The organism is Micromonospora purpureochromogenes (assembly GCF_900091515.1).
In the GTDB taxonomy this organism is placed as follows: Bacteria; Actinomycetota; Actinomycetes; order Mycobacteriales; family Micromonosporaceae; genus Micromonospora; species Micromonospora purpureochromogenes.
This window is the reverse complement of record NZ_LT607410.1, coordinates 3,388,777-3,445,308: the sequence shown is the minus strand read 5'-3', so window position 1 is coordinate 3,445,308 and position 56,532 is coordinate 3,388,777. Positions and strand designations below refer to the sequence as shown.

The following is a 56,532-nucleotide window of genomic DNA, read 5'->3' as shown; positions in this document are numbered from 1 at the left end:
TCCATGGTGGAGACCGAGTTCCGCGGCCGGCCGGTGCGCGGCCGGCTGGTGCGTCCGGAGGGACCCGACGCCCCCGTCCCGCCGGGGTTGACCCGGCTGCCCGCGCCCGGTGAGGCGGTGGTCTCCCCCGCCCTGCGGGACGTGCTCGACTCCCCCGACGGTGCGCTCTTCGCGCCCCGCCTGGGCGGGGCCCGGATCACCGGCACCATCGCCGACGACGGTCTGGCCGGCCCCGGCGAGTTCGCCTTCTACGCCGGCGACGACGAGCTGAGCACCGAGCGGGGCGCCACCCGGCTGGACCGCTTCGGCGGCGGGCTGCCCGGGGAGGGCTTCGGGCCGGTGCTGATGCTGCTCGTCGCCGTCATCTTCGTGGTGCTCCTGCTGCCCATCGCGGTCTTCCTCGGCGCCGCGGTGCGCTTCGGCGGCGAGCGCCGCGACCGCCGCCTGGCCGCGCTGCGCCTGGTCGGCGCCGACGCGGTGATGATCCGGCGGATCGCCGCCGGCGAGGCCGCCGCCGGCGCGCTGCTCGGGGTCGCCGTCGGGGGCGCGCTGTTCGCCCTCGGCCGCCAGCTCGTTCCGCTGGTCACCCTCTTCGACCTCAGCGTGTACGCCGCGGACGTCCGCCCGCCCCTGCCGCTGGTGGCGGTCGTCGCCGTCACCGTGCCGGCGCTGGCCGTGCTGGTGTCCATGGTGGCGCTGCACGCGGTCGTGGTGGAGCCGCTCGGGGTGACCCGGCGCGGTGTGCCGGCGCGCCGTCGGCTCTGGTGGCGGCTGCTGCTGCCCGTCGTCGGACTCGCCCTGCTGTACCCGCTCACCGGCATCCGGGACGACGGCTCCGCCGCCACCCGCTACCAGGTGGCGGCCGGCGCCGTGCTGCTGCTCGTCGGCACGGTCACCCTACTGCCCTGGGCGACGGAGCTGCTGGTCCGCCGGCTGCGGGGCGGGCCGGTCGGCTGGCAGCTCGCGGTGCGGCGGATGCAGCTGGACAGCGCCACCTCCGCCCGGCTGGTCAACGGCATCGCCGTGGCGGTGGCCGGCACCATCGGGCTGCAGATGCTCTTCGCCGGGGTGGCGCGGGAGTTCACCACCGCGACCGGACAGGACACCTCCCGGGCGCAGGTGCAGGTGCAGCTGCCGGCCGGCCCGAACACCGCCGCGGCGGTCCACCAGCTCGTCACCGCCGCCGGGGTCACCGGCGCGACCAGCACCCTGACCACGATTGCCAACGCCGGCGACGTGCTGCACTTGCGGGTCGGCGACTGCATCGCGCTGGCCGAGTTCGCCCGGCTCGACCGCTGCGCCGACGGCGACGTCTTCCTGGTCCAGGCGCCGGAGGCGGCCGCCGTCGCGCCCGGCGCGACGCTGACCGTCGACGGGTTGGCGCGGTGGCGCGTGCCGGCCGACGCCCGCCGCGTCCCGTCCCGACCCGATCCGGCCGGATGGGAGCAGCGGGATGTGCTGATCACCCCGGCCGCGCTGGGCGGGGCGACGCTGGGCGAGCTGCGCGGCGAGGTGTTCCTGCGGCTCGACCCGGACGCGCCGGACGCGGTGGAGCACGTCCGCAACGCCGCCGCGACGATCGACCCCACCCTCGGGGTCACCACGCTCACCGAGGTCAGGGAGAACGACCGGTTCGCCGACGTCCGGCGCGGCCTCTACATCGGCGTGGTGGTCACCCTGCTGCTGATCGCCGCGAGCATGCTCGTCGGCACCCTGGAACAGCTACGGGAACGCCGCCGGCTGCTGGCCATGCTGGTCGCCGTCGGCACCCGCCGTACCACCCTGGGCTGGTCGGTGCTCTGGCAGACCGCGGTGCCCGTGCTGGTCGGGCTGGCGCTCGCGGTGGTCTTCGGGCTCGGCCTCGGCGCCGTGCTGCTGCGCATGGTGCAGGCCCCGGTGACGGTGGCGTGGCCCGTCGTCGGGCTCTCCGTCGCGCTCGGCGCGCTGACCGTGCTGCTGGTCGCCGGGCTGAGCCTGCCCATGCTGTTCCGGCTGACCCGGCCGGACGGGCTGCGTACCGAGTGACCGCCTCCCCCGGGGCCGCACCACGTCGCGCGGGCGGCCCCGGGCAGGATGGGGCCATGCGCCTGGTCTCCCTGCTGCCCTCCGCGACCGAGATCGTCTATGCCCTCGGCCTCGGCGGGGACCTGGTCGGGGTGACCTTCGAATGCGAGGTGCCGGCCGCCGACCGGGCCGGCAAGACCGTGGTCGTCGGCGGCACCGACACCCGGGGCATGACCCCGGGCGAGATCGACGCGCACGTCCGGGCCCAACTCGCCGCCGGCGCCGACCTCTACACCCTGCACGCCGACGCGCTCGCCGGGCTGGACCCCGAGCTGATCCTCACCCAGGACCTGTGCCGGGTCTGCGCCCTGCCCTCCGGGCACGTCGCCGACGCCCTGGACCACCTCGGCTGCCGCGCCGACGTGCTCTCGCTCGACCCGTACACCCTGGACGAGGTGCTGGCGAGCATCCTCGCGGTGGGCGACGCCGCCGGCGTACCGGAGCGGGCGCGGGCGCTGGTGGACGGTCTGCGCGACCGGCTCGCGGCGGTCGCGGCGGCGGTCGGCGACCGGCCCCGGCCCCGGGTGGCGGTGGTGGAGTGGACCGACCCGCCGTTCACCGCCGGGCACTGGATCCCCGACCTGGTACGCGCCGCCGGCGGGGAGCCGGTGGCCACCCGCCCCGGCGCCCGCTCGGTGCAGGTGCCCTGGGCCGAGCTGCGTGCCGCGGCACCGCAGGTCGTGCTGGTCACGCCCTGCGGTTTCCGCCTCGACGGCGCTGTCGGCCAGGCCGAGGCGGTGGCGGAGCACTTCCCGGGCACGCCGGTCTGGGCGGTCGACGCCGACGGACTGGTCGTCCGCCCCGGCCCGCGTCTGGTCGACGGCGTCGAGGCGATCGCCGCCGTCCTGCACCCGGACGCGGTGCCCGCCCCGCCCGCCGGCGCGGTGGCCCGGGTGGCCTGACGGCCCGACCGGCGCGACCGGGTGTTCCGGCGGGGGTAGCGGCGGGGCCCTCAAGATCAGGTCGCAGATTCCGAGTCTCAGGACGGCGTGTCGTCTCGGGAAATGCGACTGGATCATGGGGATCGGGCGCCCCGCCCGGGCCGGCCGTTGAGGACTGTTACTGCGCTGTTACGCCACGGTGGGACGGCTGTGGCGGATCGCGCCGACCGTCGTACTCACCGGCCGATCGGGCCGGACGTAACGGCAGGGAGGACACCATGCGATCCACGAGGACACTGGGGGCGGTGGCGGCGGTCATGCTCGCCGTCGTGCTCACCGCCGCCACGGCGGCCACCGCGGGGGCGCGGCCCACGACCACCGGCGCGCAGGTCGCGCCCCGGGCGCTCACCGGCGCGCCGTACTGCGGGATCACCTGGGGCAGCGCGGAGAGGACGACCGGCCCGCTCAGCGGCGCCCCGCTCACCCAGGTGCGTACCGGTCGGCACGACTGCTACGACCGGGTGGTGTTCGAGTTCGCCGGCCCGGTGAGCGGCTACTCGGTCGCCTACGGCGAGACCTGGACCGAGGGCGAGGGGCTGGCACTGTCGCCGTACACCGCCGGGGACGCGCTGCTGCGGGTGTCTTTGCGGGCACCGGCGTACGACGACCAGCACGTCGCCACCGTGCCGTACCGGGTCGGCGAGCACGCCGCGAACGTGCTGCGCTACTCGACGCTGCGGGACGTCGTCTTCGGCGGCAGCTTCGAGGGCTACACCACCTTCGCCGTCGGGGTGCGGGCCCGGCTGCCGTTCCGCGTGTTCGTGCTCGCCGGCCCCGGCACGCACAGCCGGATCGTGCTCGACGTCGCGCACCAGTGGCAGGAATGACCAGCCGTCGGGGCGGGGGTCCGGCGTCGACCGGCCCCCCGTCACCGGCCGTTGCGGCAGGACCGTCCGATGACCTCCCGGGGCTACCCTGAGGACGTCATGGACGGCCGCGTGCTGCTTGTCGAGGACGATGCCTCCATCAGGGAGGTCACCGCCCTCGGTCTGCGGCGGGCCGGCTTCCGGGTCAGCACGGCGGTCGACGGCCGCGCCGCGCTGGCCGCCTGGCGGGCCCAGCCGGTCGACCTGGTGGTCCTGGACGTGATGCTGCCCGGCCTCGACGGGCTGGAGGTGTGCCGGGAGATCCGGCGCACCAGTTCGGTGCCGATCCTGATGCTCACCGCCCGCACCGACACCATCGACGTGGTCGTCGGGCTGGAGTGCGGCGCGGACGACTACCTGCGCAAGCCGTTCGACCTGCCGGAGCTCGTCGCGCGGGTACGCGCCGGGCTACGCCGGGCCAGCGCCGTCGTCGAGGAGAGCGTCCTGACGGTCGGCGGGCTGGAGATCGACCCGAACCGGTTCGTCGTCCGCAAGGCCGGCCGGGAGCTGACCCTGACCGCCACCGAGTTCCGACTGCTGCTGGAGCTGGCCCGCCGGCCCGGCCAGGTGTTCACCCGCGAGCTGCTGCTGGACCGGGTGTGGAACCACTCCCACCTCGGCGACTCCCGACTGGTCGACGTGGCGGTGCAGCGGCTGCGCGCCAAGGTGGAGGACGATCCCGCCGAGCCCCGGCTGGTCCGCACGGTGCGCGGGGTCGGCTACAAGCTCGCCACGGCATGACGGGAGGATGGCGCGATGGCCACGGGCGCCGTACCGCCGGGTCGGCTCCGCCGCCGGTTGACGGTGGCGTTCGTACTGGTCGCCGGGGTCTCCGCCGGGGTGCTCGCCGGCGGGTCGTACCTGATGCTGCGCCAGGCCCGGCTGGACGGCTCGGTGCAGCGGGCGGCGGCCGACGCCCGCTACCAGCTCGTCCTGGCCGGGCAGTTCGTGCCGCTGACCGACACCCGGCGCGCTGAGCTGCTGACCAGCTTCGAGGGCAGCGGCCGGCACGTGCTGCTGGTCGCCGATGACACCCGCGCCTCCCACCCCTCGTACGCCCCCACCCCCGGCCCGCGGCTGCGGGCCGCCGTCACCGACGGGCAACTCGGCTACGAGCGGCTGGACGGCGCCGGCGGACGGCACCTGCTGGTGGTCGGCGGACGGATCCCGGGCTCGACCGCCGAGCTGTACGCCGTCACCGACGAGAGCGACCTGGTCGGCGGGCTGGACCAGCTGCGCACCGCGCTGGCGGTCGGCTGGCTGGCGGTGGTGGCGCTCGCCGCGGGCGTCGGGCACTCCCTGGCCCGGCGCACCCTCGAACCGGTTGGCCGGGCCAGCCGGGCCGCCCGGGCCGTGGCGGAAGGGCTGCTGGCGACCCGGCTGCCGGTGCGCGGCCGGGACGAGTTCAGCGACTGGGCCGCCGCGTTCAACGACATGGCGCAGGCGCTCCAGACGAAGATCGACGACCTGTCCCGGGCCGAGGCCCGGGAGCGGCGGTTCACCGCCGACGTCGCGCACGAACTGCGTACCCCGGTCACCGCCCTGGTGGCGGCGGCCTCGCTGCTGGCCGACCGGCTCGACACGCTGCCCGACGACTCCCGCCGCGCCGCCGAGCTGCTGGTAGCCGACGTGGTACGGCTGCGCACGCTGGTCGAGGAGCTGATGGAGATCTCCCGGCTGGACGCCGGCCGGGAGGCGGTCAGCCTGGCGTCGGTGCCCGCCCTCGCCCCGCTGCGCGGCCTGGTCGCGGCGCACGGCTGGGCCGGCCGGGTCGTCGTCGCCGGCGACGAGGCCGTCCTGCGCACCGACCCACGCCGGCTGGAACGGGTGCTGGTCAACCTGGTCGGCAACGCCGTCACGCACGGCCAGGGCGAGGTCCGTGCGAGCGTCACCCGCGCCGGCCCGCTGCTCGTGTACGAGGTGAGCGACCAGGGGCCGGGGATCGCCGCCGAGCACCTGCCGCACGTGTTCGACCGCTTCTACAAGGCCGACCCGGCGCGCTCCGGTCGGGGCAGCGGGCTCGGCCTGGCCATCGCCCGGGAGAACGCCCGGCTGCTCGGCGGCCGGCTCACCGTACGCAGCACCCCCGGCGTCGGCACCACGTTCCAGCTGGCGCTGCCGCTGACCCCGCCCGACACCGACCCGGGAGGAGAACCGTGAACCGGCTGCCCGCCCTGCTCACCGCGCTCGCGCTGCTGCTCGCCGGCTGCGCCGACGCCCGCTCGGGCACCCTCGGACCGGCCCCCCGCGCCGCCGCGCCCAGCACCGCCGGCGCCCCGGTGACCGCCCCCACCGCCCCGCCGGGCACCCCCACCGCCGGCACCCCCGGCCCCACCGCCACCCGGTCGACCGCGCCGGTGACACCGCCCCGGACCGGGACGCCGTCGCCGGCCGGCACGGGCAGCGTGACCGTGCAGCTCTGGTTCGCCCGCGCCGGGGTGGTGGTGCCGACCCGGCGTACCCGACCCACCACCGTCGCCACCTCGCGGCTGGCGCTGGCGGAACTGGCCGCCGGGCCCACGTCCGCCGAGGCCGCCACCGGCCTGGCCACCCTGGTCCCCGCCGGCGTCGAGATGGTCCGGATAGCCGAGGGCACCGCCACCGTCGCCCCGCCCCCGTCCTTCGCCGACACCGACGCCCCGACGCTGCGACTGCGGCGGGCGCAGGTGGTCTGGACGCTCACCCAGTTTCCCACCGTGCGCCGGGTGGCCTTCGCCGGTAGCGGCGTCGTGCTGGCCCGCACCGACCTCGCCGACCTGCTGGCGCCGATCGTGGTCACCGAGCCGGCCATCGGCCAGCGGGTCACCGGGCCGGTCACCGTCGCCGGCACCGCCGACGTGTACGAGGCGACCGTCTCGATCCGGATCCTCGACGGCAGCGGCCGGGTGGTCGGCACCGGCTTCACCACCGCCACCTGCGGCAGCGGCTGCCGCGGCGACTACCGCGGCGGGGTCGCCTACCGGTTGGCGTCCGCCGGCCCCGGCACCGTCGAGGTGTACGAGGTGTCGCCCCGCGACGGCTCCCGGACCCACGTGGTGGCCGTGCCGGTCCTGCTGGCCGCCACCGCCTGACTGACCGGCACTGCGGATGAGTCGCCGGACCCGGGGTCGAACCGGGCGGGCCACCGTTATGAGCAGCGGCTGGGCCCACGCCCTCCGGCGAGGACCACAGTGGATGGCATCCGTGGAGACTGAGGCGGGAATCAAACCCACGTGTACGTATTTGCGGATCGCCCCATGTCCACTCGGGCACCCGGTCTGCCGCAGCACCGACCGAGCGCGCAACATCGCCGTCTGGCCTCCGGACGGCGGGTGTCCTTACCCTGCTCGCAGAACTGGCAGGTGCCGGCCCACAAGGGCGGTGCTCTGGCCGCTGGGCTACGCCGGCAAGACGCAACTACTGGCTACACCCGAAACTCCTCGTACCTCTCGCCCATGTTGGCCGTGCTGCGCCGTCCAATCACTTCATACGGCAGCACATACATCGAGCCGTCGCCAAGGACGACGAAGAAGTAGTCGATCTCGTCGGGTTCGTATGGTGCCGACCGGAAGTAACCGGTGGATGTCCGTCCCGGCTGCTGGTTGTCGTAGACAGTCCGGGTGAACTTCACGGTACGGCTCGTTGTCGTCGACGACTTCACCTGGATCCGATCGAGGCCGTTCGGCGAGTCGACGATGAGGTCGTAGATCGCAGGCTCTACCGGCAGCGAAACGACGTAGCCCCGCTCCGAGAACCAAGCGATTGCCTTACCTTCGTCTACGTCTGCAACGTCGGCTTCCGCGGCACCGCCGGATCAGGCAGCAGACGGGCCACCCCGCCCAGACACTCGTGCACGGCGATCTCCTGATGGTGGTGTGTGATCCGCTGCGGGACCCGGAGGCGGAGATGCGGGCAGCGGCCGAGGCGGTAGGAGCAGTACTGTTTGGGGATCAGCCGCTTCCGGCCACGCGACCCGAACGGCCATGGGTGGTCAGGTGGACCGCGTGGGAACTGGGGTAGACGTCGGATTGACGTGCTGTCGGCCTTCTGCACGCTCGCCATTTGCGGGCGCTTGAGCTGGATCTGCTCCGCACACGGCAGCAGCACGGCTCAAACGTCGGCCTGACGCTAGACGCGCCGAAGCACACAGACGACCTTGCCCAGGATGACCGCGTGTTCGGCGGAGATCACCTCGTAGAGCGGATTTCGCGGGACGAGCTCGACGCGACCGTCGCGGGTCCGGTAGGCCTTGACCGTCGCCTCGCCCTCGATCATCGCGGCGACGATGTCGCCGTTCTCGGCGACCGCCTGCCGGCGCACGACGACAACGTCTCCGTCGCAGATCGCCGCCTCGATCATGGATTCGCCCTTAACTAGCAGAGCGAACAGTGTGCCGTGCCCGACTAGGTTGCGAGGCAGCCTCAGCTCGTCCTCCACGTGTTCCTCTGCGAGGATAGGGGCGCCGGCAGCGATAGTGCCAAGCACGGGAACTTTGACGCCTGGCTCGTCCGCTCCGTTCGATGCCGGGCCAACCTGCGCCCTACGGATGTCGACCGCCCTGGATGCGTTCGCCTCTCGACGCAGGAGGCCGCGCCGTTCCAGCATGTTCAGGTGGTGCGCCACGGACGAGGGGGAGCCAAGCCCGACCGCTGCACCGATCTCGCGAACGGTGGGTGGGTAGCCGTGCGGCTGGATCCAATCGCGGATAACAGTCAGGATGCGCTGCTGCTTGGCGCTGATGTGGGGCGGCTCGACCTCGGCACCATTGGAGGTTGTCATTCACGCACCATACAACGGGCTTTGGTACGTGTGTACTAACACGCTGACTGCTCCTCGTCGACGTCCTCGCCGCTAATTTGGTGGCTCGCGAAGGTGGCGGTGCGGAGTCGGGTCTCACTGACGGTGTCTAGCAGCCGGGCCAGCACGTCCGGGCACAAGCGCGGCCAGATGACGGACCCGGTCGTGTTTGCCGGATTCCAGGACAACACGGCGAAATCTCGTGTCCCGTACGTCCCCCTCGGCCGCGTCATGCGAAGAGAACGACGCGGCATCTTGCGCTGATGTGTCACCAGAGTCAGCTCGTGGCCGGCCTCGCTGAGCGCCCGTGCGACCGCACGGCCGAGGAATCCGGGCGCCCCCGTGATGAGAATACGCAAGTGACCCGCCTCAGCCTCGGCGTCTGGTGCCGTCGTCGTGGAGCCGGCCGGCCCGCCGGCGCCGGCGCCGCGCCAGGACGATCCAGAACAGCGGCAGGAGCACGGCGAACATGACGGCCATGCGGCGTACGTCGGTCGCGTCGGTGCCTTCGTCGAAGTCGTCGAACCAGAAGGCGGACAGTCCGAGGGAGATGACCATGGTGGTGATGAACGCGCCGGTCACCGCCCGGTACCAGACCCTGTTCTGCCAGGCGGGGACGAGTTCGGAGCTCTTGATCGGATCTTGCAGTCGCGGGGCGGGGTCGGCCGCGGCCGGCGTGGTCCGGTCCGCCGCCGGCCATGAGCCTGGGTGCCCGTCCGGTCTGGGGGCGAGGAATCCCGGCTTGATCACGGCGAAGATCATCGCCGTGATCAGCAGGATGGCGGTGAGGACGCCGAGGACAGCCGCGGGGTCGGACGTCGTGTCGACGAAGGCTTCGGCGAGGAGCCCGACCGCGGCGGTGAGGAAAGCGGCTCCGGCGGGCAGCATGAGGTAGCCGAACCTGCTGTCGCCGAGTTCGGGTGCGCGGCCATGACGGAACCGCCAGGCTTTCCACAAGCCCGCGCACCCGAGCAGCGTCAGCGCCGCCGCGATCAGTACATCGGTCAACGCCTGTCACCTTCGCTAGTCGAACGGGTTGAGTGAGTTCCCTCGGTGTGCGGCGAAGAGGAGTCTCAACATGGAGGGACGAGGCGCGTCAATCGTTGCCTTTCGGTGCGGCGGGTGATGGCGCGTTCTCGGAATGCCTGACGGTCACGCCGAGGGAAAGTCGATCCTTACCGACGGTGTTTACGAGGATTTCGTAAAGGTCGGGGCGGAGGATTAGATCGGCTCCGTGGACGGCTGGTTCGAGTGGACTGTATCTGCCATCGTGGATGAGGAAACCGCGCCATTGCCGCCCGACAATTGCTGCGCCGCTGTCGTCGACAAGGACGTGACGTAATGCTGGGGTTTCGGGGCGGAGCCCGAGAAGGGCGACAACTTCGATCCGGGGGACGAGCGTGAAACGTTGGAGTCCAACTCCACGGTCATGCGCTGGGGCGCCCGGTTGGCCCTCGTAGTCGACGAGTGCGGCGAGGGGTCCCCGGGTGGAGCTGAGGGCGATGCGGGCACGTTCGGCGTCGAGGCCTGGTGCGAGGTCGTCGCAGCAGATGGCCCACGGGTCCGGTGCGGCGCGGGAGAGTGGCATGCTGTTGACGGGTGGTGGACCGTCGCACGCCTCGAGTCCGGTTGCGACGAGTATTTGCCGGGCTGCGATGTCGGGGTGGCGGTTGGCCAGTGTTGCTTGCCGCTCGAACATCCCGAGCTGGACCCATCCTTTGTACGGCTCCTCGCTTACGCGCGCCGGCCCGCCGTCTGCACAAGTGAGTTGCCGGACATCCGCGAGGGCGACCGCGCCGGCGGGAGGCCACTCAGCGTCGTCATCGACCCACGGGATGGGTGTCAGCGACCAGTCGAGCACACTGGCTCGAGTTGGGGGCCGTGGAACCCTTGATGCCTCGCTGCGCAGCGCCCATCGCGCGTTCGGTGCCAAGCGTTGCGCGAGAGTCTGTTCGAATCGTCGGGGGTCTGATAGAACTCCTTCTAGCGCTCGTGCGGTCCGGATGCCGGCAGCACCCATCTGCAGCTCGTTCTCAACGACTTCTTCGTCCGCGAGATACGCGTCCGGCATCCGTCTGGCCCACGATGATCGCAGATGGTCGATCTGTTCGCCGAAGCGTTTCCCGATGTCGTCAACCTGCCCGACAAGCCGGTCGACGATTGCTTCACGCAATCCCGGGGGCTCGTTCGCATCCTCAAGGCGGTCATCGAGAAACAGAGTCACGAACCCTTCAGCCCGTTCCTCCGGTGTCGCCGACGTCATTCGCGCTTCCTCATGAGGTCGTGGAAGGCAGCTCGTACCTTCGGGGCGGGTTCGGTCGCCGTCGGGTACGGAACCGGACGGCCGTGTGCGTCCAGGATCCGGCCCGCGAGCACGCGCACTGACAACCAATCCGTTCCAGCCAGCTGCGTCAACTCTGACGCCATCTCATCAGTCAGATCGCCAATCGGCAGGCAGGTGCGTACGACGTCCAACAGCCATGTGGTTCGGCCTGCGTCCAAGCCAGCTCGCAGTACATGGACGAGTGCTGCCTGCCCGATCCTCGGGCGGCACGTCACCACGAGTGCGGTGGCGAGGAGCGTCTGCCGCAGGTCCGCGCGCACCGGCTGAGAGATCGTCGCCAACGCAAGCGTCGCCAACGCGACATCCAATGCATCCTGCGAGTCAGGAGCCACGGTCGGCCGGTACGTGTGACCGGCCCGTTCCGCGATCCCCGGGAGCCGATGTTGGATGACCGGGAATGCAGCCTCCCAACACTCGACCGCCGTACCACCCGGCGCGCCGGTCGGCGTCGAAGCGAACGCTGCAACCACAGCCTGCGTTACCCCGTACGTGCGCTGCGCATCTGAATCAACCGTCTCGGTGACCGCCGACGCCAGCGTCCGCTCCGCGGTAACCGAATCCAGCTCTTGTGCTGTGGTCCACAGGTTTACACGTTCCCGTCCGGCGAACGCGCGCCACCCGCCCCCGCCGCGGATACGGATGTAAGCGAGCGTGAGACAGTGGCTGGCGACCGTCCTCAACGCGTCGCTGGTGCCGTCGCAGCGGGCGGCGAGGCCCTCGCCAAGACCAGCGAACACCTCGTTATCGGAAAATCGGGACACCTCACGGGCGACGTCTTCAACTAGCCCGATACCCGCCTCTGCACCATAGGTCAGGGTCGCTTCGATGATGCGCCATCCGATGGCGTTCGTGACCGCGTCAAGGTCCCACCTGGGAGCCGCGTCGTCCCGATACCGCTGGTTGTCGAACTCTCGTGCCGCGAGTATCGCACCCGCCCGGCCTTCGAGGACGATGGGACGCTGGTCGCTCACGAGCCGCTTCTGCAACTCCAGCCGGTCAGGCTTCGGGTTGGAGTCCCATGCGCTGTTCCGCTTCTGCTCCGGGCGCGGCGTCCGGGCCGGGAAAGCTGCGCCACCCAATCGGACGACTGCGTCGACAAGCTCCGGTGTCACCGCGGACTTGGGCTGGTCGCTGGAGTAAAGCATCGGCTGGTCGTCGTAGGTCGCCGCGACGTTGTTCGCGACGATGGCGAGCATCACGTCCGTCTGCGGGCTCCTGCCGAGCTCATTCGCGAGCCGGGTGAGGAGCTCAAGGTCCGTGGTCGGGCGACGCCAGCCCGTCCCGACGGCGAGTCGCAGGGCCGCCAGGACGATGGGATCCGCGGTCATGACCTGGGTTTCGAGTAGGTGCGTGTGTGCGGTGTACGCGCGCACGTCCTCGAACCCAAGCATGGCGAGGAGGGTGTCCGCGCCGTCGATGCCCGCAGCGATCGGATCAATGGTTGCGGCCTCCTCCCACCACCGGGTCACGAAGCCTGAGGTGCCGCGGCCATTGGTGTGCTGCCGCACCAGGTAGACGAGATCGACGAGCTTCTCCAGGCATGCGCGTGCGGCGTCGATGTCGACGTCGGCGATGTCGTGGATGCTGTCGATGATTTCCAAGATGGTGGGGTCTTTGTGTCCGCCGTAGCTTGCAAGGAGCAGGCAGGCGCGGCGCCAACATTCGTCGGCTTCATCCTTCGCGCCGGCGATGACGCAGATGCGGGCGGTTGCGAGTTCGAAGTTGGCGGTGACGCTGTACTGGGTGTTGGTGTCACGGCGTCGGTCCCGGATGACCTTGATCAGGGCGTGGATGGCGTCGACGCCGATGTGGTCGGAGACGCGAGACAGGATCTTGAGGAGGTCATTGGTTGTAAGGGGCCCGCTCTCGGGTAGTCCGAAGTTGGTCGTGGTGGTGGTGCCGTCGCCGATGGCGATGAGGTGGGTGAGCACCGGGCCGAGGTCGCTGGGTTGGACGACGATGAGGGAGTTCTCGACGACCTTGTGAACGAGTGAGTGAATGGAATACAGGTCGCACGCCCTCGGGTCCCCGGTGAACGGGTGTGCTTCAGCCGCGAGGTCAGCGAGCGCGACTAGGACGGCCGTGGAGGCTGCTTCGGCCCTGGTGACATCGGCGGCGACGTCGTCTGCGACGCCGATGGTAGCCACCGCGTACCGCAGCCAGGCGCGATAGAAGCCGACGCCCGCGAGCTGGCTGGCGTACTTGAGCGGGATGGACCGGTCGAGGGCGTGGGCGAGCGTGAGGAGCGAAAGCCACCGTTGAATGTCGCCGTAGTTGGCGGAACGACCGTCGAGGACGGCGTCGGTGGCGGCCTGGATGTCCGCTTCAAGGTCGTTGGTTCCCAGCCCTTCGAGAACGTCACCGGCGGGGATGCCGTGGTTCAGGTACCCGACGATGTCGAGTACCGGCGCAAGCGTCCACGCCTGCCGGGCGAAGTCGGCCTGATCGGGTAGGCCGGGTGTCTCGGCTGCGGCGAGGTCGGCGAGTCTCAGGTATACCCGGGCCGCCTTGTTGGGGTCGGTCATCGCGGCGGCAACGTCCGGCATGGACCCTGCCGGGAGACCGGCGGTGAACACGTCGACGAGCTCTTCGAGGGACGCGTCGTGGTCGAGTTCGAGGTTCTCGGCAACCTGTTCGGCCAGGTTCGGCGGGATGTCACCACGCTGATTGCGGAGGCGCAGCGCACCGAGCTGGATGGCGAGGTGGAGGGTGCCGTCGCGGTCGGAGCTGTAGGTGGAGCGTTCGCGTTTCGACTCGGACTCTCGGACGTCGATGTACGCCTTCCAGGGGGCCGCAGCCCCGGCTCGGTCCACGGACTCACAGAGGCGGAGCCCCCACCGTGACGGGAATGTGGGCCGTCCTTCGTACATGAGTCGCTCGGCTACGAAGTCGGCACCGACGATGGCCACCACGACGTCCGAGTACTCGACGATCGAGTCGGTCAGCGACTCGGTCTCGTAGGTGTCAATTGACTTGCGGGTCTCGACGCAGGTGATCAGCGTTGGCCAGTCGAGTCGTGCTTCGCTTTCACGGGCAACGATCCCGACGACCCGCTGAAGCGCCTCCGGCGGTTGGAACGCGCGGATGCCTTCGGCGACGAAGCCCGGCTGGATGAGCTCCTTCAGTTCGTCGTACCGGTCCAGGTGCGCGAGGAGTTCGGGAAGGTGCCGGAACGCCCGCGCGTCGGTGAAGAAACCGCGAGCCGCGAGCCACGCGGCCGCGCTTTCACGGATGGAGGCGACCCACTCGTCGTCCTTGCCGCGCAGGATGTGCCGGCTAAAGCTTTCGTGATGGATGCGCAGGCCACCGAGGCCGGGTTGCGAGTTCAGCACGGGTGCAAGCGTCTTGAGAGCGGGCGCTAAAAACGGCTTCATCACCGGGGGAAGCAGTTCGCCGAGCTCGTTCGCGGACAGCGCGAAGTCGCACAGCGCGAGGGTACCGATGGCGAACAACTGGTCGGCGGTCATCGCGCCAAGCAGGTACTCGTAGTATGCACCGACGTCAGTGGCCGTGTCGGGGACACGCGTCAGCCGGTGAATGATGTCGCTGACCGTGCCCGGTGCTACGTCGTCGTCGAGCGGCGAGGTGTGGGTCGCGTACCGACACAGGTAGGTGGCGTATAGCGCGTTGCCGCCGGAGCGGTCGTGGACCAGGTCGACGATGGTGTGTTCGTCGTCGTCATCGAGCGGCTCGGTCCCCCCGGGTTCGGTGAGCAGCCCGTGCTTGGTCGCGAGAGTGCGGATCTCCTCCCACGACATGCGGGGCATCGGGACGGGGTCGCCGGCACCGGGTGCTGCATTGGCGAGGTGGGAACCGGGTTGGCTGGCGATGAGCATGCATACGCCGGGCGGCAGGTCGATGGCGGCAAGCTGGTCAACCAATAGGCGTGAGGGGTCCGTCTGCTGGCTGGTACGCCGGCCCAGGACCCGGTCGACGTGGTCGAGACCATCGACGATGAGAAGTACGCTCTGCCGGGGGAGCGTCTCGCGGCATGCCTGGACTGCGACGGTGAGCGCTTCCGGGGTAGCGGCGAACCTGGGCCGCAGGTCTGTGGTGGCTTCAGGCACGATCTGTTCGAGCTGCCGCAGAAGGCTTCCGATGACAACGTCGGTGAGGACGCGCTCCTCCCGGTTGATATCGGTGGCACCGAGCCAGCAGTGGTGTCGGGCAACAATCCAACCTTCGTCGCGGTAGGTGTCTGCGAGTTGTTCGCACAGCCAGGATTTGCCGACACCGGGTTCGCCGGTAACGACGACGCGGCCGCCGGCGGGGGCGACGGCGTCGACATGCTTGCGCACGTCGGCGGTAGCGCCGGCCCGGGGCACGACGACGGCCGTTTCGATGGGGTGTCCTTCGGTGACGGCACCGAAGTCGGTGGTGAGCCCGACTTGGGGCAGAACGCGTTCCCGCGCGACGTTCCCGTCGAGTGCGCGGGCGCCAGTGGCTGCGTGTGCCAAGGCGAGCGCCGCGTATTCGGGTAGAATGTTGGTGTTGGGCGTGCGGCCAGCGCCGAGCTCCTCGATAACGCGACGTAGGAGCGCGCGCTCAGCGGGACCGGGCGCGGAGAAGTCGAGCGTCGAAGCCGGGGCGCTGGTGTCGATCGTGAGGTACTCGCACGCCGTGCGGATCTGCACTTCAGTGAGCCCGGTAAGACGCGTTTTCCAGGGTTCAGTTTTCTGGAGGGCCGTCGGGTCGAACTTGAACCTGCGGGTGGCGACGCCCGGCAGCGGGTCACCAGGGTCGTCTGCCGCGTCAACGGGTTTTAGCACGGCGGCGAGGTCCTGATCCGGGTTGCCGTCGCGGACGATGACCCGGTACGTAGTGCCGGGATGCTGGTCCAGGTCGGACAGGAGAGCGCCGTACAGCAAGTCGAGCCGGAGACTCCTCCCGTCTCCGGAGAAGCTGTCCTTCGAGAGCTCGCGGTCCAGAGTCGTGTGCTTGATCTGGAAACGGACTCGCCGACCGGTCCTGTAGCCGATAGTCAGGTCGTCGAACCGGTCGCCCGTGAACCCCTTGGTGTCGACCGTGATGCTTTCGGCGGTGCCTAGCATGAGGTCGACGAGGGCGATGCCAGTGATGAGGTCCTGGTATGCATAGCCGTAGTGCGTCGCTCTCAGGTTCATGCGCGTCCTCAAACTGGTCCCAATCAGGCAAGTCGGGTCCGGAGGAGAGGCCCCGTTGCGCTCGGGTGACTCGATGATGGCACGCGGGACCGACAGAGTTGTGTTCCACCAAGGGCGGCGCGGTCACGCTGACCACACCGTTGGGCCGCCAACGCAGCCGTCACCTCGTGTCGAAACTTGTGCAGGTCGACGGCGGAGGGCGGCAGGCGCAGGACGTATCCGTCGCAAACGGCGCACAGCAGTCGGCCCGGCGGCAAGGATCCGAGGCGACATCAACATCCGCTCACCCGGTTGGGCGCCACGGAGCGAGCTCGCTTGCGCAACACCTGTTGTGATCGCTAGAGTTCAAGAAAATAGCCACTGAGCTGCCGGAACTTCGGTGGAAAGTCCACCTCGGACTGGCCGGAACCCCCAGAGAACGACCGATCCAGAGTCGGCTGTGCTGCCGATTGCACCAGCTCGCAAGGGTTCCGCTCCACCGCCGGCGGATACGGACCGTGCCCCGACCAGGATTCGAACCTGGGCTCTCCGGTGTCGTAGACCGGCGCGCTCTCCGCTGCGCCACCGGGGCGTACGACCGGCGCCTCCCCCCAGGGGCGCCGGCCGGCCTAACCCTTCACGCAGACCACCTGCTTGAGGTGCGCCACCACCTCGACCAGGTCGTCCTGCTGCGCCATCACCTTGGTGATGTCCTTGTACGCGCCGGGGATCTCGTCGACCACCCCGGCGTCCTTGCGGCACTCCACCCCGGCGGTCTGCCGGACCAGGTCGGCGGTGCTGTACGTCCGCTTCGCCTGCCCCCGCGACATCCGCCGCCCGGCGCCGTGCGACGCCGAGCAGTACGCGTCCGGGTTCCCCTTGCCGCGCACGATGTACGAGCCGGTGCCCATCGACCCCGGGATGATGCCCAGGTCCCCCCGACCGGCCCGGATCGCGCCCTTGCGGGTGACCAGCACGTCCACCCCGTCGTAGCTCTCCTCCGCCACGTAGTTGTGGTGGCAGCTGATCGGCTCGCCGTAGGCGACCTGCGGGAACTGCTCCCGGACCACGCCGCAGAGCAGCGCCAGCATGACCGCGCGGTTGCGCCGCGCGTACTCCTGTGCCCACCAGAGGTCCCGGCGGTAGGCGTCCATCTCCGGCGTGCCGGCGAGGAGCACCGCCAGGTCGCGGTCGGGCAGGTCGGTGTTGTGCGGCAGCTTCCGCGCCACCCCGATGTGCCGCTCGGCGAGTTCCTTGCCGATGTTGCGGGACCCGGAGTGCAGCATCAGCCAGACCTGGCCGGCGTCCGGCCCGCCCTGCTCGACGCAGACCTCGATGAAGTGGTTACCCCCACCAAGGGTGCCCATCTGGTGCTGGGCCCGGCTCTCCAGCTGCGCCACCCGGCGGTCCAGCTCGCCGAACCGCTTCCAGAAGGCGTCCCAGCCGGCCTGCTCCAGGCCCCGGATCCGGCGCGGGTCGACCGGGTCGGTCCGCTTGGCGAAGCCGACCGGGACGGCCGCCTCGATCGCCGCGCGCAGCGGCGCCAGGTTGTCCGGCAGGTCGGCCGCGGTGAGCGAGGTACGCACCGCGGACATCCCGCAGCCGATGTCCACGCCGACGGCCGCGGGCGAGACGGCCTGCCGCATGGCGATGACGGAGCCGACGGTGGCGCCCTTGCCGAAGTGCACGTCGGGCATGACCGCGACGCCCTGCACCCAGGGCAGCGCGCCGATGTTGCGCAGCTGCTGCGCGGCCTGCGGCTCGATGCCGTACGGGTCGGTCCAGACCCGTACCGGCGCCCGGGTGCCCGGCAGCGGGGTGAATGCCATCGTCTTCTCCTGGTGTCGTGGGTGCCGCCCCGGGTGGGGCGGCGGAAAGGCTCGTGGACCGCCCGGGAATCGAACCCGGCGGGAGTGGCTTGCAAGGCCTCTCTGCGCCCCAGCGCGCAGCCCGTGGGATGGGAGTGTTCCGAGCGGCTGGCCGGATTCGAACCGGCGATCTTCGCCATGGCGAGGCGACGCGCTACCACTGCGCTACAACCGCGTGTCGTCACTACGTAGGCCGTACGGGGCTCGAACCCGTAACCGCCCGGCCGAGAACCGGGTGAGCTGCCAGCTTGCTCCAACGGCCCGTGCGGGTTGCTGGTCGCACCCCGTGTCGTACCCCCGGCCGACGCGCTCGCGGCGCCGGCCGGGTTCGTACTCATGCCATCCACTGTGGAGTTGAGAAGAAGCGACGTCGCCGGCGGTGCCGGGACATGAGGCAGGGGTGACAGGATTCGAACCTGCAACCGTCGGGTTTGGAATCCGGTGCTCTTCCGGGTTGAGCTACACCCCTCGGACCGGTGCCGGGTGACGAAAAAGCCGCCCGTTCCCCGGTGGGGTGGGCGGCTGCGCTGTCGCGCTGGCGCTATCCGCGCCGCCACCCTCGTCGCCAGCCACACCGGCCCTGGAGCAGGCCCCGGGCTGGTTCGCCCGCGGGCAGCATGGCACCGCCGCGCGGCATGGACCGCGTGGTCTCGGTGCTGGTCTGCTGCTGCACGGCGGGCTCCCCGGAGTGATCGGTGTGACGTTGCGGCATTGACGGTAGGCGAGGCCTCCCGGGGCCCGCAACGGATATTCCGAGAATTGTTGGGCAGCCGCCGAAGGATTGCGTCGCTACCGTCGCAGCGCGATGCGGGGAAGGAGACGGCGATGGGGCTGGCGGAGCAGGTGGCGCAACGTTTTCGGGAGGTAAACGGGGACCATCCGATGACGGCGGCCGACGACGCGTACGTCGACGCGCAGTTCGTGGTCCTCGAGGAGCTCTGCGCGGCGCACGGGCGCGACGTCGACGCCGTACGCCGGCTGATGCTGGACCGGCGGTTGCCGCTGCCGGGCTACCTGCGCTCGGACGGCGCGCAGCTGGTGCCGGCGGACCTGTTCTGGCTGGCCGACCGGGCGGGCGGGCCGGCGGCCTTGCGGGCCTGGTTCACCGCGCACTGGGCTGACCCGGCGGAGGGCGCGGCGGAGTGGGACGTCTACCTCAGCGGCCGGTACGTGTGCCTGCGGTCGGTGACGCCGGAGACGATCCGGCGCAAGGACGAGCTGACCGTGGCGATCCGCGCGGCGGTGGACCGGCCGGAGCCCGGCGCGGGGTGGGCGCGACGGTTGCACGCGCTGGTGGACGAGTTGGACGGGCTGGAGCCGGCCTTCACCGGCTACGACCGGCTGCGCTTCGGCGGCCCGACCTCCCGGGACAGCTACGTCGACGCGGTGCGGGCGCGCTTTCCCCGGCCTGCGGCCGGCGGGCGCGCACCCGGCCCGGCCGGCTCAGCGGGGTGATCGCAGGACCTCGTCGCGGACGAGCTGGACCAGGCCGGGCTTCACGGCGGTGGTGGCCACCCCCATCGCCCGGCGCGGGAAGCGCCGCTCGTCCAACTCGCGCAGCATGGCGGCGGCGAGGTCGGCCCGGGCGGTGAAGACGCCGTCGGCGCTGCCGTCGGCGACGAGATGGTCGGTGACGGTGGGATGTTCGAAGAGGCCGGACGGGCGGACGACGGTCCAGTCCAGGTCGCTGGCCCGGACCACCTCCTCCATCCGCCGCATGTCCTGGTGCACCTGCCGGACCAGCACCCGGTTGACGTACGGGTCGAGGACGTGGTTGAAGAAGAACGCGTTGCTGGGTCGCCAGCCGGGGTCGAGCACGCTGGAGCTGACCACCATCAGCCGCGGTACGCCGTGGCGTCGCATCGCGGTGACGACGGCGGTGGCCGCCGCCGAGTAGGTGGTGACCGGTTTCCGGCTGGGCGTGACGCCTAGCGCGGAGAGCACGGCGTCGGCGCCGGCGACCGCCGGTTCGATCGCGGCGGGGTCGGTGGCGTCGGCGGCCACCACGGTGAGGTGGTCGTGCCGGGGCAGTCCCCGGGGGCGGCGGCTCACCGCCGTGACGTGATGGCCGGCGGCGAGGGCCCGGCCGGTGAGCTGCCGACCGGTGGGTCCGCTGGCGCCGATGACGACGATGCGCATGTGTCCACTCCTCCTCCGCGACCCGGTCGGTCCGGGTCGCTCGGTACGCGTTGACACTGCGGGTCCCGAGCGGCATGTTCAACGGTGATGAATAAATCCCGAGGACGTCCCCGCGGCAATCCGCCGACCCGTGCGCGCGTCGCGGAGGCGGCGCGGACGCTGTTCCTGCAACGGGGCTACCAGGGCACCACGCTGCGGGCGGTGGCCGCCGCGGCCGGCGTCGACCAGGCCCTCGTCAGTTACCACTTCGGTTCCAAGCAGGGCCTCTTCGGCGAGGTGATGCGGGTGCACTGCGCGCAGTCCCGGGCGCTGGCCGAGGCGCTGCCGGGCGATCCGGCCGGGCTGGCCGACCGGCTGCTGCAGGCGGTGGTGACCCTGTGGGACGACGCCCCCGCCACGGGCGAGCCGGCGCCCGACGACCAGCTGCTCGGCCTGGTGCGCGAGTACCTGGACCGGGAGGTGCTGGTCCGGCTCGCTGAATTCCTCGGCGGTCCCGACGCGACCGAGCGCGCCACCGCGGCGGTCACCGTGATCGGCGGGCTGATCTACACGCGGTACCTCAATCCGCTCCCGGCCGCGTCCGGCCTGTCCGCCGCCGACGTCCGGCGGATCCTCGGTCCGGCACTGCGCGCGGCGCTGGCGCCCCGGCACCGGCCCGGCCGTCTCCGGCCGCCCGTGCACGGCGGGACGGGGCACCCGCTCAGCCGGGACTCCCGTTCCCTGCCGGTGGGGTGAGCACGGTCATGATCGCTTCGCGAGCATCTCAAGGTAGTGCGGGTTGGTCATCACGCCCAGCACGTTGCCGAACGGGTCCACCACGGACGCCGTGACGAACCCGGCACCGCGCTCCCGGATCGGGTCGTGCTCGCGGGCGCCGGCCGCCAGCAACCGGGCCACGGTGGCCGGCAGGTCGTCGACGTGCCAGTAGACGACCGCCCCGCCCGGGCCGGTCGTCGCGCCGGGCGGGGCGTACCGGCTGTCGATCAGGCCGAGTTCGTGCTGGTGGTCGCCGAGGCGGAACTCGTAGTACGCGGGCCGCCCGTCGGCGCCGGCCCGCTCGAAGTACGGCTCGACGCCGAGCAGGTCGGCGTACCAGGTCTTCGCGGCCGGCAGGTCGTCGGCCCAGAAGTTGACGGTGGCGATGCCTCGCAACATGGGAGTTCCTCTCCTCGATCGGTTCCTCGCCAGGCACCCGCCGTTGGTTCCGCCCCGGAACGGGTAACCGGCCCGGATGCAGCCGGACAGCGTGGACGTCGACGAGCCGCTGGCGGTGGACGTACCCCCGGCTCCGCACGACGCGAGCGGCGAGCAGGTGCCGACCCGCGACCTGGCCGGGCTGGCCCCGCCACCCCGACCGGCGCGGCGGTGGACGCCCCGGCGGGTGGTGGCCACCCCCGCGGCGGTGGACCATCCGCACGGGCGGCGGATCGTCGGGCGGGTCGAGGCGCTGGGCATCGAGGTCGAGCGGTTGCGGGCGAATCGGCTGACCGGCGTGCGCGGGGAGACCGAGCGGGAGACGTACGCCCGGGCGAAGTCGACCATGGCGATCGTGGTGAGCCCGCCGTCGCGCCGCCGGCTGCAACCGATCGCGCCCAGCGCGGACTGGCGGGTCGACCTGGCGGAGGGCTGCCCGGCACACTGCCAGTACTGCTACCTGGCCGGGTCGCTCTCCGGCCCGCCGGTGACCCGGGTGTACGCCGACCTCGACCAGATCCTCGACGGCCTCGCCGAGTACGCCGGGCGGGGCACGGTGACCAGCCGGGACACCCGGCGCGCCGAGGAGGGCACCACCTTCGAGGCGTCCTGCTACACCGATCCGCTGGCCCTGGAGCACCTGACCGGGAGCTGGCGGCGGGCGGTGGAGCACTTCGCCGGCTGGGACGCCCCGGTGCAGCTGCGCTGGACCACCAAGTACGACGACGTGGCGACCTTCGTCGGGCTGGCGCACGCGGGGCGTACGCGGGTGCGGTTCAGCGTGAACTGCCTGCCGGTGAGCACCCGCTTCGAGGGCGGTACGAGCCCGGTGCCGGCCCGGCTGGCCGCGCTGCGTCGGCTCGCGCTCGACGGCTACCCGGTGGGGCTGACCATCGCGCCGATCATCGCGCTGCCGGACTGGCGGACCCACTACGGCGAGCTGCTGGGCATGGTCGCCGCCGCGGTGGACCGGGTGCCGGGGCTGGACCTGACCGCGGAACTGATCACGCACCGGTTCACCCCGGCCAGCCGGGAGGTGCTGCTCGGCTGGTACCCGCGCACCCGGCTGGAGATGGACGAGGCGCGGCGCAGCCGCAAGCACGGGAAGTTCGGGGCGGTGAAGTTCGTCTACCCGCGCGACACGATGACCGAGCTGCGCTCCTGGTTCACCGCCGAGCTGGCCGCCCGGGTGCCGTCCTGCCGGATCCTCTACTGGACCTGACGGCTCCCGAGCGACGGCAGCCGGCTCAGCGGACGATCTTGAACTGGAACCTCGGCGTGTTGAGGGTGCCCATCAGCCGCAGCCAGACCGGCAGCAGCATCTCGACGCCCCGGGCGCCGGTGATGTCGCCGAGATCGATGATGTCGGCGTGCCCGAAGCTCTCCAGCAGCTCGGTCACGGTCCGCTTGGCGTCCGCGTCGTTGCCGGCGACGAAGACGCTGTGCTCACCGCCGGCGAGCGCCTTCGCGTCGACCATCAGCTCGGCGGTGAGGGTGTTGAGCGCCTTGACCACCTTCAGCTCCGGGTACGCGGCCTGGATCCGCTCGCCGAGGGAGTCGGTGTCGGAGACGAACAGGCTGGGCGGGAAGCCCCGGGAGAAGTCGAGCGGGTTGGCGATGTCGAGCAGCACCTTGCCGGCCAGCTGTTCCGCGCCGGCGGCGGCGAGCGCGTCCAGCGACACCGCGCCGGAGGTGGCATTGACGAGCAGCTCGGCGTCGGCGACCGCCTCGGCGAAGGTGGTCAGGCCGACCTGCGGGTGGGCCTGCGCCCACCGGGAGTAGGGCGGGTTGCCCATGCCGTCCGGGTCGGTGCGGGCGAGGGTGGCAGCGACGTCCCGGGTGCCGACCTTCACCTCGTGGCCGAGCTGCGCCAGCCGTCCCGCCAGGGCCTGCCCCACCATGCCGGTGCCCAGTACCGCGATCTTCATCGTGCGCTCCTGTCGTCGTCGTAAAGCCGGGCCGCCCGGCCGATGAGGAAGCTAACAGACAGGTCTGTCTACCCGCAAGAGGCCTCCGGAGAAGGGGCAGCACCGCCACCGCGCCGACCCGGTGGACAGACCAGTCGGTATGCTGTTGACCAGCAGCGACGGAGGTGGTGACGATGGCGGCGATCGGCCCGACGGCGGGGGCGCGGCAGGGCGCGCGCGACCGCATCCTGGACACCGCCTTCCGGCTCTTCTACGCCCACGGCCCGCGCGGCGTCGGGGTGGACACGGTGATCGCCGAGTCCGGGGTGGCCAAGGCGACCCTCTACAAGCACTTCCCCCGCAAGGACGACCTCGTCCTGGCGTACCTCGACAAGGTGGACCAGGCCTGGTTCGGCGCGTTGCGCGCCGCCGCCCGGGAAGCCGGCGACGATCCCCGCGACCAGCTCGTCGGGATGTTCGACGCGCTGAGCTCGGCGTACCGGCGGGAGGGATACCACGGCTGCGCGTTCATCAACACCGCCGCGGAGAGCCAGCCCGGCAGCGACGTGCACGCCCGCACGGTGGAGCACAAGGCCGTGGTCCGGGCCTGGGTCACCGACCTGGCCCGCCGGGCCGGCGCCGCCCACCCCGACCGACTGGCCCGGCAGCTGACCCTGCTGCTCGACGGCGGGCTGGCCGCCGGGATCCTCGACGCCGACCCCGCCGCGCCGGCGGCGGCCCGGGCCGCCGCCGAGGCCGTCGTCGCGGCCGCCTGCCCGCCGCGTCGGGCCGGCTGAGCCGGCCGACCGCGCGTCGCCGACCGCCACCCAGCCGACGGCCCCGGCACGCCGGGCGGCGGCGGTGGAATGACGGCGGCGGCGCGTAGCATCCACGCCCATGGCGCGGATCCGCTGTGACTTCTTCTCCGAGGCGCTGGGCATGGGGACGTCGATGACGGTGCTCCTGCCGGAGCGCACCTCGACGCAGATCGGCATGGCCGGCGCCGCCCCGGCCGGCGATCCGCCGGTGCTCTACCTCCTGCACGGCCTGACCGACGACGACACCGTCTGGACCCGGCGCACCGCGATCGAGCGGTACGTCGCGCCGCTGGGCCTGGCCGTGGTCATGCCCCAGGCCGGGCGGAGCTTCTACGCCGACGAGGCACACGGCAACCGCTACTGGACGTTCCTCACCGAGGAACTGCCGCAGGTGTGCCGGTCGTTCTTCCGGCTCTCGGATCGCCGGGAGGACACCTTCGTCGCCGGCCTGTCGATGGGCGGGTACGGCGCGGTGAAGTGGGCGCTACGCCGACCGGACCGGATCGCCGCCGCCGCCAGCCTCTCCGGGGCGCTGAACGTGGCCCACCGGCGGGACCACCCGACCCGGCCGGTCGATCCGGCCGTGTGGCACACCGTCTGGGGTGACCGGGACGTGCCGGGCGACGACGACGACACGGTGGCGCTGCTCGGCCGGGCCGGCGCCGACCTGCCGGCGCTCTACGTCGCCTGCGGCACCGAGGACTTCCTCCACGAGGACAACGTGCGCTTCGTCGAGGCGGCACGGGCCCGGGACGTCCCGGTCACCGTGGAGTTCTCCCCCGGCGACCACGACTGGGCGTACTGGGACGACAAGATCCGCGACGTGCTCGCCTGGCTGCCGCTGCCCGGCGCGGGACCGAGCGGTGCCGAGGCCCCGCCGGCGGGCAGCGCCCGGCACTGAGCCGGGGACGCCGCACCGGCGACGGCGGGGCGGCAGGCGGTCACGCCCCGACGGAGCCGTCGATGCCCTCCCGGAGGAAATCGGCGTGGCCGTTGTGCCGGGCGTACTCGTGGATCATGTGCAGCATCACCAGCCGCAGCGAGACGTCCTCACCCCACCGTGCCTGGTGGCCGGTGACGTCGAGGGACTCGGCCGCGCGCTCGATGCGGCGGGCGTGCTCCACCTCCCGCTGCCACACCTCGAACGCGTCCGCGCCGGTCGAGCCGGTCGGGTCGTACGCCTCCTGGAAGTCGCCGGTCTCCGACCAGATCAGCGGCACGTCCTCGGCGTCGATCACCCGCCGGAACCAGGTCCGCTCCACTTCGGCCATGTGCCGCAGCAGGCCGAGCAGGGTCAACGTCGAGGGCGGCATGGACCGACGCCGCAGTTCCTCGTCGGACAGCCCCTGACACTTCATCACCAGGGTCGCCCGGTGGAAGTCGAGGAACGCGCGCAGCGTCTCCCGCTCCCCGGCGCGCAGCGGCGGGCCGATCCGTTCCATCTCCACAACGGCTCCTCAAACTCGGTCGACCCGACGGCGTTGACCGGCCCGTCGAGGGTTGGCAGGGGTCGGCGGGAAGCCTAGTCTCGGCTGATCGATCCGCCCTCGAAGGGATCATGAGATGCCTCCCCACCTCACCCGATCCGCGCTGGTCGCCTCGGCGGTCACCGCGGCGCTGGTCGCCGGCGGCACGACCGCCTCGGCCGCCGGCGACCCCTACGACCACACCGCCACCGCGACGGTCTTCGCACCCAACCCCGTGCAGCAGCTCGGCGACCAGTCGCTGACCGACCAGAAGGACGCCGACTACGCCGCGCTGGCCGGGGCGTACCGGTCGGTGACGCTGACCAACCTGGACTCCTCCGGCACCCTCACCGGCCGGTACGTGACGGTCAAGAGCAAGACCGGCACGCCCGCCCGAGCGGTGGCCGGCGGCTACCCGGCCTGGCACCGCGACGCCGACCAGTTCGAGCAGGTGATGGGCTACCACTGGGTGAACACCGCCCAGGCGTACCTGCAGTCGCTGGGCTTCGGCAGCACGCTGCGCCCGGTCAACCAGCGGCAGATCGAGCTGCGCATCGACCAGTTCGGCGGCGACAACTCGTTCTTCCGCGAGGACAAGGCGAACATCACGCTGGGCAAGGGCGGGGTCGACGACGCCGAGGACGCCGAGGTGATCGTCCACGAGTACGGCCACTCGGTCCAGGACGGGCAGGTGCCGGGCTTCGGCACTACGCTGGAGTCCGGCTCGATCGGCGAGGGCTTCTCCGACTACCTGGCCGTGGTGGTGACCAGCTGGGCCACCGGCACCCCGACCCGCACCCCGGAGGCCTGCGTGGCCGACTGGGACGCGGTCTCCTACACCCGTACCGCGCCGCACTGCCTGCGCCGGCTCGACGAGGCGAAGGTCTACCCGGGCGACGTGCAGGGCGAGGTGCACGCCGACGGCGAGATCTGGTCCGCGGCGCTGTGGGACACCCGCGCCGCCCTCGGGGACCGCCGCGCCACCACCGCCATCGTGGAGGCGCAGTTCGACTTCGCCGTCGACACCACGTTCCGGGACGCGGCGCTGGCCACCGTCGCCGCCGCCGGGCGCCTGTACGGCGCCTCCGCCGCCGCGGCGACCCGCGCGGCCTTCGAGGCCCGCGGCATCCTCTGAGCCGACCGGCCGGGGCGCCCGTCGAGGGTGCCCCGGCCCGGGCTCAGCGCGGCCGCAGCGACGACACCGCCACCGGGAAGTCGAAGTACCTGTCCGGGTACGGCTCGTCGGCGTACCGGTAGTGCCACCACTCCCGGTCGTAGTTGACGAACCCGGCCCGCTCCATCAGCCGGCGCAGCAGCTGCCGGTTCTGCCGCGGCGTGCCGGTGATCCGCGGGTCGTCGGTGTGGGCCCGGGGGTCGAAGCAGTCGAAGCCGGTGCCCATGTCGACGCCGCCGTCGGCGAAGCGTTGGCCGGCCGGCGCGGTGCAGGCGACCAGCGGCTGCCCAGGGTGGTACGTGGCCCCGGGCGACGCCGGCACCGGCTCCAGGGTCAGGTCGAGGGTGCTGCCGCTGCTGTGCGAGGTGGGCGCGCCGATGTAGCCGTCGTCGAAGAGCTTCGACTTGGCGACGTGGGGATAGAACTCGGCCTTCGTCTTGTCATCGGCGGGGTCCTTCGCCCAGCGGACGAAGTCGTCGGCCGCCCGCTGGGGTCGGTAGCAGTCGTACACCCGCAGGCTGCGGCCCTGGGCGCGGGCGGCGGCCTGCACCCGGCGCAGCGCCTCGGCCGCTTTGCGGGTGAGCAGGCAGAGCGGTTCCGGGTAGCCGTCGACCGGCCGGCCCACGAAGTTGTGCGCGGTGGCGTACCGGATGTCCACCGTGATGCTCGGGTCGACCTCGGAGAGCACCACGAAGTCGGCCGGGGCGGGCGAGCCGCTCGGTGACGGCGTGACCGCGCTGGGCCGCGGTGCCGGGCCGGGAGGCCGCTGGCAGCCGGCGACCGCCGCCACCGCCAGCAGCAGGGCCAGCGCCCGGGCGACCCGCCGCGCGCCGGACGGCGGCACCGCGCCGGGCCGCTCCCGGCACGCGGGTGTCACCGCGCGGGTGCGGGCCCGGGCGGGGGTCACGCCCGACGCCCCGCGGCCGCCCGCCGGCGACGCCGCCCGGCCAGCGCGCCGGCGACCGTCGCCCCGAGCAGCAGCAGCGCCGCCCCCGCGAGCGGCCCGGGCCGCGCCCACCGGTGTCCGAGCGGGTCCACCCGCGCCGGTCCGCCCGCCGCGGCGAGCGGCGGCCGGGTGCCGGTGGCGCTGGGCGGCGGCGGGGCCAGCTCACCGGGGCGTACCAGCCGGCCGACGGCGGCGGCGCGGGGCAGCGAGAAGCCCCAGTCCAGCAGCGCGGCGCCCTGCTCCCAGCCGCGCCGGTCGGTCACCTCCGCGCCGAGCAGGGTCACCACCAGCCGCCGCCCGTTGCGCTCCGCGGCGCCGACATAGGTGTGCCGGGCCAGGTCGGTGTAGCCGGTCTTGCCGCCGAGCGCGCCCGGATAGCGGTAGAGCAGCTGGTTGTCGTTCTGAATCTGGAACGCCTTCTCCCGCAGCGCCGGCTGCGCGGGCACGACCGCCTCGCGGGTGGCGTCGTAGCGGCGGAAGTTGGCGTCGGCGAAGCAGGCCCGGGCGATCAGGGCCAGGTCGTAGGCGCTGGTGAGCTGGCCCGGCCCGTCCAGCCCGGACGGGGTCACCGCGTGGGTCTGCAACGCGCCCAGGCGGTGGGCCTCCGCGTTCATCGCCCGGATGCCGCCGGCCTGTCCGTCGGGGCCGCCGCCGAGCCGGGCGAGCGCGTTGGCGGCCTCGTTGCCCGACTTCAGCAGCAGCCCCAGCCAGATCGTCTCGATCCGGTAGCGACCGCCCTCGACCAGCCCCACCGCGGAGCTGCCCGGTTCGACGTCGAGGTCCCCGGCGGTGACGGTGACGACCTGCCGGGGGTCGAGTCGGGGCAGCATGGTGGCGGCGAGCAGCAGCTTCTGCACGCTCGCCGGGGTGGCGTACTCGTGGGGGCCGCAGCCGCCGAGCACGGCGCCGCTGTCCAGGTCCGCGACCAGCCAGGAGGTCGCCGGCACGGCCGGCGGTGCGGGCGACCCGGCGGGCGTCGCCAGACCCGGGGTGGCCAGGGCGGCCCCGCCGACGGCCCGCCGCGCCGGGTCCGCCCGGGGTGGCGCCGGCCGGGGCGGCCGGGACACCGACGGTACGGGCGGGCACGGGCCGGTCGTGACGGCCCCGCTCCCGGTGGTGGCGGGAGCGGTGCGGGCGGGGGCGGCGACGGCCGGGGTGCCGGCCGGCGACAGCAGGACGGCGGCGACGGCGGCGACGATCCGACTGGTGACTCTCACTCTGTCGCACCGTAGTGCGGCGCGGCGGTCCGCTCCCCCCTTCCGCGCAATCACCGCCGGCGGGCGGGGCCGGGCCGCTAGGATCCCGGCCCCGCCGCGTCCGGGTCAGTGCCGCCGGGCGACCTTGCAGATCTCCACCGGTTGGGCGGGCGCGCCGTCGACCGGCGCCGGGTCCTCCTCGGTGGGCGCGATCCCGCCGGCGGCGATCCGGTCGAGCGTGGCGAGACCGGCCGCGTCGACCGAACCGAAGACCGTGTAGTTGGGGCGCAGCGCCGAGTCGGCCTGCACCAGGAAGAACTGGCTGCCGTTGGTGTCCGGCCCGGCGTTGGCCATGGCGAGGGTGCCGCGCGCGTAGAGCCGGCGGACGCCGGTCGGGTCGGTCGGCGCCGGCGGCAGGTCGGTGGGCAGTTCGTCGGCGTACCGGTAGCCGGGACCGCCCTCGCCGGTGCCGGACGGGTCACCGCACTGGAGCACCTTGAGCGTCGGGTACGCGGTCAGCCGGTGGCAGGGCGTGCGGTCGTAGAACCCGTGCCGGGCCAGGTGCAGGAAGCTCTGCACGGTGCACGGGGCCTGCTCCGGGTCCAGGGTCAGCCCGATCGGGCCCTGGTTGGTGCGCAGGGTGACCCGCACGGTGCCCCGGTCCGGCGTGCGCCGGGGGTCCGGGGGCAACGGCACCGGCCGGGCCGCGGGCTCGTCGGGCGTCTCGGTGTACGCGCACGGCCCGTTGGTCGTCCGCGGCGGCGCGGACGCGGCGGTGCCCGGCGCGGCGACCGCGGCGGTGCCGCCGGCGACGACCAGCGTGGCCGAGACCAGCGTCACGCCGGCGAGGCGGCGCAGCGTCGGGGCCACGGACAGCCGCGGCGGGGTGGCGGGCGGTCGGGGTTCGCTCGACACGTGGGGTCCTCCCTGGACTCGTGGTACCAGAAAGACCGGAGTCTATGGAGGTGCCGGCCGGTTGTCGACGCCGGTCAATCCCATTGGACCGCGCGCCGCCGGGGCCGGCGACGGCGTCGCCCGACCGCCAGCAGGGCGGCGAGCAGCCCGACCAGCCCGGCCGAGCCGCCGACCACCGCCCCGCCGAGCCACTCCGGGGCGCCACCGGACGACCGGCCGGCGGCCACCGCCGCCCCGGCGTCCGGGGCCGCCGCCGGGTTCGGCCCGGCGCCGTCCCCGGTGACCTCCCCCGGCTGCACCAGCCGGCCCACCGAGGAGTCCGGTGGCAGCGAGAAGCCCCAGTCCAGCAGCCGGGCGCCCTGCTCCCAGGCCCGTACCGGCCGTCGTTCGGCGTTGAGCAGGGTGACCACCAGCCGCCGGCCGTTCCGCTCGGCCGCGCCGACATAGGTGTGCCGGGCCAGGTCGGTGAAGCCGGTCTTGCCGCCGAGCGCACCCGGGTAGTCGTAGATCAGCGGGTTCTCGTTCTGGATCTGGAAGCCGCGCTTGCGCAGGGCGGGCTGGGCGGGGATCTGGGCGCGCTCGGTCAGCGCGTACCGCCGGAAGGTGGGGTTGGCGAAGCAGACCCGGGCGATCAGCGCGAGGTCGTAGGCGCTGGTGAACTGGCCGGGCCCGTCCAGGCCGGAGGGGGTCACCGCGTGGGTCTGCAACGCGCCGAGCCGGCGCGCCTCGGCGTTCATCTCCCGCACCCCGGCCTCCGCGCTGCCGGCGCCGAGCCGGGCCAGCAGGTTCGCCGCCTCGTTGCCGGACTGGAGCAGCAGCCCGAGCCAGACCGTCTCCACCGGGTACCGGCCGCCCACCAGCAGGCCGACGGCGGAGCTGCCGGGCTCGATGTCCAGGTCCTCGCGGGTCACCGTGGCCACCTGCTTCGGGTCCAGCTTCGGCAGCATGGTGGCGGCCAGCAGCAGCTTCTGCACGCTCGCCGGGGTGGCGTACTCGTGCGGGCCGCAGCCGCCGAGCACCTCGCCGCTGTCCAGGTCCGCGACCAGCCAGGAGGTCGCGGTGACCGGCGGCGGCGCGGGCGTGCCGGGCGGCACGACCAGGCCGGGGGTGGCCAGCGCCTCCCCGCCCACCGCGCGTTGCGCGGGCACCGGTTCCGGTGGGGTCGGGCGGGGCGGGCGGGTCACCGCCGGCGTCGGCAGCTTCGGGCAGGGCGCGGTCACGCCGGGAGCCAGCGCCGTCGGCGGCGCGGCGTCCGCCGGGACGACGGTCCCGGTGCTGAGGAGTACGGCGACGGTGGCGGCGGCCAGGACCCGGGCTCTCATGGTCAGGCACCATACCGAGGCCGGCCGGACGACCCCGCGCGCCTCACCCCGGCGGCCCGGAGCCGGCGAGCCCGACCTCGGCGAGGTAGTCGTACAGGGTGGCCGAGGCGCGCAGCCGCCGCAGGCTGCGCCGGTGCAGGTCCTGCTCGCGCCGGGCCAGCTCGGCGTGCACCCGTTGGGGCCGGCCGCTGGTGCGCATCTCGTCGAGGACCGCCGTCACGATCTCGAAGGGATAGCCGCCCCGGCGCAGCAGCGCGACGACCTGCGCGGCGCGCAGCTCCGCCGCGTCGTACAGCCGGTAGCTCGTGCCCGGTTCGCGCGCCGGCCGCAGCAACCCCCGCTCCTCCCACAGCCGAAGCAGGGAGGTGCGGACGCCGACCAGGTCCGCGACCTCGCCGATCCGGGCGCCGCGCCGGGGCGCGGGCACCACGACCGGCGGGCTGACCACCACCGTCTCGAAGGCACCGAGGACCCGGCGGATCTCGGTCCGCTCGCGGTCCAGTTCGGCGTGGCCGGCGTCCAGCGCCGTCAGCGCCGCCGCCAGGTCGCCCCGGTGGACCGCGACCATCACCTCCCGGGTACGTGCCCAGCCGTGCCCCTCGGCCATCCGGCGCAGCACGGCGAGCGCGCGCACGTGCCCGACGGTGAGCACCCGGTAGCCGCTCGGGGTGCGCTCGGCCGGCGGCAGGACCCCCTCGTCGAGATAGTTGCGCACCTGCTGGGTGGAGATCCCGGCGGTGGCCGCGACATCGACCACCCGCAACCGCCCGTCCTTCACCGGGTCACCCTATCGCCTGCCACGTCGTTTGAGACTTTCCGTCCCACATCGCGCGGTGCTGCTCGGCGGATTCGCGCCGAAGCTTACATAGGAACATCAATGAGACGATCGAACCCATGGAGCAGCCAGCGCGGAGCGCCGCCGACAGCCACGGCGTCATCGAGGTACGAGGTGCCCGGGAGAACAACCTCACCGGGGTCTCGGTCGACATCCCCAAGCGCCGACTCACCGTCTTCACCGGAGTCTCCGGATCCGGGAAGTCGTCCCTGGTCTTCGGCACCATCGCCGCCGAGTCGCAACGCCTGATCAACGAGACGTACAGCGCCTTCCTGCAGAGCTTCATGCCGAGCCTGAGCCGGCCGGACGTGGACACGCTGCGCAACCTGAGCGCGGCGATCGTCGTCGACCAGGAGCGGATGGGCGTCAACTCCCGCTCGACCGTAGGCACCGCGACCGACGCGTACGCGATGCTGCGGATCGTGTTCAGCCGGCTCGGGCAGCCGCACGTCGGGCCGGCCGGCGCGTTCAGCTTCAACCTCGCCGAGGGGATGTGCCCCACCTGCGAGGGGCTGGGCCGGGTCTCCGACCTCGACGTGCACGCGATGGTCGACGTGGAGCGCTCGCTCAACGACGGGGCGATCCTGGTGCCGAACTTCGCCGTCGACTCCTGGTACTGGCAGACCATCGTCGGCTCCGGCCTGTTCGACCCCGACGCCAAACTGCAGGACTACACCCCGCAGCAGTGGCAGGACTTCCTGCACAAGCCGGCCACGAAGATCAAGGTGGGCAGCAACAACTGGACGTACGAGGGGCTGGCGGTGAAGGTGCGCCGGATCTACCTGGCCAAGGACCGCGAGTCGATGCAGCCGCACGTACGGGCGTTCGTGGACCGGGCGGTCACCCTCACCACCTGCGCCGACTGCGGCGGCACCCGGCTCAACCCGGCGGCACTCTCCTCGCGGATCGCCGGGCGCAATATCGCCGAGTGCTCCGCCATGCAGATCAGCGACCTGGCCGAGTTCGTCCGCGCCGTGGACGACCCGTCGGTGGCTCCGCTGGTGGCGACCCTGCGCGAGACCCTGGACTCGCTGGTGGAGATCGGCCTCGGCTACCTCAGCCTCGACCGGGAGTCGGCGACCCTCTCCGGGGGCGAGGCGCAGCGGGTCAAGATGGTCCGGCACCTGGGCTCCAGCCTCTCCGACGTGACGTACGTCTTCGACGAACCGACCGTCGGGCTGCACCCGCACGACATCGCCCGGATGAACGACCTGCTGCTTCGCCTGCGCGACAAGGGCAACACGGTGCTGGTCGTGGAGCACAAGCCGGAGACCATCGCGATCGCCGACCACGTCGTCGACCTCGGGCCCGGCGCCGGCTCGGCCGGCGGCCGCATCTGCTACACCGGGGACGTCGCCGGCCTGCGCCGCTCCGACACCCTCACCGGGCGCCACCTCGACCACCGGGTCACCCTGCGCGACCCGGTACGCCGTCCGACCGGGCAACTGCCGATCCGCGGCGCCGACCTGCACAACCTGCGCGACGTCGACGTCGACCTCCCGCTCGGGGTGCTCACCGTGGTCACCGGGGTCGCCGGCTCGGGCAAGAGCTCACTGATCCACGGCTCGCTGCCGCGCCGCGGCGGGGTGGTCGTGGTGGACCAGTCCCCCATCCGCGGTTCCCGACGCAGCAACCCGGCCACCTACACCGGGCTGCTCGACCCGATCCGCACCGCCTTCGCCAAGGCCAACGGGGTCAAGGTGGCCCTGTTCAGCGCCAACTCCGCGGGCGCCTGCCCGACCTGCAAGGGCATCGGGCTGGTCTACACCGACCTGGCGATGATGGCCGGCGTGGCCTCGGTGTGCGAGAGCTGCGAGGGGCGCCGCTACACCGACGAGGTGCTGACGTACACGCTGCGCGGGAAGAACATCAGCGAGGTCCTCGCGATGTCGGTCACCGGGGCCCGGGAGTTCTTCCCCGGCGGCCAGGCCCGCGCCGTGCTGGACCGGCTGGCCGACGTCGGCCTGGGCTATCTCAGCCTCGGCCAGCCGCTGACCACCCTCTCCGGGGGCGAGCGGCAACGGTTGAAGCTGGCCATCCGGATGGCCGAGAAGTCGAACACCTACGTGCTGGACGAGCCCACCACCGGCCTGCACCTGGCCGACGTCGACCAGCTGCTGGCCCTGCTGGACCGGCTCGTCGACGACGGCAACACGGTGATCGTCATCGAGCACCACCAGGCGGTGATGGCGCACGCCGACTGGATCATCGACCTCGGCCCCGGGGCCGGGCACGACGGCGGCCGGATCGTGTTCACCGGCACCCCCGCGGAGCTGGTCGCGCAGGGCGACACCCGCACCGCTCGCCACCTGCGCGAGTACGTCTCCCGGTAGCCGGTCAGCGCTGGTCCACGACCGGCGCCGGCCGGGCGGCCCGCGCGGCCGCCCGGTCGGCCGCCGGCAACCAGGTCGCCCCGGCGATCAGGGTACGGGCCTGGGTGGGCGTGAACAGGTACGTCCGCTCGCCGCCGCACACCCCGTCGGACTCGCCCGGCGCCTTGATCCACAGCAACGCGGCCAGCCCCGGCCGGCCCGTCACCGGTCCGGGCGCCTCGCCGAGGGCCTGCCGTCGCGGGTTGCACCACTCGTCGTCGCGACCGGGCTCGTCCGGTGGCGGGCCGGCGCCGTTGCGGGAGGTGTCGATGACGAACTCCCGACCGCCGACCAGGTCGGACAGCTCCCGCCCCCAGCGGTAGCTGTCCGCCGTGCTCTGCCGGTTCGACACGTTCACCGCGAAGCCCTCGGCGTAGGTGATCCCGGCGGCGAGCAGCCGCTCCGCGGTCTCACCCGTGGAGCGCCACTTCGAGTGCCCCGCGTCGAGGTAGACGGCGTGTCCGGCGGCGGCCAGCCGCCTGGTGGCCTCGGTGAGCAGCGCGCCGCGGGTGGCGTCGAAGCAGTCCGCGGCGATCCCGTCGGGCTCCATCACCACCACCGACCGGGTACGCCCCAGCGCCGCGATCAGCTTGCCGATGTAGTCCTGGTACGCCTTCGCGTCCGGGGCCCCCTCGCGGAAGTTGGCGCACCCCCGGTTGGGGATCCAGTACGCCACCACCACCGGCAGCTCGTCACGTTGCCGGGCCCGGGCGGCCAGCGCCGCGACCGGCGCCACGTCGCGGGGGTCGTTGACCCAGCGGGCCTGTGGCCGGTCGGTGATCGGGGTGAGCCAGTCCGCCCCGTGGGCGGCCTGCCAACGGGCCGCCGCGGTGTTCCGGTCGACGTACAGGGTGGCGCCCCGGAACGGCTGCTTGGGCAGCGCGTACGTCAGCGTGGGCGGGTCGGGGCGCAGCGTGGTGTCGGGCCGGTGGGCGCAGGCCGCGGCCAGGACGGCGACCAGCGCCAGGACGAGGGTCGGGGTGAGCCGACGGCGGCGGGTCACGACAGCTCCCAGTGCTCGCTGACCCGGAACACGCGTACCCGGTCGTCGCCGGTGCCGAAGCTGGCCACCGGTACGGCGTGCTTGCGGGCCTCCATCAGGGTCGGGTACTTCTCGGCCGCGTCGCCGGTGCGGTAGTACCAGTCCGGCACCACCAGGTAGTCGATCCGCGTGATGCCGCGCTGCACCGCGGGGTCGGTGTCCAGCTTGTAGACGATCACCGGCCGGGGGTCGAAGCCGTAGTGGTGCACCAGGTCCGTCCAGATCGCGTCGTGCACGACCACGGTCTTGTCGCGTGGCACGTTGCGGGCCACCCACTTCGTGGCCGAGCGCAGCGGCTGCTCCTCGGTGACGGTCATCATCCGGCGCAGCTCCGGCGCCCAGGAGACGGCCGCCACGCCGGCCAGCCCGAGCACCAGCAGGGCGGCCAGGGTGACGCGGAAGCCGTACCCGAAGCCCTGCGGCGCCCGCCGGCGCAGCCACCCGGTCGGCACCAGGCCCGGTGTGCCGGCCAGGGCGGCGAGCACCCCGGCCACCAGCAGGGCGCTCCACGGCAGCAGGTTGATCACGTGCATGAACGGCACGTAGCCGCCGCGGACCAGCACCAGCCAGCCGATGGCCAGGGCGAGAGCCGCCGGGCGCAGCCGGCGCACCAGCAGGGCCAGCGGGAGCGCGGCCAGTCCGAGCAGCGGCAGCGAGTGGTCGTACTGGAGCCAGTTCTGCACCTGCTGGGAGGTGGCGCTGCCCGCCTCCAGCACCGAGCCGCTGGACTCCCGGCCGTCGAGCTGCCACATGGCGGTGCCGAGCAGGCTGTTGTGGCCCGGCCCCTCGAACAGCTCGCCCTTGAACAAGGCGAACAGCGGGTACATCGCCATCAGCAGGAACCCGGCGAAGCCGGCGGTGACCAGCACCTGCGCCCGGTTGCGCCGGTCCACGTTCTGCAGCATCGCCCAGCCGAACGCGGGCAGCAGCAGCAGGCTGGTCTCCTTGGTCAGCGCGGCCATCGCGAAGGCCAGCCCGGCGCCGATACCGGCGGCGATGCTCCGCCGGGGCGAGTACGCCAGCACGAACGCCAGCAGCAGCCACGGGGTGACCAGGTTGTCGAGGAACGTCCACCGGCCGTAGACCACGGCCAGCGGGGAGAGACCGAAGAGCAGCACGGCCACCGACGCGGCGATCCGGCCGAAGCCGAGCCGCCGGCCGAGCACGTAGAGGAGCCCGGCGCTGACCAGCCGGGCGATCAGCATGCACTCGTTGCCGAAGGCGATCGCCGAGTCGTACCGGTCGAACCCGTTGGTCAGCGCCGCCCACGCGGCGATCTGGATCCAGCCGGCCGGGGCGTGGTCGTAGAAGTACGAGTAGGGGGACAGCTCCCCCTGGTACCGCAGCGCCCACGCCTGTGACAGGTAGGTACCGGGGTCGTCGACGTACCCGGGAAAGCGGGACATGCCGACGGCGTGCACCGTCCCGAGCAGCGCGAGCAGCGGGACCAGCAGGGCCATGCTGCGACCGTGCCGGGCCGCCCACACCTGCAGGCCGACGCGGGCCCGCCGGTGCGGCGGCAACGCCCGGTCGATGTCGGCGACGTCGCGCAGGTCGAGGGTGGTGGCCTCGAGCGTCCTGGTCACGCGCCCACCCCCGCCGTCGCCGGGACCCGGCCGCCGTCGCCCGCGGGCTCCGCGCCCAGGTGCGCGCCGCTGTGCGCGGTCTTCACCCAGTTGGTACGCCCCGAGACGTGCCGCAGCAGCGCCCACACCCCGGCCACCGAGAGGACCACCTGGTACGGGTAGCCGCCGAGGACCACCCCGAGGTGGTCGCGCAGCCGCACCTTCTGCCCGAAGGTGCGCCCGAACTGGTGCAGCATCAGCACGTCCAGGGCGATGGTGAGCAGGCTGACGCCGAGCGGGACGCTGGCCAGCAACGCCACCACGATCGGCGACTTGTGGGTCAGCGCCAGGGCCAGCGCGACCGGCGCGAAGACCACCGAGAAGGCCTGGAAGAACTGGAAGCCGAGCACGTAGACGGCGAGGATCCGCTGCCACAGCCGGGGCAGGGCCAGCCACTCCCGCTCGGCGAAGACCTGGATGAAGCCCTGCATCCAGCGCACCCGCTGGCGGACCAGGCCGCGCAGCGTGTCCGGCGTCTCCTCCCGGGTGACCATGTCGTCGATGTAGACGACGTCGACGTGGTAGCCCAGCACCGAGGCCACCATGCCGATCTTGCAGTCCTCGGTGAGGCAGTCCTCGTCCCAGTACGCCCCGTACCGCTTGCGCAGCGCCTCCAGGAACTCCCGCCGGAAGAAGACGGTGTTGCCGCCCAACGGCATGACCTTCGTCGCGGCCTGCAACTTCAACCGGGACTGGAACCACTTGTAGTACTCCAGCACGTTGGCCGCCCGCCACCAGCCGGAGCTGTTCGCCCGCCACCAGCGGCGCAGCCGGGGCAGCCGCCCCGCCGGCAGCGGCAGGGTGCGCGGGTCGGCGCTGAAGTTCATCAGCTGCACCCCGCACTGCACGATCCCGGCGCCGGTGCGGCGGAACCGGTAGTCGACCATCCGCAACAGTCCGGGATGGAACAGGTCCTCGGCATCGGCGATGCCGATCCACTCGTACCGCACGCCGAGCCGGGTCAGCTCGCGCACCGCGGCGTTGAGCCCGATCGGCTTGTTGTGCACGTCGGTGTCCTCCGGGTACGGCGCCACCAGCACCCGCCCCGGGTACCGGGCGGCGGTGGCGTGCGCGATCGCCGCGGTGCCCGGATCGTCGGGGTGATCGATGATCGGCACCACCCAGTAGTCCGGGTGGTCCAGGTTGGCCAGCCGTTCCAGGGTGTGCCCGGCGACGGCCTCCTCGTGCCGCATCGGCACCAGGATCACGCCGGGCAGCCGGGGATCGTCGGGCTGGCCGTACCGGTCGGGGTCGTTGTGCTCGGGCAGCCACCACTTGTACAGCTGGAAGGCGAGGGTGGTGACCGCGACCACCAGCATGAACAGCGAGACGACGAGCACGAAGACGTCGAGGAAGAGGACGGCCGGGACGCAGAGCACGGCCAGCGCCCCGGCCAGCCGTGCGAGTCGCCACGCGGTCGACAGCGGACGGCGGTGCGCGCCCCGGTAGCCGGGGCGGGTAGCCGGTGCGGCCATCGGGTTACCTGCCTTGTGGGAGAACGACCAGAAATGGTCGGAGCAGTAGTTGACGACCGTGCCCGCGGCCAGCAGGCCCCAGTACGCGGCGGTCGTGCCGGTGACCGGCGCGATGAACGGGAAGGCGACCAGGCTGAGCAGGGCGCTGGCGCCCCGTGCCGTCTGGAACCGCCACCACCGGCGGGTCCGTCCGGCGGGCCGGCCGAGAGTCCGCCGCCGCCAGGTGAGCCGGTCGTGTGCGACGAAGCTGAGCTGCAAGGTGAGCACGAGTTGCACGGCGTTGGCGACCGCGGGATCCACCCCACGCCCGATCAGCAGGTGCAGCACGATGTGGCCGACGACCGCCACGGCGGCGCCGATGGTCAGGAAGAGCCAAGGCTCACGCCGACGGGCCAGTCCGATGACGGTACGCACAGTGTCCTCTCAGTACGCCGGCGCACCGGTTCGGCGGGCCGGGGGGAGGGTCCGGGGCCACGCTGCCACGGCGGCGGGACGGGCCCGCCCGCACCGGCCGGGCGTCAACGCCGCGACACGGTGCGACCCGGTGGGAGGTCGGTCCCCAACGGGTCAGGGCCGCTCTCCTACCCGTGTTGGGCTGGGCGAACCATCGGCATGAAAAGGACCACAGGCGGGGGCTGGAGGCGTAACGACGGCAGCGCTCCCGGCGCTGATCGCGGATCGAGTGGCTCGGTCGGTTGGCCCGGTCGGGCCACCGGACCAAGCCGGGGGTCGGGCCCGGCGCCAGCACCCGCACGGCCCGCCACGTGCGCGGGTACGTCTCCCGGTAGCGCTGCGGCCGTACGGCTCAGCCGGTGGTCGCCGGCTCCTCGGCGCCGGCGCGGTCCCGCCACCGCTGCACGACCAGCACCACCGGGCCGACCATCAGCATGGACAGCGCGGCGGTCACCAGGAAGACGTCCAGGAAGAGCGTCGCCAGCACGCTGAGCACGGCCAGCGAGAGGGCGACCCGTCCGAGGTGGCCGGGGGTGGGCAGCGGGCGGCGGTGCGTACCGCGGTAGTGGGGGTCGGCTGCGGCCATGGTGGTACCTGCCTTGCGTGGAGAGCGACCGGGGACGGCGACCGCCGCCGGCCGCCGGCCCGGTGCCGCGCCGACCGGCGGCGCGGCTGATCATCGTGGCCGGGGTGATACCCGCCCTGAGCTGCGGGAACCGCTGAGGTAACCAGTACCACAGCCGGTGCACCGCCCACCGGGTCACGCGCCGACGTCACCCGATCCGGCGCAGCCAGCGCCGCTGCCAGGGCGTCTCCACCGCCCGCGGGTGGTACCGCTCGCGTACCCAGCCCACCGCCCGGTCCGGCGGGAGGCCGTCCAGAATCGCCAGGGCGGCCAGTGCCGTCCCGGTCCGGCCGACACCGCCCCGACACGCCACCTCGACCCGTGCGCCGTCGTGCGCCCGGCGCAGGGCCTCGGCCAGCGCGTCGAGGGCGTCGGCGCGGTCGAGCGGCAACCAGAAGTCGGGCCACCGGATCCGCCGGTGTGGCCAGACCGGCGCCGGGCCCGGAGCCAGGAGCAGGGCGAAGTCGGCGGGCGAGGCGGGATCGCCGACGCGGCGACCGCGCACGGTCGCGCCGCTGGGCAGTACGACCACCCCGGTCGTCTCGGACCAGTCCACCCGGTGATTCTGCCGCTCGAGGCGTAGGAAACAGCGCCGCCCCCGGCCCTGGTGGGTCGGGGGCGGCGCTGGGGTGTCGGTGTGCAGGTCGCCTCTCGGCGAGTGGCACGACGCGGCTCCAGCCGAACGGTATTCCGCGAAGGCAATTTAGGTGAGGCCCGGGGACACTGGACACACCGACACCTGACTCAACAGGCTACCCGCTCCGGGTCTTCCTTCTGCCTTCGTGACGCGTGCCACTGGTTGTTCCGGTCCGTGGGTTGTGGCCCGCCGTGCCCGGCTCCGGGCGGTCAGGCTTGATCCCTACGCCGGTCACGGCGGGCCACACCCCCGTCCTGAGCGAGCGCCGCGCGGCCCCCACCGCCCCGAACCCACCCACCCTTCTCCTCGTTGATCATGAGGTTGGCGGCGGCGTTGATCTCCTCCACCGCTGCCAACCTCATGATCAACGGGGTGGTTTCCGGGCGGACATGCCGCTGGCCGGCACCCCGCTCGGGGGTGCCGGTCAGCGTTGATCGTTCGGGTGGGTCAGTTGTTCCAGTGCTTGGCGACCAGGTCGGCGGCCTGCTGCTCCCACTGGGCGTAGTGGTCCGGGTAGGCCGACACCTGCACGGTCTGCGCGGCCTCGGTCAGCGGCATGTCCTGCCACCCGTCGACCTGCTTGAGACCCTTCAGGAACGCCGTCGTGCTGTATTCGGGGTCGGTGATCTGCTCGACCGTGCCCCAACCGCTGGACGGGCGCTGCTGGAACAGGCCCTGCGAGTCGAAGTCGTTGCGCTCACCCAGGTGACCCAGGTTCTCCAGCTTCGACTCCTGCAGCGACGTGGCGATCGCCACGACGGCGGCCCGCTCGTCCATGCCCGACTTCTTCGTCGCCGCGATGATCGCCTTCACATTCTTCGTCTGCTCGGCGCCCACGTCGATGCGCGACTGCTTGCCCTGCACACCGTGCGGGATCAGCTTGCCCTCATCCACACCCGGCTTGTCGGCCTGCACCACGGCGACCGCCTTGGCGTCCACCGGGTTGGCGTGGGCCTCGGTGACCGGGCCGGCGAAGACGCCACCGGCGAAGGCCAGACCAGCAATACCGAGAACGCTCTTACGCAGAATGGTGGTGTTCATCAGAAGTGGCTCCATTCGGGGGTTGGCACCCAGGCTCGATGGGGGTCGAGCGGGCGCAAGCACCACGACGGCGCTCAAAGATCAAGGGGAAAGTCTTCGCCCCGGCAGGCATCGCGAACGGGGGGCTCACGGCGCCGGGTCCATCTGTAACGACCGGCGGCCCGCCATCATTCCGGGGGCCCGGCATCCCGGGCGGCCCAAGCGTTCGGGTCCGGCCAGCGGGGTGCTGCTGCGATCGTCCAGGTGATGTAACGACCCCGGCCCGGCCACCATTCCACCGCCACAGTGCCCTCGATCACCGGACGACCCACCACTGGCGCGCCCAGACCGGACATCCGGGCACGTCCAGCGGACCGGTAACCGGACATCCGGCATGGCGAGGCCGACTCCGGAGCGCGACACCCGACACGCCGATCTGCGCCGGAACCGGACATCCCGACCCGGCGACCAACCGAACCGGAACCGGACAGTCCGCGGGCGGCCACGTCCCCGCGACACACCGCAGATCGCGCAGGCAACGGGTGGACGACGGCCTGGGCGGGGCGGGCGGGCTCGCGTACCCGGGCAGGGGTGGCCGGGCGCCGCGGGCCGCGCGGGACGGACGGGGTCAGGAGGTGCGGGCGCGGACCTTGGCCGCGCACTCGGCGACCACCGACCGGGCGTCCAGCCCGAGGCTCTCGATGGCGACCAGCGCGGTGAAGACCACGTCGGCGAGTTCGGCGGCGACGTCCTCGCGGGTGTGGGTGACCCCCTTGCGCGGATTCTGGCCGAGCACGCCGATCCAGGCGCCGGCCGCCTCGCCGGCCTCCTCGGTGAGCTTGAGGATGCGGCAGGTCAGCTCCGCCTGCCCGGTGCCGTTGGCGGCGTCCAGCCAGCCCCGCGAGGCCCGTACGGCGTTCCAGATCGACTCGTCCATCGGATCAGTGAACCGGACAGGGGTGACGATCCGTATCCCGGGACGGTCGGCGGATGACGCCGGCCCGGTGGTGGCGACGAGGCCGCCAACTGGACCGGAAGGGACGTGCGGTGTGATGCCGGAGGCCGTCGAGTCGGTGTTCGCCAGTGTGGTCAGCCGGAACCCGGGCGAACCGGAGTTCCACCAGGCGGTACGGGAGGTGCTGGAGAGCATCGGCCCCGCCCTGGCCCGTCACCCCGAGTACGCGCGGGCGCGGATCATCGAGCGGATCTGCGAGCCGGAGCGGCAGGTCATCTTCCGGGTGCCGTGGGAGGACGACCACGGCCGGGTCCGGGTCAACCGGGGCTTCCGGGTGGAGTTCAACAGCGCGCTCGGCCCGTTCAAGGGCGGCCTGCGCTTTCACCCGTCGGTCTACCTGGGAATCGTCAAGTTCCTCGGCTTCGAGCAGATCTTCAAGAACGCGCTGACCGGCCTGCCGATCGGCGGCGGCAAGGGCGGCGCGGACTTCGACCCGAAGGGCCGCTCGGACCGCGAGGTGATGCGCTTCTGCCAGAGCTTCATGACCGAGCTGTACCGGCACATCGGCGAGCAGACCGACGTGCCCGCCGGAGACATCGGGGTGGGCAGCCGGGAGATCGGCTACCTGTTCGGGCAGTACAAGCGGATCACCAACCGGTACGAGTCGGGGGTGCTGACCGGCAAGGGCCTGTCGTACGGGGGTGCGCAGGTGCGCACCGAGGCGACCGGGTACGGCGCGGTGTTCTTCGCCGAGGAGATGCTCGCGCAGACCGGGGACAGCCTGGACGGCAAGCGGGTGGTCGTCTCCGGCTCGGGCAACGTGGCGACGTACGCGATCGAGAAGGTGCACCAGCTCGGCGGGACGGTGGTGGCCTGCTCCGACTCGGACGGCTACGTACTGGACGAGAAGGGCATCGACCTGGAGCTGTTGCGGGAGTTGAAGGAGCAGCGCCGGGTCCGGCTGGACGACTACGTACGGCACGTGCCGCACGCGGTGGCGGTCGCCGGCCGTACCGTCTGGGAGGTGCCCTGCGACCTGGCCCTGCCCTGCGCGACGCAGAACGAGATCGGCGGCGCGGAGGCCGCGGCGCTGCTCGCCGGCGGCTGCGTGGCGGTGGTCGAGGGGGCGAACATGCCGACCACCCCGGAGGCGGTGCGGATCCTCGGCCGGGCCGGGGTGAGGTTCGCGCCGGGCAAGGCGGCCAACGCCGGCGGCGTGGCGGTGAGCGCGTTGGAGATGCAGCAGAACGCCAGCCGGGACTCGTGGACGTTCGCCCAGTCGGAGCAGCGGTTGCGGGAGACCATGCGGGACATCCATGCCCGCTGCTGGGCCACCGCGGAGGAGTACGGCCTGCCCGGCGACTACGTGGCCGGCGCCAACATCAACGGCTTCCGCCGGGTCGCCGAGGCGATGCTCGCACACGGCCTGGTCTGAGCCGGGTCGCCCCTGACCGGGCGGTCAGTCGGTGTCGGCTGACCGTTCGGTCAGGAGGGCATTGACAGCGCTCGACGGCGGGGCCTAGCTTCAGGACGCTACCGGCCGGTAGGCACCGTCCCGCCTGGCCGCCCGCGCACTCGGGCGGCACCGTCCCCGGGGGAGCATCGATGCTGTCCTCATCCACCCGACTCGTCCGCCGCCTGCTCGCCGCCGGCGCCACCCTCGCCCTGACCGTCGGGCTGGCCGGCGCGGCGCCCGCCGCCGCCGATCCCGGCGACGACGGCTCGCAGCCGCTGCCCGGCTACACCATCAGCAATCCGCCGCTCGCGCCGCTCGACGTGCGGGGCACCCCGTCGACCGTCCGGCAGGGCGTGCACCGGCACGCCGGCTACATCATCGAGATCCCGCCGGCGTGGAACGGCGAGCTGGTGATGTGGGCGCACGGCTACCGGGGCCAGACCACCGTGCTCTCCCCGGAGACCCCCAACTACGGCCTGCGGCAACGCCTGCTGGACCAGGGGTACGCCTGGGCGGCGTCGTCGTACACCACCAACGGCTTCGACATCCGCTCCGGTGTGGTCAGCACCCGGGAGCTGGCCGACCTCTTCGCCGGCACCGTGCGGCGCCCACACCGGACGTACCTGACCGGGGTGTCGATGGGCGGCTACATCATCGGCCGCTCCCTGGAGCAGTACCCCGGCTACTACGACGGGGCGCTGCCGATGTGCGGCGTCCTGGGCGACCACCAGTTGCTCGACTTCTTCCTCGACTACAACCTGGTCGCCCAGGCCCTCGCCGGGGTGCCCGCCTACCCCACGCCGGCGGACTACCTGACCAACGCGGTGCCGCGGATCCAGGTGGCGCTCGGCCTCGCCGGGCTCACCCCGACCGGGCCGGACACCACCAACGAGCGTGGCAAGCAGTTCCGGGAGATCGTCATCAACCGTTCCGGCGGCCCGCGTCCGGGCGCTGACCGGGCCTTCGCGGTCTGGAAGGACTTCCTCTTCGGAATCAGCACCACCAACGGCGGCGACTCCCCCGCCCAGCGGCCGGGGCAGCTCGCCACCAACCTGCTCACCCGCTACACCCCGAACACGCCGGTGGACGTCAACGCCGCCGTCCAGCGGGTCGCGCCGGAGAACGTCCGGCAGCGGCTCTCCCCCACGCTGACCGAGGTGCCGCGGATCGCCGGGCGGCCCACCGCCCCGGTGCTCAGCCTGCACGACCTGGGTGACCTGTTCGTGCCGTTCTCGATGGAGCAGGCGTACGCCCGGGACGCGGCGTGGCACGGCCGCAGCCGGCTGGTCGTACAGCGGGCCATCCGGGCCAGCCAGCACTGCGAGTTCACCCCGACCGAGGCCGGCGCCGCCTGGGAAGACCTGGTGTCCTGGGTACGCACCGGTACCCGCCCCGGCGGTGACGCGGTCGCCGACCCGAAGACGGTCGCGGCGGCGGACTTCGGCTGCCGGTTCAGCGACCGGGCCGCGTACGTCGCCGGCGTGGGCACCCGTCGCCTCTACTCCGCGTGCCCCTGACCGGACCCGGACACGCCGCTGGCCGGCACCCCGCTCGGGGGTGCCGGCCAGCGTGTCGTTCAGGTGCGGTCAGCTGTTCCAGTGCTCGGCGACCAGGTCGGCAGCCTGCCGCTCCCACTGCGCGTAGTGGTCCGGGTAGGCCGAGACCTGCACGGTCTGGGCGGCCCCGGTCAGCGGCATGTCCTGCCAGCCGTCGACCTGCTTGAGGCCCTTGAGGAACGCCATGGTGCTGTACTCCGGGTCGGTGATCTGCTCAACGGTGCCCCAACCCGAGGACGGGCGCTGCTGGAACAGGCCCTGCGAGTCGTGGTCGTTGCGCTCACCCAGGTGACCCAGGTTCTCCAGCTTCGACTCCTGCAGGCTGGTCGCGATGGCGACCACGGCGGCCCGCTCGTCCATGCCCGACTTCTTCGTCGCGGCGATGATCGCCTTGACGTTGTCGGTCTGCTCGTCGCCCAGGTCGATGCGGGACTGGTTGCCCTGCACACCGTGCGGGATCAGCTTGCTCTTGTCGACCTTGTCGGCCTGCACTGCGACGGCGGCGGCCCGGGTGTCGATCGTGTCGGTGGTGCCGTGGTTCAGCGGACCGGCGGCAAGACCACCGGCGACGGCCAGACCAGCGATACCGAGAACGCTCTTACGCATCATCGTGTTCATGGGGTAGCTCCTTCGGGGGTTGGCGCCACGACTCGACGGGGGTCGAGCACGCGCGCAGGCACCACGACAGGGCGCTCAAAAGATCACAGGGGAAAAGTCTCTGCCCGGCAGGTCATCGCGAGCGGGGGCTCGTGGCGCCGGGACCATGTGTAACGACCGGCTGCCCGCCATCATTCCGGGGGCCCGCATCCCGCGCCGGCCACATCATCTGGCCAGGCCAGCGGGGTTGCTGCTGTGGTCGTACGGAGGATGTAACGACACCGGCCCCGCCACCATTCCGTCGCCGGGGTGCCGCCGGTCACGGGACAGCGCGCACGGTCACCCCGGATACCGGACACCGGCTATGAACGGATCCGGACACCAGGCGCGACGCCGGACATCACGGTCCGCGACGACGAGGCCGCAGGCGACGCCCACGCGTCCCGAACGCGCCCGGTAAGGGACAGGCCGGCTTACCTCTCGTGCCGCCCGTGACCGGCCAGGTCCGTGGCGATGTTCCGCGGTCCGCCTGTCGTCGGGGACACCGGGGGAAGCTCGGCCACGTCGGCGTCCACCGTTGCGGCCGACTGCAGGTCGTCGGGCGGTTGCGGCGGCGAGATCCAGGTGACCAGCACCACCGAGATGATCATAAGAAGGAACCACGACGCGAGCTTGGTCGCCGACACCGGGTGCCAACCGCCCAACTGGCTGGGGTACAGCCAGGCATGCGACCAGGTGGCGATGTTCTCCGCGAGCCAGATGAAGACGGCGACGAGGAAGAAGGCCAGCAGGAGCGGCATGCGCCACCGGAACCGGAAGATGCGGAACTGCATGACACAGCGCCCGAACACCAGGGCGACGACGGCGACGAGCAGCCATCGCACGTCCCGGACGTAGTGGTTGGTGAAGAAGTTGGCATAGATCGCGGCGGCCACGGCAGCCGTCACCCAGCGCCTCGGATAGCGCACGAAACGCAGGTCGAACAGCCGGTTGACCCGGACCATGTAGGAGCCGACCGCGGCATACATGAACCCGCTGAACAGCGGCACCGCTCCGAGCCGCAGGACCCCGTCGGGCGCGTAGGACCACGAGCCGATGTGCGTCTTGAACAGCTCCATCGCCGTGCCGACGAGGTGGAACAGCACCACCACCCGCAGTTCGCGCAGGGTTTCCAGGCGTCCGGCCACCATCGCGATCTGGATGACGACCGCGGCCAGGGTCAGGAAGTCGTTGCGGGCGAACGGGGCGTCCTCCGGGTACCACAGATGCGCCGCGAAGATGACCGCCAGCATCGCCCCACCGAACACGCACGCCCAGGCCTGTTTGAGCCCGAAGACCGCGAACTCGGTCAGCCAGCCGGCCGGTCCGCGCCGGGGCAGCCGGGCCAGGATCGCGCGGAAGCGGGCATCGATCGCACGCTCCGCCGCGGTCAGAGCGGCCGGTCCGGAAGGGGTACGCATCGCCGCGACGCTATCGTGCCGGCGCAGCTCGGCCGGCAGCGGCGGGGTGGGAGCGGAGGATTCCCGCCTGGCGCGGTCAGCCGGCGCCACGGAGAACCCGGTGGAGAAGGCGCCCATCCCGCCACTACGGTGCGGGGATGCCGCTGCACCCGGACCCCGGAGCATCCCCCGGACACCTGCTGAGCACCGACGACGGCACGCCGCTGGCCCGGCTGCGGCTGCGCGACGACGACGGTGAACGCGTGGCCGGGGAGGTGACACCGCTGCCGGGAGCGGACGTGCGGGTGCTCGCCGCCCAGCTGCGTCGGGACCTCGCCGGCGCGCGACTGGAGACGCCGGACGACGCCCTGGCCGGCGCGCTGGTCGCCGGCGGCCTGACGCTGAGCAGGGCCGCCACGGACATGCGGCACGACCTGACCGAGGTACCGGAGCCGGTGCCGCTGCCCGGCGGCTGGTCCTGGGCATCCGCCGGGTGGGACGACGACCTGGCCGAGGGGCTGGCGGCGGCGTACGGGCCGGACCACCCGGACGGGCGGTGGCAACCGAGCGACACCGCCGAGGTGCGCGGGATGTTCGAGCGGGCCGAGCCGGTCGCGCCGCTGCTCCCGGCCTCGGCGCGGGTGGTCGGTCCGGACGGGCGCAGCGCCGGTCACGTCCTCGCCGCCGGGCCGGTGCCGTGGACCGAGGACGTCTGCGCCTGGATCCTCAACCTCGGGGTGGCGCCGGCGGCGCAGCGGCGGGGGCTGGGGCGGGCGCTGCTCGGCCACGCGTTGCGCGGGGCGCGCGCGGCGGGGCTGCCCCGGGTGGGCTTGTCGGTGGCCGACGGCAACCCGGCCCGCCGGATGTACGACGAGGCCGGCTTCCGCCAGGTGGCCCGGGTGCTCACGGTGCCACTGCCGGCCGACGACGGGGCGCCGGACGCCCGGCCCTGACCGAGCGCACCGGCAGGTGGTCGGGAGCGCCGGAACACGTGCGGGCGCCCGCCGGAATCCTCCGGCGGGCGCCCGTCCTCACTGTTCCGGGCCCTGCCCGGCGTACGGGATCAGCGTGTCGACCCCATGCCGAAGCGGTTGCGCCGGCGCCACACCAGGCTGCCCAGCATCAGGACCGCCCCCGCGCCGACGAGACCGCCGCCGACCTTGAGCGGGGTGCCCATGCTGTCACCGGTGACGGGGAGATTCCCCCCGCCGTGCCTCTTCTTCGGCAGCACCGTGACGGTCACGCTGGCCGTCCGGCCGGACTCCCGGCCGGTCGCGGTGAAGGTGAGCTGGCCGACCTCGGTCGGCCGGTAGTGCTTGATGAATCGGCCCGCCGCGTTGGTGTGCGCGGTGAAGTGCCGCGGGGCCGGCTGCGGGTAGGCGACCGCCGCCATCGCGACGGTGCTGCCGTCGCTGCGGCGCGCCGGCTGACCCGGGACGGAGGCGGCGAGGGGTGCCACGGTCACGTCGATGTCGACAATCTCGTTGGGCCCGAAGCCGGTGCCGGTGAGCACGATGACCTCGCCGACGACAACCGTCGTCGGGCTCGCCGTCAGGGCCGGCGGCTGAGGCGGGTAGTCCGGGGCCGGCTGCGGCTGCGCCGCCCCCGCCGCCGTCGGCGCCAGCACGACGGCCAGGCCGGCCGTGAGCGCCATGATGATGCGGGATAGCCGCATGGTGGTCTCCTCCTACTGGTTGCAGCTTGGTGCGGATACAACTTGGGTGGTCCATGGGGTGGCTGTGGGGGTGAGCCAGAGCTCGGGCGTACCGGCCGTGTTCCTGCCGGTCAGCAGGTCGACGTCGAGGGTCCGGGTGGCCCCGGGCGGGACCTCGACGTTCGCCACGCCCACCTGCCGGCGCCGCTCGGTGCCGCTGCCCAGGGCAGCGTCCGCCCCGTCGATCCGGGCGCCCATCACGGCGCCCCCGGCGGGGCTGAAGATGTACACCAACGTGCGGATGGTGTACGGGTCGCCGGCCTTCCCGGCGCCGAGCACCGACCTGTTCAGGCCGGACGTCGGCGCCGAGGAACGCAGGCTGAAGCGCAGGCGCAGCTGACGGCGTCCCTCGCCCTGGCACTCACCGACGGTCAGTTGCGCCGTCGGCTTCAGGTAGTAGCCGAGCTTCGCGCCGCTGCCGTCGTTGAGGAACACCCCCACGCTGGGCACCGTCTCGCGCTCGGGCAGGATCCCGCTCACCCGGCCTTCGCCGAAGATGCGCTGTTCCCCTGACCGGGCACTCCAGAACAATATCCTTCTTTCCGCTATAGAGCGGTCAAAAGCGGACAAAACAGCCTTTGGGTTGACTTTCGCGGCCAGAAACGCGTCGAAGACGGCGGCTGCTGCTGCCGCGTAGTACGCGTCCTGCTCCTTCAGGCCCATGCTCCGGTAGGTGTCCGAGAGCAACGTGCGCACGACCGTGTCGGCGGCGAGCTTCGGCCCGCCCGGCACGGCGACCGGGCCGGTCGCGGTGAGCAGATACGACAGCGCCACCGGATCGACCGCCAGCACACCGTCCACGGTGGTGCCGGTACGGAGCCGGACCATCTCCCGGTAGAGCTTCGCCGCGGTCGGGAAGTGCGGGGTCAGGTTGACGTCCGCCGGATAGATCGCGGGCAGGTCGGTGTAGAGCCGGCGCATCTCGGCCGGGAGCGTGGCGACGGGCGGATCGAACCGCCGCAGGTCCACCGCACTGCCCTGGGTCACGATCTCGACCCGGCCGTTGTCGGCGCGGATCACCGCGTACGCCCCGAGCATCCCGCCGGTGGCGCGCAGCTCCGCCGGGTTCTGCGAGACCAGCAGGTAGGTGCGGCGCCCGTCGGCCCCGAGCAGCGCCGGGAGCACCTTCGCCCCCTGGTCGGCCGCTCCGGTCAGGCCGGCCAGCCGGTCGATCTCCGCCCGCAGGTCGGTCAGCGCCGTGCGTACCTGTCCGACCAGGTCGGTGGTCGGCACCGCGTCGAGCCGGGTACGGGTCTCCCGCACCGCGGCGTTCACGTCGGCCAACTCGGTCGAGACGGCCCGCAGCCGCGCCACGTCCAGCCGCCCCTCCGTCGGCACCAGGGTGGCGAGGTCGGTACGCACCAGCGTGGGGAACGCGCGCCGGGCGAGGTCGTCGATGGCGATCGCGATCTGGCGTACCGCTCCCAGGTCGTCACCGGCGTACGGGGAGCGCTGCCCCAGCCACCAGCCCGGGTCGCCGGTGGCGTCCCGGGCCGCCCCGGCCTGCTCCTGGAGCGCGGCGAGGGTGCGCTGGGCCCGCGCGGCGTCCCCGCCGACGATCTGGGCGCTCAACTCCCGGGCGAGACCGGCGGCGTTGAGCAGGTGGGCCCGCGCCTGCCAGCCTCGGAAGGCGACCCATCCGGAGCCGGCCAGGAGCAGGGACCCGACCACGAGTCCGACGAGCAGCGCCCGCCGGATGCGTGCCCTGGTCCGTCGCCGCAGGCGCCTGCGGCCGCGACGCGACACACCGCTCTCGGTCACACCGGTCTCCACTCAGAAACGGACACTAATGACGATTCATCGTTTTCTAGCATGAACAACGAGGCAGACCTGCGGTTTTCGCCGCTTTGCCGCCCTAAAAAGTGTTCTGCGAGGTTCGTTCGAGTGCTCAGCGGCCGCGGCGGGCCAGGGCCACCTGGTTGAGCAGGTCCTCGACCCGGTCCACACCCGCCCGCAGCGACATTTCCCGCAGGTACGTCTCGCGCCCCCGCCGCCCCATCTCCGAGCGCGCGGCGGCCGGGATGGTCGAGGCGAGCCAGAACCGGTCGGCCAGCGTGGCCCAGTCCTCGGGCGGGCAGGACAACCCGGCCCGGGCCCGCTCCACCAGCTCCGCGGTGTCCCCGCCGGCCGAGGCGATCACCGGTGCGGCGCAGGCCAACGCGGCCTGCAACTTGCCGGGCACCGTGCCGCGCAGCTCGGGCAGGTCGCGGAGCATGACCAGCTGGTAGTCGGCGGCCGCGTACAGCTCGGGCATGTCCAGCGGCGAACGGCGCTCCACGAAGCGGACGTTCTCCGCCCGCAGTTCGGCGGCGAGCCCCCGCACCCGCCGCTCCTCCGCGCCCGAGCCCACCAGCACCAGGTCCATCCGGCCGTCCAGCGCCGCCGCCGCGCGCACCGCCGTCTCCAGCCCCTGCCGTACCCCGATCGTGCCGGCGTGCATCACCACGCACCGGCCGTCGCGTCGGACGATTCCCTGCGCGGCGCGGCTGGGCCGGACCGGCTGGAAGATCCGCTCGTCGGTCCAGTTGAGCACCACCCGCACCCGGTCCGGGTCGACGCCGTCGGCGAGCACCAGGTCCCGCATGGACGGCGCGGTGACCGCCAGGGCGTCCGCCTCGCGCAGCACCCGGCGCATGGTGGTGGCGAGCCGTCCCGGCCCGCGCTGCCGCTGCGCGCCGTCGGCGGCCACCTCCTCCTCCGGCCAGAGGTCCTGCACGTGCAGCACCGTGGGCACCCGGCCGAGCATCCGCAGCAGCGCGGCGGTGGCGAACGTCGTCGCGGGCAGCTGGAAGACGTAGAGCACGTCCACGTCGGCCAGGTAGCGGCGCCCGACCATCGCCACGCTGCCCGCGAAGGAGAGGTGACTGGCCATCCGGGCGCCGGTGGAGCCGTCCCCGCCGGCGTAGCGGGGCACCCGTCGTACGGTCAGCCGCTCGCTGCGGGTCAGGTGCCGCCAGCGCTGCCGCCAGCCCGGATAGACGTGCCCGCCGGGATAGTCCGGGAAGCCGGTCAGCACCCGCACCTCGTGCCCCCGGGCGGCCAGTTCCTCGGCAAGGCTGCCCGGGATGAAGGCCGGCTCGGGCGGGAAGTGGTACGACAGGATGCCGACCCTCATCAGCGGGTCCCCCTCGGCGGTGAACTCGGCGGGGCGGCCGACCCGCTGCCGGAGCGGGTCGACACGCCGTGGCGCGCCGTGCTGCCGGCCGCCGCCCGCGCCCGGGGACGGCGGCAACCAGCCGCCCCCGGCGCGGAAGATCCCGGTGCTTTCAACGGCGGTCGGCCGGCCGTACGACCAGCGGTGACGCTCATCGGCGCAGCCGGGTGAGTTCCTGCGTGCGATCGGTGACCCCGTCGAACCCGTTCGACTCGCCGTGGCGGGCCGCCGGCGCCCGGTCCGCGGGAACCTTCGTCTTGCCGGTGGTGGCGATCCGGTACGCCTCGTACTGGTAGGCGTCGGCCTTGGCCACCTTGGTCATGTTCAGCACGCAACCGAGCAGGCGCACCGAGACCGAGTGCAGCGACCGCGCCGCTGCGGCGACCTGGGTCCGCGAGGTACGCCCCTGCTGGGTGACCAGCAGCGCACCGTCGGCCTGCACCGCCACGACCACGCCGTCGGTGACGGCCAGCAGCGGCGCGGTGTCGATGATCACGATGTCCGCCGACTCGCGCAGCGCGAGCAGCAGGTCCGCCATCGCCTTGGAGCCGAGCAGCTCGCTCGGGTTCGGCGGCGCCGACCCGCTCGGGAGCACCAGCAGGGACTTGTCACCCCAGCGCTGCACCACGTCACCGACCTGGACGTCGCCGACCAGCACGTCGGTCAGGCCGACACCGCCGTCGAGGCCCAGGTAGTCGGCGACCTTCGGCCGGCGCAGGTCGGCGTCGACCAGGAGCACCCGCCAGCCCGCCTCGGCCAGCGCGATGGCCAGGTTGCAGGAGAGGGTCGTCTTGCCCTCGCCCTGCAGCGCGCTGGTGACCGCGATGACCCGGGCGGGCTCGTGCACATCCACGAACCGCAGGTTGGTCCGCAGCTTGCGGACCGCCTCGGCCCGCGCGGAGGTCGCCGCGTCGCCGACGATCAGCGGCGCCGCCTTCGCGCCGGCCTCGAACGGGATCTCGCCCAGCAGCGGGCTGCCGGTGACCCGTTGCAGCCCGGCGGCGTCGCGCATCCGGACGTCGAGCAGCCCGCGCAGCACGGCCAGCGCGGCGCCGAGCAGCAGACCGACCAGGCCGCCGACGATCAGGTTGCGGGTGGGCTGCGGCGTGACCGGGCTCGAACTCACCCGGGGACCACTGACCACCTCGATCTTGATGGGAGCGGCCCGCCCCTCGGCCGGCGTCTCGACCTTCTGCACCAGCTCCACGAACTTCGCCGCGAGCGTCTCGGTCACCTTCATCGCCCGGGTCTGATCCGTGTCGGTGACGGTGGCGCGCAGCAGCACGGTGCCGGTCTCGGTAGAGGTGCTGAGGCGGCGCTGCACGTCGTCGGCGGTGAGGCCGACCTGCGTCTCGGCCACCACGCTCTGCGCGAGGCGGTCGCTGCGCAGCAGGTCCGCGTAGGACTTCACCCGTTGCTGGAGGAAGAGCCCGCCCTGGTAGGCGTCGGTGACGCCCTGGCTCGGCATGGTCACGAAGAAGGTCACGGAGGCCACGTACCGGGGCGGCGTGCGAACGGTGATGAGGGCGGCCGAGCCGACCGCCACCATCAGCGTGACCAGGACGATCCACCAGTGTCGGCGGATCAGGCGCAGGCAGGTGCGTACGTCCATCACGCTCTCCGTTCCGCCGGGACAACTAGCCGGTGAAACTGCACGAAATCCCCCAATACTTCCCAAACGGCATGACAGGATCTATTCGCCGCAAGCAAGCCGTGACGCGACCAAACGAATGTATGCCATCGAACATCCCCAGAGCCCTGAATCCTCGCAATCAGGCAACAAACGCAGAGGACACCAATGGACGATGCAGCCTCCCCGGCCGGCACGAACATCCCGCGACGTGACTGGGTCACCCGACGTGCGAAGACCCTGTCTCTGCTAACGCTCGACACGGGCGCATGGTGCGCCGGATTTCTGGTCGCCGCCTGGGCCAGGTACGAATTCGGCCTCACGCCCCGGCAGTGCGCCCTCGCGCTGGCCGCCGCCGGCGTGTGTGCGGTCGTCCACGCCGCCATCGAGCAGGTGCGCTCCACCGCCCGTGGCCGCCACCCGATCGGCAGCATCGGCGAGGCGCGTGACCTGGCCCTGACCACCCTGCTCGCCGCCGCCGTGATGCTGGCCGCCCTGGCGACGCTCACCGAACGGCCGGTGCCCGCCAGCGTCCCGGTGACCGGCGGGGCGGTGGCTCTGCTGGTGATGGCCGGCGGGCGGGCCGGCTACCGGTGGCGGCGCGACCGCGACGACCGCCCGGTCCGGGGCGCGGAGCGGGCCCTGATCTACGGCGTCGACGCCGCGAGCGAACGCCTCGTACGGGTGCTGGTCGGCGACCCGGGCGGCAGCTACCTGCCGGTCGGCCTGCTCGACGACGACCCCGAGCGGCAGGGGCTGCGCCTGGAGGGACTCCGGGTGCTGGGCGGCCGTGAACAGATCGAGCAGGCGGTACACCGCACCGGGGCCACCACGGTCATCTTCTCGATCGACGGCTCGGACGCGGAGCTGATGCGCGACGTACGGCGGCGCACCTTGCAGGCCGGCGCCGCCTTCAAGGTGCTCCCCCCGGTCCGGGAGCTGCTCGACCGGCCGGTGCGGGCCACCGACGTACGGGACCTGCAACTCACCGACCTGCTGGGCCGGGCGCAGCGGGTGGCCGAGCTGATGATCGAGCGCAACGGCCTGGCCGGCCGGCGGGTGCTGGTCACCGGGGCGGGCGGTTCGATCGGCTCGGAGCTGTGCCGGCAGATCGCCCGCTGCGAGCCGGGCGAGCTGATGATGCTGGACCGGGACGAGTCGGCCCTGCACGCCCTGCAGATGTCGCTGCACGGCCGGGCGCTGCTGGACGGGCCGGAGCTCATCCTCGCCGACATCCGCGACGCCGACGGCATCGCGCGGATCGTCGCCGACCGGCAGCCGGACATCGTCTTCCACGCCGCCGCCCTCAAGCACCTGACGCTGCTGCAACGGCACCCGGGGGAGGCGGTCAAGACCAACGTCCGCGGCACCCTGAACGTGCTGGAGGCGTGCCGGGACGTGAGCGAGTTCGTCAACATCTCCACCGACAAGGCGGCCAACCCGGTCAGCGTGCTCGGCTACTCGAAGCGGATCACCGAGCGGCTGACCGCCCACTACGCCGAGCAGGTCGGCGGGGCGTTCCTCAGCGTGCGCTTCGGCAACGTGCTCAGCAGCCGCGGCTCGGTGCTGACCGCGTTCCAGGCGCAGGTCGAGGCGGGGTTGCCGATCACGGTGACCCATCCCGAGGTGACCCGCTACTTCATGACCGTGCAGGAGGCGGTGCACCTGGTGCTCCAGGCGGCGACCATCGGGCGCGGCGGGGAGGCGCTGGTGCTCGACATGGGCGAGCCGGTGCGCATCGCCGACGTGGCGCGCCGGCTCGCCGCCGAGGCGGACCGGCCGACGGAGATCGTCTTCACCGGGCTGCGCCCCGGCGAGAAGCTGCACGAGGACCTGTTCGGCGTCGACGAGGTCGACAGCCGGCCGCTGCACCCGCTCATCTCGCACGTGCGGGTGCCCTCGCTGCGCCCAGAGGACGTCCGCGGGCTCGACCCGTACGCCGACGCGGACGAGCTGATCAAGTGGATGGCGGCGTACTGCGAGGACCTGCCCGTGCGGTCCGCGATGCTGCCCTCACCCCGCTGACCAGGACGCCGCGGCGGCGGAGCCCGGTGGGGCCCGCCGCCGCGGCGGCGTCAGGATGTACGCCGCGATCAGCGTCGCTCGCGGGCCCGCTCCCCGTCCTCGCCCTCGGTCTCCTCCAGCGCGTCGGCGAACGGCTCGGTCAGGTCGTCGCCCGGCACGGCGACCGCCTCGGCGCGGTCCTGCTCGTCGACCCGGCCACCCGGCGGCGGCTCGGGAGCGGTGGCGCCACCGGCGAAGCCGTACTCGTTGGGCTCGTCATGCCTGCTCATGGGGTTATCCTCCCGCTATGTTCGCTTTGCGTCCTGCCGCTCACGGTAGGCCGTGATCGCCTTACCCGCAGCGCGGCGGCGATAGTCGGTGCCGGGGCGGGCGGGCCGGCGGCGAGCCCGGCCCAGAGGAGCTGGCGCAGCAGGATGACCGCCGCGGCGGTCGCCAGCGCCATCCAGCCGCTCTCCGCTGCGAGCCGGAGCAGACTGGCGGCGACGAGCAGGTCCAGCAGCACCCGCAGCGCAGTACGCCAGGACCGGGCGGTGAGCAGGACGACCGCCCCGGCGCCCAGCGCGAGGGCGGTCGCCACGCTGGCGAGCGCCTCCCTCACGTCGTCCTCCCCTGGTCCGCCCCGGTTTCGCCGACCTGCCGCTGTTCCTGGGCGATCTCCCGGCGCAGGAAGTAGTTCAGCGCCGTCCGGATGGTCGCGATGGCCGCCAGCTGCCCGATCTGGTCGAACGTCGGGGACACGGCGGTACGCAGGATGTCCGCGGCGAGCTGGAACTCCAGACCGAGCGCGAGGAACCGGCCGAGGGAGAGCCGGATCGGGGTGAAGACGGCGGCGGTGCGGTGTCGCAGTCCCTCGACCACGATCCGCAGCGCCGCCCAGAGCGCAC

Annotated in this window: 48 protein-coding genes, 4 tRNA genes and 1 pseudogene (2 of these 53 cut by a window edge); 17 read left to right on the top strand and 36 right to left on the bottom strand. The window is 72.6% G+C overall.

Annotated elements, in window-relative coordinates:
* The 6 genes from GA0074696_RS15955 to GA0074696_RS15930 all read left to right on the top strand — a co-directional run.
* Positions 1 to 2,025 carry the 3' portion of an FtsX-like permease family protein gene (locus GA0074696_RS15955; protein WP_197700716.1) on the top strand. The gene continues 252 nt to the left of window position 1, outside the view, so the window shows 2,025 of its 2,277 coding nt (coding positions 253-2,277); its start codon lies off the left edge, out of view; its stop codon occupies positions 2,023 to 2,025.
* A gap of 56 nt (positions 2,026 to 2,081) precedes the next feature.
* On the top strand, positions 2,082 to 2,966 hold the full coding sequence (locus GA0074696_RS15950) for an ABC transporter substrate-binding protein (protein WP_088961831.1): 885 nt from the start codon (positions 2,082 to 2,084) through the stop codon (positions 2,964 to 2,966).
* Positions 2,967 to 3,223: 257 nt separating this feature from the next.
* A complete protein-coding gene (locus GA0074696_RS15945) occupies positions 3,224 to 3,832 on the top strand; it encodes an AMIN-like domain-containing (lipo)protein (protein ID WP_088961830.1) in 609 nt (202 codons plus the stop codon).
* A 99-nt stretch (positions 3,833 to 3,931) separates the two neighbouring features.
* A complete protein-coding gene (locus GA0074696_RS15940) occupies positions 3,932 to 4,612 on the top strand; it encodes a response regulator transcription factor (protein ID WP_088964605.1) in 681 nt (226 codons plus the stop codon).
* Between the two features lie 15 nt (positions 4,613 to 4,627).
* A complete protein-coding gene (locus tag GA0074696_RS15935) occupies positions 4,628 to 6,031 on the top strand; it encodes a sensor histidine kinase (protein WP_088961829.1) in 1,404 nt (467 codons plus the stop codon).
* On the top strand, positions 6,028 to 6,942 hold the full coding sequence (locus GA0074696_RS15930; protein WP_231925018.1) for a Gmad2 immunoglobulin-like domain-containing protein: 915 nt from the start codon (positions 6,028 to 6,030) through the stop codon (positions 6,940 to 6,942). Before GA0074696_RS15935 ends, GA0074696_RS15930 begins: the two co-directional genes overlap by 4 nt.
* 332 nt (positions 6,943 to 7,274) lie before the next feature.
* Here GA0074696_RS15930 and GA0074696_RS31190 read toward each other — a convergent pair.
* The 11 genes and pseudogenes from GA0074696_RS31190 to GA0074696_RS15875 all read right to left on the bottom strand — a co-directional run.
* A pseudogene (locus tag GA0074696_RS31190) lies at positions 7,275 to 7,631 on the bottom strand (group I intron-associated PD-(D/E)XK endonuclease); the annotation flags it as partial.
* Between the two features lie 347 nt (positions 7,632 to 7,978).
* Positions 7,979 to 8,629, bottom strand: coding sequence for a transcriptional repressor LexA (gene lexA / locus GA0074696_RS15915; protein WP_088961827.1), 651 nt, complete (start codon positions 8,627 to 8,629; stop codon positions 7,979 to 7,981).
* A 35-nt stretch (positions 8,630 to 8,664) separates the two neighbouring features.
* Complete coding sequence (locus GA0074696_RS32610) at positions 8,665 to 9,006, bottom strand: NAD-dependent epimerase/dehydratase family protein (RefSeq protein ID WP_088961826.1); 342 nt, start codon at positions 9,004 to 9,006, stop codon at positions 8,665 to 8,667.
* Between the two features lie 10 nt (positions 9,007 to 9,016).
* Positions 9,017 to 9,655, bottom strand: a complete 639-nt coding sequence (locus GA0074696_RS15905) for a hypothetical protein (RefSeq protein ID WP_088961825.1) — start codon at positions 9,653 to 9,655, stop codon at positions 9,017 to 9,019.
* An 88-nt stretch (positions 9,656 to 9,743) separates the two neighbouring features.
* Positions 9,744 to 10,910 carry a hypothetical protein gene (locus GA0074696_RS30805; protein ID WP_157745965.1) on the bottom strand — a complete coding sequence of 389 codons (1,167 nt, stop codon included), beginning with the start codon at positions 10,908 to 10,910 and terminating at the stop codon, positions 9,744 to 9,746.
* Complete coding sequence (locus GA0074696_RS15900) at positions 10,907 to 16,114, bottom strand: AAA family ATPase (protein ID WP_088961824.1); 5,208 nt, start codon at positions 16,112 to 16,114, stop codon at positions 10,907 to 10,909. The genes GA0074696_RS30805 and GA0074696_RS15900 overlap by 4 nt, the downstream gene beginning before the upstream one ends.
* 498 nt (positions 16,115 to 16,612) lie before the next feature.
* A tRNA-Arg gene (locus GA0074696_RS15895) sits at positions 16,613 to 16,685 on the bottom strand.
* A gap of 37 nt (positions 16,686 to 16,722) precedes the next feature.
* Complete coding sequence (locus GA0074696_RS15890; RefSeq protein WP_088961823.1) at positions 16,723 to 17,922, bottom strand: RtcB family protein; 1,200 nt, start codon at positions 17,920 to 17,922, stop codon at positions 16,723 to 16,725.
* Between the two features lie 142 nt (positions 17,923 to 18,064).
* A tRNA-Gly gene (locus GA0074696_RS15885) sits at positions 18,065 to 18,136 on the bottom strand.
* A gap of 14 nt (positions 18,137 to 18,150) precedes the next feature.
* Positions 18,151 to 18,224 (bottom strand) — tRNA-Glu (locus tag GA0074696_RS15880).
* 132 nt (positions 18,225 to 18,356) lie between these two features.
* Positions 18,357 to 18,430: transfer RNA gene (locus GA0074696_RS15875), tRNA-Trp, on the bottom strand.
* Between the two features lie 356 nt (positions 18,431 to 18,786).
* Between GA0074696_RS15875 and GA0074696_RS15870 the strand changes: the two genes are divergently transcribed.
* Positions 18,787 to 19,416 carry a DUF6058 family natural product biosynthesis protein gene (locus tag GA0074696_RS15870; protein WP_088961822.1) on the top strand — a complete coding sequence of 210 codons (630 nt, stop codon included), beginning with the start codon at positions 18,787 to 18,789 and terminating at the stop codon, positions 19,414 to 19,416.
* Here GA0074696_RS15870 and GA0074696_RS15865 read toward each other — a convergent pair.
* Positions 19,405 to 20,100, bottom strand: a complete 696-nt coding sequence (locus GA0074696_RS15865) for an NAD(P)-dependent oxidoreductase (RefSeq protein ID WP_088961821.1) — start codon at positions 20,098 to 20,100, stop codon at positions 19,405 to 19,407. The two genes, GA0074696_RS15870 and GA0074696_RS15865, sit on opposite strands and share 12 nt — an antisense overlap.
* Before the next feature lie 87 nt (positions 20,101 to 20,187).
* On the opposite strand from GA0074696_RS15865, the gene GA0074696_RS15860 reads away from it, so the two are divergent.
* A complete protein-coding gene (locus GA0074696_RS15860) occupies positions 20,188 to 20,835 on the top strand; it encodes a TetR/AcrR family transcriptional regulator (RefSeq protein WP_088961820.1) in 648 nt (215 codons plus the stop codon).
* 6 nt (positions 20,836 to 20,841) lie between these two features.
* On the opposite strand, the gene GA0074696_RS15855 is transcribed toward GA0074696_RS15860, so the two are convergent.
* A complete protein-coding gene (locus tag GA0074696_RS15855; protein ID WP_088961819.1) occupies positions 20,842 to 21,255 on the bottom strand; it encodes a VOC family protein in 414 nt (137 codons plus the stop codon).
* 76 nt (positions 21,256 to 21,331) lie between these two features.
* Here GA0074696_RS15855 and GA0074696_RS15850 point away from each other — a divergent pair, with 76 nt between their 5' ends.
* Positions 21,332 to 22,516, top strand: a complete 1,185-nt coding sequence (locus GA0074696_RS15850; protein ID WP_172894304.1) for an SPL family radical SAM protein — start codon at positions 21,332 to 21,334, stop codon at positions 22,514 to 22,516.
* A 25-nt stretch (positions 22,517 to 22,541) separates the two neighbouring features.
* Here GA0074696_RS15850 and GA0074696_RS15845 read toward each other — a convergent pair whose 3' ends face one another.
* Positions 22,542 to 23,222, bottom strand: coding sequence for an NADPH-dependent F420 reductase (locus GA0074696_RS15845; protein ID WP_088961818.1), 681 nt, complete (start codon positions 23,220 to 23,222; stop codon positions 22,542 to 22,544).
* A gap of 173 nt (positions 23,223 to 23,395) precedes the next feature.
* On the opposite strand from GA0074696_RS15845, the gene GA0074696_RS15840 reads away from it, so the two are divergent.
* Both GA0074696_RS15840 and GA0074696_RS15835 read left to right on the top strand, forming a co-directional pair.
* Positions 23,396 to 23,998: a TetR/AcrR family transcriptional regulator gene (locus GA0074696_RS15840; RefSeq protein WP_088961817.1), complete on the top strand. Its 603-nt coding sequence runs from the start codon at positions 23,396 to 23,398 to the stop codon at positions 23,996 to 23,998.
* A gap of 100 nt (positions 23,999 to 24,098) precedes the next feature.
* Entirely contained in the window at positions 24,099 to 24,920 is an 822-nt protein-coding gene (locus tag GA0074696_RS15835) for an alpha/beta hydrolase (RefSeq protein WP_088961816.1), read from the top strand.
* 40 nt (positions 24,921 to 24,960) lie between these two features.
* Here GA0074696_RS15835 and GA0074696_RS15830 read toward each other — a convergent pair whose 3' ends face one another.
* Positions 24,961 to 25,461 carry a DinB family protein gene (locus GA0074696_RS15830; protein WP_231925446.1) on the bottom strand — a complete coding sequence of 167 codons (501 nt, stop codon included), beginning with the start codon at positions 25,459 to 25,461 and terminating at the stop codon, positions 24,961 to 24,963.
* A gap of 121 nt (positions 25,462 to 25,582) precedes the next feature.
* On the opposite strand from GA0074696_RS15830, the gene GA0074696_RS15825 reads away from it, so the two are divergent.
* The gene (locus GA0074696_RS15825; RefSeq protein ID WP_088961814.1) at positions 25,583 to 26,620 is read left to right on the top strand and encodes a M36 family metallopeptidase; all 1,038 of its coding nucleotides are present in this window, start codon (positions 25,583 to 25,585) and stop codon (positions 26,618 to 26,620) included.
* A 43-nt stretch (positions 26,621 to 26,663) separates the two neighbouring features.
* Here the strand turns inward: GA0074696_RS15825 and GA0074696_RS15820 are convergent, their stop codons facing one another.
* From GA0074696_RS15820 to GA0074696_RS15800, 5 genes are all read right to left on the bottom strand, one after another.
* Positions 26,664 to 27,566, bottom strand: a complete 903-nt coding sequence (locus GA0074696_RS15820) for a M15 family metallopeptidase (RefSeq protein ID WP_407940482.1) — start codon at positions 27,564 to 27,566, stop codon at positions 26,664 to 26,666.
* Positions 27,563 to 28,822, bottom strand: coding sequence for a D-alanyl-D-alanine carboxypeptidase family protein (locus GA0074696_RS15815; protein WP_231925017.1), 1,260 nt, complete (start codon positions 28,820 to 28,822; stop codon positions 27,563 to 27,565). Before GA0074696_RS15815 ends, GA0074696_RS15820 begins: the two co-directional genes overlap by 4 nt.
* A gap of 105 nt (positions 28,823 to 28,927) precedes the next feature.
* Complete coding sequence (locus tag GA0074696_RS15810) at positions 28,928 to 29,716, bottom strand: peptidylprolyl isomerase (protein ID WP_231925016.1); 789 nt, start codon at positions 29,714 to 29,716, stop codon at positions 28,928 to 28,930.
* Between the two features lie 74 nt (positions 29,717 to 29,790).
* Positions 29,791 to 31,038 (bottom strand): D-alanyl-D-alanine carboxypeptidase family protein, encoded by a 1,248-nt coding sequence (locus GA0074696_RS15805; protein WP_088961813.1) that lies wholly within the window; start codon positions 31,036 to 31,038, stop codon positions 29,791 to 29,793.
* A 43-nt stretch (positions 31,039 to 31,081) separates the two neighbouring features.
* Positions 31,082 to 31,816, bottom strand: a complete 735-nt coding sequence (locus GA0074696_RS15800) for a MerR family transcriptional regulator (protein WP_088961812.1) — start codon at positions 31,814 to 31,816, stop codon at positions 31,082 to 31,084.
* 116 nt (positions 31,817 to 31,932) lie between these two features.
* On the opposite strand from GA0074696_RS15800, the gene GA0074696_RS15795 reads away from it, so the two are divergent.
* Positions 31,933 to 34,206, top strand: a complete 2,274-nt coding sequence (locus GA0074696_RS15795) for an ATP-binding cassette domain-containing protein (protein WP_088961811.1) — start codon at positions 31,933 to 31,935, stop codon at positions 34,204 to 34,206.
* 4 nt (positions 34,207 to 34,210) lie between these two features.
* On the opposite strand, the gene GA0074696_RS15790 is transcribed toward GA0074696_RS15795, so the two are convergent.
* The 7 genes from GA0074696_RS15790 to GA0074696_RS15760 all read right to left on the bottom strand — a co-directional run bounded on the left by GA0074696_RS15790 (position 34,211) and on the right by GA0074696_RS15760 (position 42,059).
* Positions 34,211 to 35,248: a glycoside hydrolase family 6 protein gene (locus GA0074696_RS15790; protein ID WP_157745963.1), complete on the bottom strand. Its 1,038-nt coding sequence runs from the start codon at positions 35,246 to 35,248 to the stop codon at positions 34,211 to 34,213.
* Positions 35,245 to 36,873 carry an ArnT family glycosyltransferase gene (locus GA0074696_RS15785; RefSeq protein WP_088961809.1) on the bottom strand — a complete coding sequence of 543 codons (1,629 nt, stop codon included), beginning with the start codon at positions 36,871 to 36,873 and terminating at the stop codon, positions 35,245 to 35,247. The genes GA0074696_RS15790 and GA0074696_RS15785 overlap by 4 nt, the downstream gene beginning before the upstream one ends.
* Positions 36,870 to 38,801, bottom strand: a complete 1,932-nt coding sequence (locus GA0074696_RS15780) for a glycosyltransferase (protein WP_088961808.1) — start codon at positions 38,799 to 38,801, stop codon at positions 36,870 to 36,872. Before GA0074696_RS15780 ends, GA0074696_RS15785 begins: the two co-directional genes overlap by 4 nt.
* 391 nt (positions 38,802 to 39,192) lie before the next feature.
* Positions 39,193 to 39,426 (bottom strand): hypothetical protein, encoded by a 234-nt coding sequence (locus tag GA0074696_RS15775; protein WP_088961807.1) that lies wholly within the window; start codon positions 39,424 to 39,426, stop codon positions 39,193 to 39,195.
* A gap of 187 nt (positions 39,427 to 39,613) precedes the next feature.
* Positions 39,614 to 40,021, bottom strand: a complete 408-nt coding sequence (locus tag GA0074696_RS15770; RefSeq protein ID WP_088961806.1) for a protein-tyrosine phosphatase family protein — start codon at positions 40,019 to 40,021, stop codon at positions 39,614 to 39,616.
* Between the two features lie 528 nt (positions 40,022 to 40,549).
* Positions 40,550 to 41,143: a hypothetical protein gene (locus GA0074696_RS15765; RefSeq protein WP_088961805.1), complete on the bottom strand. Its 594-nt coding sequence runs from the start codon at positions 41,141 to 41,143 to the stop codon at positions 40,550 to 40,552.
* A gap of 607 nt (positions 41,144 to 41,750) precedes the next feature.
* Positions 41,751 to 42,059: a MazG-like family protein gene (locus GA0074696_RS15760; protein ID WP_088961804.1), complete on the bottom strand. Its 309-nt coding sequence runs from the start codon at positions 42,057 to 42,059 to the stop codon at positions 41,751 to 41,753.
* Positions 42,060 to 42,174: 115 nt separating this feature from the next.
* On the opposite strand from GA0074696_RS15760, the gene gdhA reads away from it, so the two are divergent.
* Both gdhA and GA0074696_RS15750 read left to right on the top strand, forming a co-directional pair.
* On the top strand, positions 42,175 to 43,512 hold the full coding sequence (gene gdhA, locus GA0074696_RS15755; RefSeq protein WP_088961803.1) for an NADP-specific glutamate dehydrogenase: 1,338 nt from the start codon (positions 42,175 to 42,177) through the stop codon (positions 43,510 to 43,512).
* Positions 43,513 to 43,682: 170 nt separating this feature from the next.
* Positions 43,683 to 45,050: an alpha/beta hydrolase family protein gene (locus tag GA0074696_RS15750; RefSeq protein ID WP_088961802.1), complete on the top strand. Its 1,368-nt coding sequence runs from the start codon at positions 43,683 to 43,685 to the stop codon at positions 45,048 to 45,050.
* Positions 45,051 to 45,119: 69 nt separating this feature from the next.
* Here the strand turns inward: GA0074696_RS15750 and GA0074696_RS15745 are convergent, their stop codons facing one another.
* Both GA0074696_RS15745 and GA0074696_RS15740 read right to left on the bottom strand, forming a co-directional pair.
* On the bottom strand, positions 45,120 to 45,707 hold the full coding sequence (locus GA0074696_RS15745; RefSeq protein WP_088961801.1) for a hypothetical protein: 588 nt from the start codon (positions 45,705 to 45,707) through the stop codon (positions 45,120 to 45,122).
* Between the two features lie 452 nt (positions 45,708 to 46,159).
* A complete protein-coding gene (locus GA0074696_RS15740) occupies positions 46,160 to 47,146 on the bottom strand; it encodes a DUF817 domain-containing protein (protein ID WP_088964599.1) in 987 nt (328 codons plus the stop codon).
* A 137-nt stretch (positions 47,147 to 47,283) separates the two neighbouring features.
* Between GA0074696_RS15740 and GA0074696_RS15735 the strand changes: the two genes are divergently transcribed.
* Positions 47,284 to 48,078 (top strand): GNAT family N-acetyltransferase, encoded by a 795-nt coding sequence (locus tag GA0074696_RS15735; protein WP_088961800.1) that lies wholly within the window; start codon positions 47,284 to 47,286, stop codon positions 48,076 to 48,078.
* 110 nt (positions 48,079 to 48,188) lie between these two features.
* On the opposite strand, the gene GA0074696_RS15730 is transcribed toward GA0074696_RS15735, so the two are convergent.
* From GA0074696_RS15730 to GA0074696_RS15715, 4 genes are all read right to left on the bottom strand, one after another.
* Positions 48,189 to 48,800 (bottom strand): hypothetical protein, encoded by a 612-nt coding sequence (locus tag GA0074696_RS15730; protein ID WP_088961799.1) that lies wholly within the window; start codon positions 48,798 to 48,800, stop codon positions 48,189 to 48,191.
* Positions 48,801 to 48,812: 12 nt separating this feature from the next.
* Positions 48,813 to 50,600: a DUF4012 domain-containing protein gene (locus tag GA0074696_RS15725; protein ID WP_088964598.1), complete on the bottom strand. Its 1,788-nt coding sequence runs from the start codon at positions 50,598 to 50,600 to the stop codon at positions 48,813 to 48,815.
* Positions 50,601 to 50,727: 127 nt separating this feature from the next.
* Positions 50,728 to 51,954, bottom strand: a complete 1,227-nt coding sequence (locus tag GA0074696_RS15720; RefSeq protein WP_088964597.1) for a glycosyltransferase family 4 protein — start codon at positions 51,952 to 51,954, stop codon at positions 50,728 to 50,730.
* Between the two features lie 190 nt (positions 51,955 to 52,144).
* A complete protein-coding gene (locus tag GA0074696_RS15715) occupies positions 52,145 to 53,605 on the bottom strand; it encodes a polysaccharide biosynthesis tyrosine autokinase (RefSeq protein ID WP_088961798.1) in 1,461 nt (486 codons plus the stop codon).
* Positions 53,606 to 53,791: 186 nt separating this feature from the next.
* On the opposite strand from GA0074696_RS15715, the gene GA0074696_RS15710 reads away from it, so the two are divergent.
* On the top strand, positions 53,792 to 55,648 hold the full coding sequence (locus GA0074696_RS15710; RefSeq protein WP_088961797.1) for a polysaccharide biosynthesis protein: 1,857 nt from the start codon (positions 53,792 to 53,794) through the stop codon (positions 55,646 to 55,648).
* 68 nt (positions 55,649 to 55,716) lie between these two features.
* On the opposite strand, the gene GA0074696_RS15705 is transcribed toward GA0074696_RS15710, so the two are convergent.
* The 3 genes in view from GA0074696_RS15705 to GA0074696_RS15695 are tightly spaced (each overlapping or abutting the next) and all read right to left on the bottom strand, a layout consistent with a single transcriptional unit that may run on beyond the window.
* Positions 55,717 to 55,917, bottom strand: coding sequence for a hypothetical protein (locus GA0074696_RS15705; RefSeq protein ID WP_088961796.1), 201 nt, complete (start codon positions 55,915 to 55,917; stop codon positions 55,717 to 55,719).
* Positions 55,914 to 56,246 carry a hypothetical protein gene (locus tag GA0074696_RS15700; RefSeq protein WP_231925015.1) on the bottom strand — a complete coding sequence of 111 codons (333 nt, stop codon included), beginning with the start codon at positions 56,244 to 56,246 and terminating at the stop codon, positions 55,914 to 55,916. The genes GA0074696_RS15705 and GA0074696_RS15700 overlap by 4 nt, the downstream gene beginning before the upstream one ends.
* Positions 56,243 to 56,532, bottom strand: partial view of a DUF1622 domain-containing protein gene (locus GA0074696_RS15695; RefSeq protein WP_088961795.1) — the 3' portion only. Its footprint extends 85 nt past the window's final position; 290 of the gene's 375 nt are visible here — the last part of the coding sequence; its start codon lies off the right edge, out of view — the gene reads right to left on this strand; the stop codon is at positions 56,243 to 56,245. Before GA0074696_RS15695 ends, GA0074696_RS15700 begins: the two co-directional genes overlap by 4 nt.

Excerpts from the sequence above, each read along its gene's own strand:
- GA0074696_RS15825 (WP_088961814.1), top strand. The coding sequence starts at position 25,583 with ATGCCTCCCCACCTCACCCGATCCGCGCTGGTCGCCTCGGCGGTCACC.
- GA0074696_RS15710 (WP_088961797.1), top strand. The coding sequence starts at position 53,792 with ATGGACGATGCAGCCTCCCCGGCCGGCACGAACATCCCGCGACGTGAC.
- GA0074696_RS15890 (WP_088961823.1), bottom strand. The coding sequence starts at position 17,922 with ATGGCATTCACCCCGCTGCCGGGCACCCGGGCGCCGGTACGGGTCTGG.
- GA0074696_RS15715 (WP_088961798.1), bottom strand. The coding sequence starts at position 53,605 with ATGGACGTACGCACCTGCCTGCGCCTGATCCGCCGACACTGGTGGATC.
- GA0074696_RS15935 (WP_088961829.1), top strand. The coding sequence starts at position 4,628 with ATGGCCACGGGCGCCGTACCGCCGGGTCGGCTCCGCCGCCGGTTGACG.
- GA0074696_RS15795 (WP_088961811.1), top strand. The coding sequence starts at position 31,933 with ATGGAGCAGCCAGCGCGGAGCGCCGCCGACAGCCACGGCGTCATCGAG.
- GA0074696_RS15845 (WP_088961818.1), bottom strand. The coding sequence starts at position 23,222 with ATGAAGATCGCGGTACTGGGCACCGGCATGGTGGGGCAGGCCCTGGCG.
- GA0074696_RS30805 (WP_157745965.1), bottom strand. The coding sequence starts at position 10,910 with ATGACGTCGGCGACACCGGAGGAACGGGCTGAAGGGTTCGTGACTCTG.
- lexA (WP_088961827.1), bottom strand. The coding sequence starts at position 8,629 with ATGACAACCTCCAATGGTGCCGAGGTCGAGCCGCCCCACATCAGCGCC.
- GA0074696_RS15950 (WP_088961831.1), top strand. The coding sequence starts at position 2,082 with ATGCGCCTGGTCTCCCTGCTGCCCTCCGCGACCGAGATCGTCTATGCC.
- GA0074696_RS15740 (WP_088964599.1), bottom strand. The coding sequence starts at position 47,146 with ATGCGTACCCCTTCCGGACCGGCCGCTCTGACCGCGGCGGAGCGTGCG.
- GA0074696_RS15900 (WP_088961824.1), bottom strand. The coding sequence starts at position 16,114 with ATGAACCTGAGAGCGACGCACTACGGCTATGCATACCAGGACCTCATC.
- GA0074696_RS15805 (WP_088961813.1), bottom strand. The coding sequence starts at position 31,038 with ATGAGAGCCCGGGTCCTGGCCGCCGCCACCGTCGCCGTACTCCTCAGC.
- GA0074696_RS15775 (WP_088961807.1), bottom strand. The coding sequence starts at position 39,426 with ATGGCCGCAGCCGACCCCCACTACCGCGGTACGCACCGCCGCCCGCTG.
- GA0074696_RS15760 (WP_088961804.1), bottom strand. The coding sequence starts at position 42,059 with ATGGACGAGTCGATCTGGAACGCCGTACGGGCCTCGCGGGGCTGGCTG.
- GA0074696_RS15865 (WP_088961821.1), bottom strand. The coding sequence starts at position 20,100 with ATGCGCATCGTCGTCATCGGCGCCAGCGGACCCACCGGTCGGCAGCTC.
- GA0074696_RS15745 (WP_088961801.1), bottom strand. The coding sequence starts at position 45,707 with ATGAACACGATGATGCGTAAGAGCGTTCTCGGTATCGCTGGTCTGGCC.
- GA0074696_RS15765 (WP_088961805.1), bottom strand. The coding sequence starts at position 41,143 with ATGAACACCACCATTCTGCGTAAGAGCGTTCTCGGTATTGCTGGTCTG.
- GA0074696_RS15870 (WP_088961822.1), top strand. The coding sequence starts at position 18,787 with ATGGGGCTGGCGGAGCAGGTGGCGCAACGTTTTCGGGAGGTAAACGGG.
- GA0074696_RS15860 (WP_088961820.1), top strand. The coding sequence starts at position 20,188 with ATGAATAAATCCCGAGGACGTCCCCGCGGCAATCCGCCGACCCGTGCG.
- gdhA (WP_088961803.1), top strand. The coding sequence starts at position 42,175 with ATGCCGGAGGCCGTCGAGTCGGTGTTCGCCAGTGTGGTCAGCCGGAAC.
- GA0074696_RS15855 (WP_088961819.1), bottom strand. The coding sequence starts at position 21,255 with ATGTTGCGAGGCATCGCCACCGTCAACTTCTGGGCCGACGACCTGCCG.
- GA0074696_RS15940 (WP_088964605.1), top strand. The coding sequence starts at position 3,932 with ATGGACGGCCGCGTGCTGCTTGTCGAGGACGATGCCTCCATCAGGGAG.
- GA0074696_RS15850 (WP_172894304.1), top strand. The coding sequence starts at position 21,332 with ATGCAGCCGGACAGCGTGGACGTCGACGAGCCGCTGGCGGTGGACGTA.
- GA0074696_RS15730 (WP_088961799.1), bottom strand. The coding sequence starts at position 48,800 with ATGCGGCTATCCCGCATCATCATGGCGCTCACGGCCGGCCTGGCCGTC.
- GA0074696_RS15705 (WP_088961796.1), bottom strand. The coding sequence starts at position 55,917 with ATGAGCAGGCATGACGAGCCCAACGAGTACGGCTTCGCCGGTGGCGCC.
- GA0074696_RS15750 (WP_088961802.1), top strand. The coding sequence starts at position 43,683 with ATGCTGTCCTCATCCACCCGACTCGTCCGCCGCCTGCTCGCCGCCGGC.
- GA0074696_RS15735 (WP_088961800.1), top strand. The coding sequence starts at position 47,284 with ATGCCGCTGCACCCGGACCCCGGAGCATCCCCCGGACACCTGCTGAGC.
- GA0074696_RS15945 (WP_088961830.1), top strand. The coding sequence starts at position 3,224 with ATGCGATCCACGAGGACACTGGGGGCGGTGGCGGCGGTCATGCTCGCC.
- GA0074696_RS15840 (WP_088961817.1), top strand. The coding sequence starts at position 23,396 with ATGGCGGCGATCGGCCCGACGGCGGGGGCGCGGCAGGGCGCGCGCGAC.
- GA0074696_RS15835 (WP_088961816.1), top strand. The coding sequence starts at position 24,099 with ATGGCGCGGATCCGCTGTGACTTCTTCTCCGAGGCGCTGGGCATGGGG.
- GA0074696_RS15720 (WP_088964597.1), bottom strand. The coding sequence starts at position 51,954 with ATGAGGGTCGGCATCCTGTCGTACCACTTCCCGCCCGAGCCGGCCTTC.
- GA0074696_RS15830 (WP_231925446.1), bottom strand. The coding sequence starts at position 25,461 with ATGGAACGGATCGGCCCGCCGCTGCGCGCCGGGGAGCGGGAGACGCTG.